We start from the raw sequence: 57671 nt of genomic DNA, 5'->3' as shown, positions 1-57671 counted from the left end.
CTCTGCCCGCCGGCGCGCAGTTCGCCGCCCACCAGTTCGATCGCCGCCGGCGAGACCGACAGAAAGCCGATGCCGCGATCGCGCAGCGCATCGGCGAGGAGGAAGATTTCGGTCCCCGCCTCGCCTGCATGGAGCATCGCCACGGTGTCGCCGACGCGAAACCGACCGCACAGCGCGTCGATGAACCCCCGCCCGGTCACGTCGCCCAGTCCCGTCGTGGCAGCGTGCGGCGCAAGCGCCTGGGCAGCCCGTTCGCTCACCATCCACCCGTTGAGCGGATAGCGGGCGCCGATCTCGCAGACGCGGGGCTGCCCCTCGATGTCGTGGACAAGGTCCGGGCGATACCAGCCGACCCGATAGGGCTGTGCGTCCGCCAGCCGCAGGATGGCCTCCATCGGCGCGGGCAACGCATAGATCGCGCGGATGCGCGGATCGTCGAAATACCGCTCCACGATCGCGCGCAGCGCCTTGTCGAGCAGCTGGTTCAGCCGCTCCAGCCGGGCCAGATAGGCAGGCGTGACCAGCACCGGCGTTGCCGCGAACTGCGCGCTGTCGAGGATCGACGGAACGCCCATCCGCGCCGTCAGCGCCAGGCGCTGGTCTTCGGCGAAGCTCCGCTCGGCGATGCGCAGCAAGGGCGCATCGCCGCCCGCGCCGATCAATGGACTGCCTCGGCCTCGAAAGCGTCCTGCAGGCAGACCTGATCGAGCACCGCAGCCTTTTTCTCGAGGTAGGTCCCCACGATCCCGTCCAGCGCATATTCGGCGACCGCCACGTCCATCGCCTCGGCAAAATGCTCCAGCGCGCTCAGCGCGTGGAAGAAATGGTTCCTTTCGGTCGGCCCGGTATGGACACTGATCCAGGCAAGGGTCTGGCGGATCGCCGCGTCGGAGAAGCCATAGTCTTCGGCAAGCCAGCGCCGAAACAGCGGGAGGATGAACTCGACTTCGCCGTGCGTGTAGATTTCGTGGGCCAAGGTAGTGAGCAGCGCGATGACCGGGTCGTGGTCTCGCAGCGAATTGTGATCCTTCCAGTCCTTGAACGCCTTTGCGGCAGGATGGAGGTAACGCCGCGACAACCAGCGGTCATCGCCGACGATATCGGTCGCCATCCGATAAAACATATCCGCGTGCAGGACGCGGTGGGTGACCGCCAGATCCTCATCGATAATGCGGTCGAGGCTGGTGAGCGCGCGCAGCAACGCGCCCGCGTCGCCGACCTGCTGCCCGCGATGGAGCAGGAGCGTCAGACGATTGCCGATCCCTGCGACGGTCGCCGCGCTGTTGTTGGTCTGTGACCAGCTATGGAAGAAATGGCACAGCGCCTCGGGATCCTGTCGCCGCCCGGTCAAGGCGCGGAACCCGTCCTCGATCATGCAGAAATAGCGGTCGTTTTCCGAAAAGTTCCGCAGCAACTCGGCCCGGATGCGCGAAGACGGCACCGTTTCAAGCACTGGCAATATGACAGCTCGCAGAGAACCCACCATCTTCCACCCCCCAAAGTTCCCACCCGTCTATCCGCGATGCCCGATTTCGGGGAGCGCAACATGCCCCGATCTGGACAATCCTGATACACATTACATGCATAGCAAATCTGCGAATGAATAGAATGCGAAAATACGGGTTGATAATTTACATTGTTACGCCGCTCATCGCAGAAATGGTTAACAGCCTAATATCTCAGTGGCGCGCTCTTCGGCCTACCGGATTTGCAGTACGCATCCGATCTTGCTCGCATCATCGACGAACGACTCTTCCGCCAAAATCAACTAGGTAGGCACAGGCCCACGCCGCACGTTCTTCGGAGCAATGTTCGACGGGTTCATCCCGGTTCGTGTGACGCGGCCTATCCGTCAGCATGCGGCGCACCCCGGAAACGCACAAAAACCCGGAATAAGAGATTGCCTTTGCCCGGCTGCGCGGCATACCATCCAGCGAACATAAGTGCGCTATGCGAACAATTCAGGGGGATCTATGTTTTCGGTGATGCTGGCACTCACTGCGGCGGCTGCCGCGCCGACGGTGCAGGATGTTCCCGTGCGCTCTGCCGAATACCGGATGCCCGCCATCCTGCCGCTGGAGCGTCGCGCCGAGACCGAGGATCGCTGGCTCAAGCAACGGTTCGAGACGGTGCTGCCGACGCTGATGCGGCGCGACAAGGTGCAGATGTGGATCCTCGTCGCGGGCGAATATAACGAGGACCCGATCGTCGAGACGATGCTCCCCGCCACCTGGCTGCACGCCCGACGCCGCACGATCTTGGTGTTTTTCGATCCGGGCGCGGGCAAGCCGATCGAGAAGCTGGCGCTGGCGCGCTATCCGATCGGGGATTTCGCGCCCGCGTGGAACCCGGATGCGCAGCCCGATCAATGGGCCGAGCTCGCCAGGATCGTCGCCGCGCGCAACCCGTCGACCATTGCGCTCAACCGCTCGGAGGGCTTCCCGCTGGCCGACGGGCTCAGCGCGACGCATTACGAGGCGATCGTTCGGGCGCTGGGGCCGGATCTGTCGAAACGGCTGGTGGCGCATGAGCGGCTGGGGCTTGGCTGGCTCGAGACGCGCATTCCCGACGAAATGGCCACCTACCCTACGATCTCGCGCATTTCGCACGCGATCATCGAAGAGGGTTTCTCCGAACTGGTGATTACGCCGGGCGTCACCACGTCGGACGATGTCGTCTGGTATTTCCGCAATCGCATCGCCGAGCTCAAGCTCGACACCTGGTTCCAGCCCAGCGTCGCGATCCAGCGCGCCGATGGCGGCAAGTTCAGCGTGCAGGAAATGGGGCATCGTGGCGACACGATCATCATGCCCGGCGACATGCTCCACGTCGATTTCGGCATCACCTATCTGGGGCTGAACACCGATATCCAGCGGCTCGCCTATGTGCTCAAGCCCGGCGAGACGCAGGCGCCCAAGGGATTGCGCGACGGGATGGCAGCGATGAACCGCGTCCGCGCCGCCACCATCGCCGCACTCAAACCCGGCAGCACCGGCAACGACGTGCTCGCCACCGCGCGCCGACAGATCGAGCGCGAGGGGCTCGAAGGCACGATCTATTCGCATCCGATCGGCTATCACGGCCATGGCGCCGGAACCTGGATCGGCGCGTGGGAGAGCCAGAAGCCGGCGCCCGGCCGCGGCGACTATCGCATCGATCCGAACACCGCCTGGTCGATCGAACTCAATGCCGAAGCCAAGGTGCCCGAATGGGGCGGCCAGAAAGTGCGGTTCATGCATGAGGAAAATGGCTTCCTGTCGCCCGACGGCAGCTTCCGCTTCCTCGACGGCGGGCAGGAGAGCTTCATCCTGATACCCCGCCCCTGATCGCGACCGCCGCTCCCGCCAGCGCGCGGGAGCGGCACCCGGCTTATTCCGCGCCGATCAAGTGGAACCTGGTCTGGCGCCCGTCGATGTAGCGGACGGTTTTCCCGTCGAAGAACGCATCTTCCTCGGTCTTGAAGTCGACGCGCTGATTGTCCCATTCGGGCACCGCGCGCGTCGCCTTCAGCTCGATCGACCAGGCGATGTTGGGGCGGAGCTTGTATTCGCCCGTGGGCACGAACTTCTGTTCCTCGGACAGGCCGATGCTGCTGCCCGCGGCGTGGCCGTGATAACCGATCGGATGCGAATAGACGCTGGGATCAAGCCCTGCCGCAATCGCCTTGGCCCGCGCACGGTTGAGCACTTCGTTGCCCGTCACCCCGACGCGGAACTCGGACGTCACCGCATCCTGCACGCAGTTATTGTCGAGCAGCCCGGCTTTCAGTCCCGCCGGGGCATCGCTCTCCCCGTCGCGCAGGACATAGGCGACATGCTGGGTATCGGTGTTGAAGCCGAGATAGACGATGCCGAAATCGACACGCAGCATGTCGCCCTTCTGGATCACGCTCGCCTGTTCGCGCAGCACGCCCGGCGTGCCCCGGCGCGTCACTTCGACCGAGGGGTGGAACCACGATCCAAAGCCCAGTTCGTTCACGCGCTGGCGATACCACCACACCAGGTCTTCGTTGGTCGTGACGCCGGGCTTGACCACCTTCGCCGAAAAACCCTCGCCGATGATCGCATGCGCCGCGCGCACCGCCTCGGCATAGCGCGTCATTTCCTGCGGCGTGCGCGTCTCGAGCCAGCCGATCGCCAGCGGATAGCCGGGCACGATCCGTTCGCGCATCGCGGGAGTCAGCGCAGCCATCAGGTCGGTATATTGGCTGTGGGTGATGCCATCCGCGAACGCCGTCAGCGACGACGTGTTGAGCGCGATCTTCCTGGGATTGCGCGCGGCGACCAGTTCGCGAACGCGCGCCCATTGATCGGGCTGCTTGTCCATGTCCCACACGGGTTCATACAGATCGCCCATCCCGTGCTTGCTCACCACCAGCCGCTCGATGGGCTTGCCCTGACCCGGATCGAAGAAGATCAGGATCGTGCGGCGCCGCGCGCGCAGATTGGTGGCGTTGAGCATCGTCGTCATCACCGGGTCTTCAAGATACTCGCGGGCGACGAGGATCCACATGTCGATGCCGTTTTCCCGCATCAGCGCGGGCAGGACGGTCTCGAACCGCTGTTGCAGCCACTGGTCGCGCAGCACCGCCTGGTCGCGCAGCGGAAGGATCGCGGGCATCGCTGGCGACATCGATTCCTCGCCTTGCGTCGGCGTGCACGGTGCCGCCACAGCATACGGGATCGGCAGCGCGAGCGCGGCTGCGCTGCCGAGAATCAGGGCCTTGCGGGGAGACATGCGTTTCCTTTCGTGGAGCCTAGCCAACAGGCTGGTCGAGCGACGTCGGCGGCTGCGTGAAGTAACGCGGGCCGCGATCGGTCATGTAAAAGCAATCCTCGATACGGACGCCGAACCTGCCGGGGAAATAGAGGCCCGGCTCGTTCGAGAAGCACATGCCGGCGGCCAGCGTCGTGGCTTCGCCATGCACCAGGTTGACCGGCTCGTGGACGTCGAGGCCGATGCCATGGCCGGTGCGGTGCGACAGGCCGGGCAGCCGATAACGCGGACCGTACCCCAGTTTTTCGTAATAGCCGCGTACCGCATCGTCGACGCTGCCCGCAGCCACGCCGACGCGCGCGGCCTGCATCGCGACATCCTGCCCGCGCCGCGCGTCGTCAAAGGCCTTGCGCTGCTCCGCCGTGGGCGTGCCGTGGACGAAGGTGCGCGAAATGTCGGCGTGATAGCCTTCGATCGTGCAGACGCAGTCCATCAGCACGACCATGCCGTCGTTCAGCTTCAGCCGCTCCTTCGAACCATGCGGCAGCGCACTGCCGGGACCGATCTGGGCGCTGCTCGATCCGCGCTGGCCGCCCAGCCGCGCGATCTCGGCGGTCATGATCGCGTTGATTTCGGTCGCGGTCATGCCGCGCTGCACCTGCGGATGCATCGCGCGGTAGGCGGCGTTCAGGATATCGTTCGCGCGCTGGAGCAGCGCGATCTCCGCCGGGCTCTTGATCAGCCGCAGCGCGTTGACCACGCCCGCGCCCGAAACGGTGCGCAGGCCGGGGAGCCGCGCGCGGATGCCGTCGACGATGAAGAAACGGGCCGTCTCCTCGATCGCCAGCGTGCCGCTGCCCAGCTTTTTCGCCGTGAGCCAGTCGGCGATCAGCGCGAACGGGCTTTCGTCTTCCTGCCACACCCGCACCTCTCCGGGCACGTCGAGCATCTCGCGGATCGACGGTTCCTCGAAGAACGGGGTGACGATCAGCACCGGGCCTTCCGCCGGGATGACCGCTGCGGTGGTGCGTTCGCTGCGCCACCAGTCGACCCCGGTGAAATAGACGAGCGACGACCCCGCCTCGACCAGCAGCGCGGAAATGCCGCGGCGTCGCAGTTCGGCCTGGAGCCGCGCCAGCCGCGCCTCGCGCTCGGCCCGCGCGATCGGCGCGGCGGTGGCGATCGGCGGCGATTGCGGCACCGCCGATGCGCGCGGCGCCGCCGCGAGCGCCGTGCCCGCAGCGGCGAGCCCCAGCACGTCGCGGCGGCCCAGGCTCACTTGGCGCGGCTCCCCAGGTCGCGCAGCAGCGCGTCCCAATAGTCGAGCTGACGCAGATAGGCGGCGATCGGCACGCGCTCGTCGGTGCCGTGCGCACGGCTGTCCTCGGGCATGCGCAGCGGCAGCGCCCCGGCACCATAGGTGGGAATGCCGCGCTTGCGGAACTCGCGCCCGTCGGTACCGCCCGACGACATGCTCGGCTTCAGCTCGACGCCCGGATAGACCTTGTTCACCGAGCGTTGCAGCGTCGCGAACAGCGCCGGGTTGACCGGCGAGACCGGGCTTTCGACTGCATCGCCGATCAGCGCGAAACGGATCTTGTCGTTGCCGATCGCCTCGGCCAGCTTCGCCTGCACGGCGGCGACCGGGGTGCCGGGGAAGATGCGGCAATTGACGGTCAGCGTCGCGTTCTGCGGCAATGCGTTGGGGGCGTTGCCCGCCTGGAGCATCGTGCCGACGCAGGTGGTTTGCAGCAGGTTCGAATATTGCGGATATTTCTCCACCTCGGCGCGCGCTGCCGCATCGGTCGGGTTGGCGAGCAGCGTCGTCAGCGCGGCGCCCAGCGCCCCGCCCTTTTCGGCCGCGAGGTCGCTGACCATGATGCGCGTGATCTCGTTGAACTCGACCGGGAAGCGCACCCCCTGCACCTTCTTGATCGCGTCGGCGAGTTCGTAGATCGCATTCTCCGGACGCGGCACCGAGCTGTGGCCGCCCGGATTGCTCGCCGAGATCGCGAAGCTGGCGTTGGTCTTTTCCGCCGCCTGGATATTGAAATCATATTTGCCGTCGGCGGTCACCGAACCGCCGCCCGCATCCGAATTGAGCGCATATTCGGCGCGCGCCACCCACGGATGCTCGATCAGCTTGCGCGTCGTCAGCATGCCCGTCTCTTCGTCCCCCGAAAAGGCGAGGACCAGATCGCGCGCAGGCACGAATCCCGATTTCTTCAGCCGGATGAACGTCGCGACCAGCGCAGTGACCCCGGCCTTGTTGTCGGTCGAGCCGCGGCCATAGATATAGCCGTCCTTCTCGGTCGGCACATAGGGATCGGTCGACCAATTCGCCTTGAGCGCGTCCACCACATCCATATGGCCGAGGAACGCGATCGGCTTCGCCGCCGCATTGCGGCCGGCATAGCGCACCACCAGCCCGACGGTCTTTTCGCCGTCGATCTCGACGGGCAGCATCTGGATCTCGTCGTCTCGGAAGCCCGCTTCGCGCAGCCTCTTGGCGAACTTTTCCGCCAGCACCGGCACTTGCCCGCGCCCCTTGGCGGTTGGCGTGGCGATGGCTTCCTCCAGGATCGCCCGGGCCATGGCGCGATCGGCATCGGTCACCGCCGCCGCCTTCTGCGCCGCTGCGGGCAAGGCCGCCCCGCCGACAGACACCAGCACCAGCGCCGCGACGCGCCGAGCAAATCCGTGATTCATGCAAACACCCTCTCGAAAACAAAAAGCCCCGGGGACGATAGTGCGTCCCCGGGGGCAGTACCAAGTCAGAAGCCGATCGACGCGCTCAGGAAGAGATAGCGGCCGGTCGCGTCGTAGAACTGCGGGTAGGTGTTGCCGTTGCCGCCATCCTCGATCGCCGAGGTCGTGGTGAGGGGGGGATCCTTGTCCAGGATGTTGTTCACGCCCAGGCGCAGCGTGAAGTCCTTGCGCACCGTGAACGCCGTCGAGAGATCGAAATAGCTGCGCGCGTTGAGTTGGCGGTTGAGTTCCGCATAGCTGCCGGTGAGCGCGGGCTGATCGCTCGTCTGCGCGATCTTGACCGACGACACGAACCGCCAGCCCAGCGCCAGGTTGAATGCGCTGCTCGGCGCCCAGGTCGTGGTCAGCTTGTGGCGCCATTCGGGACGCGGACGCCCGCACAGCCCGGCATAGAGCCCCGCGCATTCATACACGTCGGCGCTCGGCGAATTGGGCAGCGGCACCGTCTTGTACGAGTCGAGATAGGTGCCAGCGAGGTTGAAGCTCAGCCGTCCGCCGCCGATGCCGAGATCGTCGAGGTTCATGCGGTAATCGACCGCGACGTCTACGCCCTTGGTCTGGAGCGAGCCGGTATTGACGTTGAAGCGGCGGAAATACCCCGCCTCCCCCTGCCACAGCGATCCCGCAGGGCTGCGCTGGATCTGGTTGCAGAAGAACGCATCCCCGCTCGACAGGCAGTTCGCCAGCGACAGGTTCGGGTTCACGCTGCCGACCAGGTTTTCGACCTTGATGTTGAAGTAATCGACCGAGATGGTCAGCCCGCGCACGAAGCTGGGTTCGAACACCGCGCCCAGCGACAGCGTCTTCGCCGTCTCGGGCTGGAGATCGGGGTTGCCGCCGATCAGCGAGTTGAACTGGCCCGCCGGGTTATCGACGATGTTGCCATATTGCGCCGCCGTCACGCCGGTGCGCGCGCATTGCGCAAGCGTGGCGATCGGGGTGGTGCCCGAGCAGGGATCGTACGAGCCGTTGGCATTCTCGGTCAGCTCGACTTCGAACAGCGTCTGGCTCGAGAACAGCTCGATCACGTTCGGCGCACGCACCGCGCGCTGGTACGAACCACGGAAACGCAGGTCGCGCACCGGCGCCCAGTTCAGCCCGAGCTTGTAGGTGTCGGTCTTGAAGCCCGTGTCATAGTCCGAATAGCGATAGGCGCCTTCGAACGACAGCGTCTCGAAGAAGGGGCGGCTCTCCACCAGCGGCACGATCAGTTCGCCGAAGAACTCTTTCGCCGCAGTCGAACCGCTGATCGGCAGTTCGGGGCTGGCCGCCGCCTGATAGACTTCGTCCGGCTGGTAATCGACGCTGTTCTTGCGATATTCCAGACCGAAGGCGATGCCGACGCCGTTGGTCGCGAACGGCGACTGGATGCCATAGGTGGCCAGATTACCCTCGATCACGCCGACGACGTTGATCAGGCTGGTGTCGCCGGTGATGGTCTTCACTTCGGCGACATAGTCCGTCGCGGCCTGGCTGGCCGAGGCGCCGAAATAGTCGAGCGGGGCGCAATTGGCGTCGTTGTTGTTCGGGTTGGCATCGGCGTTGATCGCGCAGACGATCTGCCCGGCCGAGTTGCGCACGGCGTTGAACGCATTGGCGGTGCGCTGGCGATTGGCGTCGCCCGAGAAGCGGCTGCGATAGCTCACCTTCGAATAGATGCCGTACAGGTCATAGTTGAACGGACCGAAAACCGAGCCCTTGGTGCCCGCGACGACGCGATAGGTCTGGTGCTGGATGTCGTCCTGGCGATTGCCGCCCTCGACGTTGCGGCGCGCGACGAGCACGCCCTGCGCGACCGATGCCGGGCCGGCATAATTGCCCTGCGCGTCATAGGTGCTGGCAGTCGAAAGGCCGCGGCTGGTGCACAGGAAATTGGCCTGCTGCGCGCTCAGGAACGGGTTGTCGCAATTGATGCCGTTGATGCCATTGGAATTGATGGCGATGCCGGCGCTGTTCACACCCGGAGCAATCTGCGCGACCGAGCGATCGTCCATGAACGACAGTTCGAGATAGGGCTTGAAGTGATCGTTCACTTCATAATGCGCCGTCGCGCCGAACGAATAGCGCTCGTCGGGGCGCTGGTAGTAATTATAGGGCGCGAAATTATAGGTCTGGGTGCCCGTGACGAACTGGCCTTCCGAAACGCGGAACGACGTCGGCAGCCCGGGGATTCCGCCCGCATTGGTCAGGTTGGCCGGCGCGTTGGTGCCCGATCCGCTGCACGAATAGGTGTTGCCCCCGGTGCCGGTGGTGCCCAGTGCGCAGGCGCTGTAGTCATAATCGGCCTGGAGGATCGCGTTGACCTTGCGATACGTCGCATAGGCCGTGACGTTGCCGCGGCCATCGGCCAGGTTGCCGCCGGCGACTGCCGAAATCTCGGTGGTGAAGCCATTCCACACGCTGCTATCGGGCTTCGGATAGGCGCCCGGCACCGCCGCGTTCCGGCTGTCCAGCAAGTCGCGCAGTTCGCCGCGATCATTGTTATGCTGATAGCCGCCGATGCTTCCCGTCATGCGGAAGCCGTTGAAATTGTCCATCAGCTTGAAATTGACGACACCGGCGATCGCGTCCGAGCCATAGACGGCGGAAGCGCCCCCGGTGAGCACTTCGACCGACTGGATCAGCGGCGTCGGCACCTGGTTAAGATCCGACGGGATGTTCTTGGGCGAACCATAGGGCAGCCGGCGACCGTTCACGAGGACCAGCGTGCGCGACGGGGTGAGGCCGCGAAGATCGACCTGGGCAGTGCCGGTCGCTTCGTTCGAATTGGCGGCACCCTGCGCCGCGAACACCTGGGGAAGCTGGTTCACCAGATCCTCGGTGCGCACCGTGCCGCGCTGGGCGAATTCCTCGGACGAAATCGTCGTGATCGGGCTGACGCTGACGACATTGGCCGAGCTGATGCGCGAACCAGTGACGACGATGGCTTCGCCGTCTTCGGCCACCGGCGCGTCCTGCGCGACCTGTGCCATCGCCGGCAGCGCCGAAAGCGTACCCAGCGCGAAGACCGAACCGAGCAATGTCGCGCGCATTCCGTGTCGTTGGATCATGATATAGCTTCCCCGTTTGATTTATGTCTTTGATTGTTGGTGGCAGCGCGGACCGCGATCAGCGGTAGCGCCAGCTCGTCAGGTCGGCGCCCGGCGGGGCCGCCGCCTCGATCCGCTTGAGGATCTTGGGCACGTACATGCTGTTGTAGCGCAGCCGCCCGACCGAATTGGGCACGCTGGGATCGCCGTTCCAGCAATGCTCGTCACGGTCGCCATAGGTGACTTCGCCCTGATAGGCGGGCTTCGCCGTCTTGAGGAAATCCTCCATCAGATAGACGGCGTTGTTCAGGTAGAAATTGTCCATGTCGCCGACATAGATATGGATCTTCCCCTGGAGCTTGGGCCCCAGCGTCTTCCAGTCGCGCTCCATGATGTAGCGAAGATCGTAGTTTTCGCGCCAATAGGCGGCGACCTTCTTGTCGATGACGCCGGTGGCCTTGTCCCAGATCCGCTGCGGATAGCCGTCCGCGCCCATCGGCGAATAGACCGCTTCCCAGATGTCCCACTGGCCGCCCGAGCGCGTCTTGTCGCCAAGCACCGCTTCCCAGCGATTCTCGTCCTCGGCGGTGTACGAAAGGTGGCCGAGGTAATCGCGCTTGCCGGGCTTGGCGACGCGCCCGAACGGCCCTTCGCGCCAATAGGCGTTCTTGTCCTCATAGAGGTTGGTGACCATCGTCTGGCGGAAATCGATTGGGTCCGGGCAGGCCGCAAATGCGCCGTTATAGTCGTCGGGATAGAAGACCTGCACCGCCAGCGCTTCCCAGCCGCCGGTCGATCCGCCGTAGAGGAAGCGCGACCAGCCTTCGCCCAGCCCACGGAACTTCTTTTCGAGCGCAGGGATGAAATCATAGGTGATCGCATCGCCATACGGACCGAGATTGGCCGAGTTCACGGCATAGCTGTCGTCGTAATAGGGATTGCTGTGGTCGATCTCGACGATCAGCATCCGGGGGAAATCGGGCGACGTCCATTTCTTATAGAAATCATACGCTTCCTGCTGCTCGGTGCGGGCATAGCAGGGCTCGTTCCGGAAGCGCTCGCTTTGGACGCATTTGACGTTCGGATCGGGCGGCGTGGTGCGGAAGCCGCCGAAATCGTCGGGGAAATGGCCGTGGAAAATCGCGAGTGGATATTTCGCCTCCGGATGCTTGTCGAAATCCTTCGGCACCAGGACATGGCCGTTCAGGAAAACGTCGCGCCCCCAGAATTTGGACAGCCGGTCCGACTTGAACTTGAAGTGGCGGATATATTCGCTGTCCTTGGGCTCCACCACCGGCGGCAGGATATCGGTGAGCGCGATCGTGATCGCCCCTGCCCGCTTCGGGTCGAAATTGACCTTCATCGGCTTGCTGATGATGTTGCCCGGTTCCTTGCGCCAGTTCTGCCCGGCGCCGCGCGCGGCGGGTAGCTTGACGGTCTTGCCGTTGGACAGCGTGAAGCTGTCATATTTGTGGAGAACGGCCTGCACCGTATAGGTGCCCGCAGGGATATCGGCCAGGGTGCGTCCCGGATACCCCGGCACGGTGGCGCCGATCACGCGGAACTGTCCCTTGCCGAACTTTTCGACCTGCAACCCGAAAATCTGCGGCGCGTCGAAAGCGGGGCCGACCTGGAACCGGGGCTCGGTCTTGTCGTCCTTGGTGAGGATCAGGATCAGCCGGCCCTCATAGGGCGTGGAGGCGACCGGCGCCGTCAGTTGAACCCGGAATTCCTCTGCGTGAAGCGCACGCGTCCCCAGCGTCAGCGCCGCCATCGCGACACCGACCGCGAAAATCCTTCGCATGTCCGTTACCCCTGTTCCGGCCTCCCATTATCGGATTTTGACCGTGAACAAATGTGTGATTTTGGTTACGCCGTCTGTCAATAGCTTTTGAACGGATAGCGCACGAATGTTCTGCCGGTGAACCGACGCCTCTCCGGAATTCTACGGCAGATACCGATTTCTGAGGATTTTTGGCCACAGTCGCGTAGAGTCGCGGGCTGGGTTCGACTCGTCCGGCGTTCGCCTGGCGAACATATCGGGGCGCTACAGGACCAGGATTCGCAATGCACCCGACTCTCCGACGGGATACAGACGCGCCGTTTGCGGCGAAGAGGACTGAAACGTGGAAGATTCCGACATTCTGGAATATCCGGCGCCGATCGAAAGCGACGGGCAGGAGCCCGACGATAGCGACCGCGACTATGTGGCGTCGCTGGCCCGGGGCCTCGACGTGATCTGCGCCTTCACGCGCTTCACGCCGCGCATGACGCTGAGCGAAGTCGCCAAGTCGGTGAACATGTCGCGCGCGACGACCCGGCGCCTGCTGCTGACACTGGTGCGCGAGGGCTATGCCGAGAAGAACGACCGCATCTTCTCGCTGCGGCCCAAGGTGTTGCAGCTGGGCTATTCCGCGCTGTCGTCGGTCGGCATTCTCGAAGTGGTCCAGCCGATCATGAACGAGCTTACCCAACGCACGCAGGAATCGATTTTCACGGCGGTGCTGACGGGCGACGACGTGACGTATCTGGCGCGGTCGACTCCCGATCGGGTGATGTCGGTCAGCATCAATATCGGCAATCGCCTGCCCGCCTATGCCGCGTCCACCGGCCGGGTGCTGCTGGCCGGCGAGAGCGACGAGGCGCTGGAGCGCTATCTCGACCGAGTCGATCTCACCCAGCACACGGCGCGCACCGTGACGTCGAAGGCGCAACTGCGCGAGGCGATCCTGGAGACGCGGCGCTGCGGCTATTCGCTGGTCGACGAGGAACTCGAACTGGGCGTCCGGTCGCTATCGGTGCCGATCCGCGACGCCAGGCAGCGCGTGATCGCCGCGCTGAACGCCTGTTGCCCGTCGGTGCGCTTCAGCGTGAAGGACATGGAGCAGCAGCTCGTCCCCGAATTGCTGAAGGCGGCGAGCCGGATCAACCAGGGCTTTCTGGGCTGACCGGGGCTGCGGTCGCGCGCGATCAGAGCGCGATCGCCGTGGTGCGGTCCCGCATATCGCTGGCCGCTTCCACCTCGCGCTCGGCTTGCAGGAAGCCATAGGCCGGGACGCATTCGCCGTCGCGACGCGTAACACCGGCCCAGTTCCGGACGACTTCCGGGCCGGCAGCGTCCCCGCCGCCAACCTGAATACCCTGGGTCAGCGTGACATGCGCGGCGGCAAAATGGCCGGCGCCCGCGCAGAGGATTGCGCGCGTAGGCGCATCGTCGCCGACCAGCGCGAGCAGCCCCGGACTTACCAGCGCGGGATCGAGCAGGCGCAGGCTCTCGTCGGAAAGAACGCCATGCGTCATCTGGGTCGCCGCCGTGGGCGCCAGCGCATTGACGCGAATGCCGTATTTCTCACCCTCAATGGCCAAGGTCTGCATCAGCCCGACCAGCGCCATTTTGGCGGCGCCGTAATTCGCCTGCCCGAAATTGCCGTACAGCCCGGACGACGAGGTGGTCATCACGATCCGGCCGTGGCGCTGCGCCCGCATCGGCTCCCACACCGCCTTTGAGCAGATGGCGGCCCCCATCAGGTGCACCTCCACCACCAGCCGGAAGTCGTCCATCGTCATCTTCGCGAAGCTCTTGTCGCGCAAAATCCCGGCGTTGTTCACCAGGATGTCGACCCGGCCCCAGCGGGCGAGCACCGAATCCACCATCGCCGCGATAGCCGGCTCCTCAGTAACCGAGGCGGCGACGGCTATTGCCTGGCCTCCCGCCGCCTCGATCTCCGCCGCGACCCGAGCGGCATTCTGTTCCGAAACATCGTTGACGACGAGCCTGGCGCCCTGCCGCGCCAGATACAGCGCATGCGCACGCCCCAGTCCGCCGCCGGCACCCGTGACGATTGCGACCCGATCCGCAAGATTCATCGATCGACCCCTCTCCTGTTGGGCCGATGCTAGCGCAGCATTCATTCACTAACAAGAGAGCGAATGAACTGGTTTAGGCGCGGTTGCATATTTCCAGGAAGCCGGCGGCCATGAACGACGCCATTCGCTCCTTCACCGCCACGAAATCGTCGGACTTGCACAGCCCGTTCGACAGCTTGTCGATCCGCCCGGTCCGCGCCAGCGTGAGCATCAGCGCGCCGGTGACGAAGTGATAGCCCCAGAAGATGTTTTCCTCGGCGCAATCGGGCAGCGCCTGCTTGAGCAGGCCGATCAGGCGCAGCACCACGGGATCGAAATGCTCGTCCATCAGTTCGGCACCCCATTCCGGCGTGTTGGCGACCTGGGCACCCAGCGCGGCATAGTTTTTCCACGCCTCGCCGCCCTCGATATACAAATCGAGATCGGTATCCAGAAAGGCGCGCAATGCCCCCTCGACGCTGGGCTTTCCGCCGCATTCGGCTTCGTAGCGGTCCAGCGCCAGCATCCGCCGCTCGCTGGTGACGGCGGCGCGGCGGGCGAACACCGCGTGGAACAGCTTGGCCTTGTCCTCGAAATAATAGTTGAGCAGCGTGTGGTGGACGCCGACGCGCTTGGCGACATCCTTCAGCGTGACACCGTACAGGCCATGTTTCGAGAAGAGATATTCGGCCGCATCGAGGATCTGCTCCATCGTTTCGGCGCGCTGTTCCGCTTTCTTGGAACGACGGGGGGCTTTGACATTCTCTTGCACGCGAATGTCTCTCCAGCCTGTGTGCGCGGGCGTCAAGCCATGCCGAATTCCGCGCGCAGGCGGACCTTGTCGATCTTGCCGGTCGGCGCCAGCGGCATGGCGGCAAGCCGGACCACCGCGTCGGGGATCCACCACGACGCCACCCTGCCCTTGAGCGCGCCCAGCAGTGCCTCGTCGCTCGCCTCCTGATCGCCGCGCATCTCCACCAGCAGCACCGGCCGTTCGCCCCATTTGGCGTCGGGCCGCCCGATCACCGCCGCCAGCGAAACCTGGGGCAGCGCGCCGACCACCGCCTCGATCTCGGCCGGGTTGATCCATTCGCCGCCCGATTTGATCAGATCCTTTGCCCGGCCGGTGATCTGAAGATTGCCGGCATCATCGATGCGCGCGAGGTCGCCGGTCGCAAACCATCCGTCGGCGTCGAGCGCGGACTCCTCCTGCCCGAAATAGCGGGCAATCACCGCCGCGCCGCGCACGCGCAGATGCCCCTCCTCGCCGCGCTGTTTCGGCAAGGGGCGGCCGTCCGCGTCAGTGAGCAGCAAATCGACGCCGATCGCCGGCTTGCCCGAGAGCGCGGCGGCGCGCGCCGGATTGCGGGGCACGGCAACGGTTCCCGAGGGCGAAAGCTCGGTCATGCCCCAGCTGGTCTGCACCTCGACCCCCAGCCGCGCCTCGATCCGCGCCATCAGTGCGGGGGCGAGCGGCGCGCCGCCGACGATGATCCGCTCGAGCGACGGCAATGCGCCGCCGGTGGCGTCCAGATGCTCGACCAGGCCGAGCCACAGCGTGGGCACGCCAACGCCCACCGTCACCTGCTCGGCGGCGATCAGCCGCGCCAGGCTGGCGCCATCGTTCCAGCGCCCCGGCAGCACCAGCTTGCCCCCCGCCGCCGGCACCGCGAACGGCAGCCCCCAGGCATTGGCGTGAAACATCGGCACCACAGCCAGCACCGTGTCCCGGCCGGAGATCGCCATCCCATCCACCTGCAGCAACCGCAGCGTGTGGAGGAAGCTCGATCGATGCGTATAGGTCACGCCCTTCGGCGCGCCGGTGGTGCCGGAGGTGAAGCACAGGCCCGAAGGCGCGGTTTCGGCGAACCCGCCCCAGGCGATATCGCGCGCCGCGCGCTCCAGCATCGGCGCGAGCGGGGCGACGGGCGGCCCCTCGCCCACCGGCGCGTCGACAGCGCCGTCGATCACCCAGATCCGCTCGATCGGCGCCAATGCCGCGATGCGGCGCGCAAGCGGCAACAGGTCCGCGCTGGCAACCAGCAGCCGCGCACCCGATTGGACGACCATCGCTGCAAGCTGTTCGGCGGTCAGGCGGGGATTGAGCGTGTGGCACACCGCCCCCATCCCCATCACCGCATACCAGGTCTCGACATGCGCCTGGCTGTTCCACGCCAGCGTCGCCACCCGGTCGCCAAGGGCCACGCCGTGCTCGGCAAGCGCCGAGGAAATGCGAAGCGCGCGATCGCGGAGCGCGGCATAGCCGATGCGATCGACAGTGCCGCCCGCCGTCGCCGTCACCACTTCGGCATGCGGATGCCATTTGGCGGCGTGGTTCAGGAACGTGTCGAGCGTGAGCGCGAAATCCTGCATGCTTCCGTCGATCATCGGCACCCTGCGACCTTGGGCAGCGCGGGTGAAAGCACGCCGGTATTCCAGTTCCACGGCTGGTCGCCCGCGGCGCGGCGGCGGCATACGCTCGCCTCGTGCAGCGCGAACATGCCTGGGAAGAGCCTGGTAGCCGCCCGCGGCACCTGCGCAAACGCCATGTAGTTGGCCTCCTTGCCATAGGGCAGCCAATCGGGTTGTCCCCTGGCGACCGGCACGCCGGTCTTAGCGAACGAGGTCCAATAGCCCAGCATCGCGTCCGACATCCGCCGCTCTGCCAGCGTATCGGGCACCTTGGGCCAGAGCGGCGGCGTCTGCCCGGCCGTGCCGAACACATAGGGGATTTCGGACGCGTGAAAGGCGTGCAGACCGTTCTCGTCGGCTGCGGGATAGCCGTGGTCGAAGAGATAGAGATAGCCGCGCTGGCCGATCGCCGTCTGGCCGATCGCCAGCCGCGTCGACGTCCAGCCATAGAGTGCGTCGCGGGTCGCGGCGAGCATGCTCTCGCCGATCGTCCCGGGCGGATAGAGTTGCAGGAACGGCTCGGCCAGGTCGCCATAGCGGCTGCGGATGATGGCCGCATAGGCAGCCGCGTTCGCCGGCGCAGGCGGCAGCAGGACGCGGAGCGAGCGGATCTCGCCGGCGTTGAACCCGGCGATCAAGGGCACCGGCGCCTGCTCGCCCCGATCCCAGGTTTCGACGAGCTGGCGCGGCAGCAGCGTGCCGTCTACGGTGCCCCAGGGGCCATAGCCCTTGGCAGCCGCTTGGGCGGTGAGCATCTCCGCATCCATCGCGCGCAGGGCGGCGAGGTCCGATGCGCCCAGCGCCTGCTGGATCTGGCTTCCCGCCGCTTCGGCCGATGGGGTGCCGAACCGCGCCGCCTTCAGTTCGGGGGCGGAGATCATATAGGCGCTCTGCGCGATCGCCCTATGGAACAGCCCCCGCGCTGCGGGGCTGGCCATCAGGTACATCACGCTGAGGCCACCGGCGGATTCGCCCGCGATCGTCACGTTGGCGGGATCGCCGCCAAACGCGGCGATGTTGCGCTTCACCCAGCGGAGCGCCGCGATCTGATCGAGCAGGCCATAATTGCCCGAAATCCCCTCACCCGATTCCGCGCTCAGTGCCGGGTGCGCGAGATAGCCGAGAATGCCCAGCCGGTAGTTGATCGAGACCACCAGCACGCCGCGCCCCGCCATGCGCGCGCCGTCGTACATCGCCGCATGGCCATAGCCGGACACCAGCGCGCCGCCATGGATCCACACCACCACCGGCAGCTTGGCGGCAGTGCGCGGCGCCCATATGTTGAGCGTCAGGCAGTCCTCGTCCATCCGCTCGGGCGGATCGGTGTAGATGCCGGCGGTCTGCGGGCGCGGCTGGACGCAGGCCGGGCCGAACGCCGTCGCCTTTCGCACCCCCTGCCACGCCGGCAGCTCGCCGGGCGGCCGCCAGCGCATCGCCCCGACCGGCGGCTGGGCATAGGGCACTCCGCGAAACACGTGCAGCCCCTTCTCCAGACTTCCCTGCACCACACCCGCAGGCGCCTCGACAGTCGGGCCCTGCGCCCGGGCGGAGGATGCGGCAAGCAGCGCGGCCGCAAGCGCGACCCAGTGGACGTGTTTCATGCAGGCCTCCCGCCAGGATGGGAATGGGAACCGCGCAACAGCCGCGCGAGCCACAGGAACAGTGCGATCGCGACGACATAGAAGGGCGTGAGCGTGAACAGCGCCGCCTGGAGATGGTGCGGCTGCCCCAGCGCCTTGAACCAGTCGCTGGCGAAGCCGACCCAGGTGGGCCCGAGCCCCAGGCCGATGAAGTTCATCACCAGCAGCAGCAGCGCGCCGGACAGCACGCGCTGGTTGGGCTGCACTTCCTCCTGCACCAGCGCGACCGAGGCGCTGAGGTAGAAATAGTTGAACACCATGACCACGCCGAGCAGCAGCAGCGCCAGCGGCCAGCCCGGCGCCCACAGAAAGGCGATGTAGAACGGCATTGCGACCGCGAGGGACGCCGCCGGCGCGACGGCGTATCCCGCACGCGACCTGCGCGTCATCCGATCCACCACGCGCCCCGAAAGCACCATGCCGCCACCCATGCCGATCGCCAGCACCAGCGCGTACCAGACGGCCACCTCGCCGAGTGTCATGCCCTTGTCGCGCATCAGGAACAGCACCGCGAAATTGCCCAGGCCATAAGTGACGAACTGCGTCGCGCCGCTGCCCAGCGCCGCCAGCATCAGCACCGGGTTCGTGAAGAACATGCGCAGCGTCGCCCAGAACGGTGCCTTGCCCTGTGGCATAGCGGTGCGCACCGGATCGGTCGCGCCGCGCTCGGGCTCGCGCAGCAGCAGGCGGACCAGCACCGCCGTGACGATCCCCACGCCGCCGATGAGGAGAAAGGGCGTGCGCCAATCGAACCGTTCGGCGATCGCGGCACCGAACGCCACGCCGATCGCGGCGCCGATCGCCGGCCCAAGATTGTAGATGCCGAGCGCGCCGGCGCGGCGGCCCGGCGGATAGGTGTCGGTGAGGATCGCGTAGGAAGGCGGCACACCCCCCGCCTCTCCGAAACCGACCAGCATCCGGGCCGCGACCAATTGCCCGTAATTCCCGGCAAGACCGCAGGCGACCGTCGCCCCGCTCCACACCGCGCAGGCGAGCGACAACACCGTCACGCGGTTGCTGCGGTCCGCCAGCCAGCCGACCGGGATCGCGATGAAGCAATAGAACATCGCGAAATACAGCCCGCCGATCAGCCCCAGCTGGCCGTCGCTTACCTGCAACGCATCCTGGATCGGCTTGGCGAGGATGCCGATCAGCTGCCGGTCGAGGAAGTTCAGAACATAGACGAAGGTCAGCGCCGCCAGGACCAGCCGCGGTCGTGGTGTGTGGGCACGCGTCCTGCCCGCTGGCGGGACGGGGCTGTCCGAAGCCGGGCCCACCTCAGATCCCATAGCCGAGGCGGATACCGACCGTGCGGGGGCGCAACGTGCCGAAGCGGCTCACCAGAAATGCTTCGGGATGGATGTAGACGACCGAGTGATCGTCGAACACATTCTCCACATAGAGCTGCGCCGACCAGGCCCGCCGCTTCACGCCGAAACTGATATTGGTGTTCACATATTCATCGGTTTCCCCAAACGTCGAGAGCCGCACATTGGGCAGGCCCGGCGTGTTGGGGAACGAGCTGTTGTATGACCCGACATATTGGGCGTTCACCGCGAAGCTGCCCTTCACGTCCTTGCCCAGATCCATGCCATAGGAAAGGAACAACGCGCCCTGCAGCCGCGGGCCCGACAGCCGGTGCCCGAGCACCGCGCCGGAGATCGCCGCCTCGGCCGCGCTCAGCTTGGTGATCTTGGCATCGTTATAGGCGGCGTTCAGGCCGATGAAGACCTGCTTGGCCGGCACCACGCCCATCTCCAGCTCGACACCCTTGCTGCGCGCGGCGCCGATATTGGTGGCGAACTGCACCGAATCCGAAACCCGGTTGGCCTGCGCCTGGATGTTGCTCCAGTCGATCAGATAGGCGGCGACGTTGATCGTCACTAGGCCGTTCAGGAACCGCGCCTTGGCGCCGAGTTCGTAGCTCTTCAGATCGTCCGACGAGGCGCCGGCGGGAATGACGATGTCGGTGGGATCGACCAAGCTGGGGCGGCCGGCGAACGCATTGACGATCGGCGCGCGGAAGCCGGTGGAGAAAGTCGCATAGGTCGTCAGCGCCTCGTCGGGCTTGTACGTGACGCTGCCCTTCCACGACGGCTTCGATCCGGTCGCCTTGACCCCGGCCACCGCCGCATAGGGCGTGAAGGTGTTGAAATTCACCGGGATGCCGAGCAGCGCATAAGTGAAGTAATTCTGCCCGAACGCAGTCGCCAGATACCCGCCCGCCTCGGTGAATCCCTGCGCCGATATGCGGCCATAGCGCATGCCGCCGGTGACCCAGAATTTGTTAGAGAAGCGGTAGGTCAGCTCGCCGAACCCCGCCAGTTCCTCGTTGATCTGGTGGGTATATTGCTTCTGGTAGTACTGGTCCGGCAGCCCGGTGAGCCGACGCGCGGCGAGGAAGGCGAGCGACGAGCGGTAGAAATAATCGACGTCGCGGCGGCGATGCATATAGAAGCCGCCGACCACGAACTGGAGCGGACCGTCGAGCGTGGACGCCAGCCGCGCTTCCTGAACGAACACCTTGTCATAACCGTTCGCATCCAGCCCGAACGCGATCGGTGCCCCCGGATAGATCGCCTGTTTCGGGAACGTGCCCGCAAGATCGAGCCAGAAGCGCTGATCGAACTTGGAATAGGTCGACGAACTGGTCAGCTTGGCGAAATCGAACGCATATTCCAGCGTGGCATTGAGCACCGTCTGCTTGCCGGTGAACCGGTCGGGCTGGTCCGAAATGCGCTTCTCGCGCCCCAGCGACGGGCTGGTCAGCGACGAATCCTTGGGGTCGCTATCCTCATAGGAGCCGAGCAGCCGCACCGAGAGCCGGTCGTTCGGCTTCCACAACGCGATCACGCGCCCGCCCCAGTCGACCAGCGTGTTCGAATTGCGAACCCCGGTCCCGACATTGTCCAGATAGCCTTGCTCGTGCCGGTAAAAGCCGACCCCGCGCACCGCCAGCCGATCGTTCACCAGCGGCACGTTGAGCATCAGATTATAGCGTTGCCGCAGCGAGTCGGACCCGGTGAGCCCCAGATCCGCCAGCGCCGAGGCATCGAAGCTGGTGAGGTTCGGGCTCTTGGTCAGGATGCGCATCGCCCCGGAGAGCGAACCCGATCCGAACAGCGTGCCCTGCGGACCGCGCAGGAATTCGACCCGTTCTACGTCGAACAGGTTAGGATCCACCACCGTGGTGTTGCCGATCGTCGAGACGGGAAGCTCGTCGATATAGACCGCGACCGAGCTTTGGAGATTGGCGTTGTAGCCGTTGGTGGCGATGCCGCGCGCAGTGAAATTGTTGAAGTTCTGCGTCGGCCGATTGAGCACGACGCCCGGCGTTTCGCGTGCGATCCCTTCGAAACCGACAATGCCCTTGCGCGTCAGTTCTTCCTGCTGGAACGCCGTGATGCTCAACGGCACGTCCTGGATGCGCTCCTCCCGCCGCGTCGCGGTAACGACGATGTCGTTGCCATGATCCTGGTCAGCGGTGGGGTCGGTCTGCGCCGGCGTGTCCGCCGTCTGCGCTGCGACGGGGCTCGCGCCCGCCATGGTTGCGACGGCACACACCGACGCGAAAGCTATTGCCCGCATGCTCTCTCTCCCAGCGTACCGATCGCGCGCGGCGTCGGTATCGTGCGAGATTGTGCGCCGGAGTCTGGCGGGTGTCAATGTTCACTATCGCGCGTGTGAACATCTTTGAATGGCCGGCATGGGCATTGGCCTCAGTGCGTCAATGCATGTCCATGTCCTGCGCCACCGTCACTCCCTCTATTGAAACTCAGGCGATCGCCGCGCGATCCCGAAAGCCGCCAGCAGTTCGGCACGCCGGCGCGCTTTAAGGCAAATACCGCGCAAATCGATCCCGGACCGGTCGATCTCATCGATCTGCTCACAGCGATCGTCGATGACGCGAACATCGAGGAGCGCGCAAAGAGCTGCGCCATCCGGCATCTGTCCTCGGCGGCATTCGTGACGACGGGGAATGGCGAACTGCTCTATCGCGCCTTCAGGCGAGTAGAAGGCTGAGCGTGGGAAGTCGGGCGCGGCATCGTGTACGTCGCCGGGGGTACTTCGGGCGGCGTCGCTGGCGCCGCGCCGCTCGGGCGACGCAGCAGCCGATACAGGGCAATGCCGCCCTCGCCGCCCGTCGGCGTGCGCGCCTCGCGGCTCAGGACGTACAGAACCGGCCCTGCTTCGGTGTGCCGGAACGACAGCCCTTCGATTTCCTGGTCTCCGCCCGACCGGAGCGCTCCCACCGTCTCGACCGCCCCGGTCGCCAGATGGGCGCGCATCAGTGCCTTGTCGTCGGCATCGGTCGCGAAATAGATCCACCCGTCCAGGATCTTGCCGCCCTGCGCCTGATCGACCGGGCGCGACAGCGGGATGTACCGGCGGAAGGTGAAATCGCGCAGATCATATTCCGCCAGCGCAGTCGCATGGTCGTACGCCATGGCATATGCGCGCCCGGCGGCCGCATCCACCGCCACCCAGCTCGCGACATCGTCGGTGCCCCCCGGTGGCGTCAGCGGATAGACGCGGCCCGTATAGCGCAGGTCGCGCGCGCGGTAGAGCGCCACCGCCGGGTGGGCATAGGGCTTGCCCGTCGCGGGATCGACATGACTGGAATCGAGCGGGATATATAGCAGCCCGCCCGCAATATCGATGTCGCCGATATGGTTCAGCCCGATCGGCGACAGCGGCGAGGGCCGCCACAGCTTCCGCACGATCGCATGGCGGCGAATGCGGCGCGTGGCAAAGCGGGCGTCGGTCACTTCCAGCGAGCGCGTGCCCGAGAAATACCAGGACACGCCATCCGTGGTCATACCCTGACCCCGCGCCGCCGAAGCCGCGTCGCCGGGGAAGAACAGCCGCTCCGCCACCACCCATTGTTCGGTGTCGGCGGGCGGCGTGGCGCCGGCCGGACAGGCGATGGCGCTGGCGAGCAGCAGCAGCGCGCGACGGCCGGCACCCAGCATCAGCGCTTGTCCAGCGTCACGGCGTCGAGCGCTTCGCCGGTCGCGGTATAGGCGCGATAGGTCAGGCGCTTCGGCGTCACGTCGATGACCTGATAGGCCTGGGTCCGCGACGCGGACTTCTTCGCCCAGGGCAGGCTGCCGACATCGTACATCTTCGGCCCCGCGACCGACACGGCATAGGTGGTGCCGTGATCGTCGGCGGAAGGCCCCTTCGGCCCGATCGCGCCGCGCGCATAACCATGGTCATGCCCCTGCAGGACCAGATCGACATGGTATTTGTCGATCAGCGGCTTGAGCGCCGCGCGCACCCTGGGATTGTCGCGCCCCGGCTCGCTGGAGAAGAGCGGGAAGTGCAGGAACAGCACCGTCCAGCGATTGGGATTGTGCGCCAGCCGCTCCTCCAGCCACTGCACGATCATCGCGCGCGCCTTCTCGTCGCGGTCGAGCTGCATCGAATCGATCGAGATCAGGCGCAGGCCCTGATAGTCGGTCGACCAGGTCGTCTCGCGCGTTTCAGGCAGCGCGGCTGGGCCGTTGGCGGGCAGCGTGAACTGGCGGCGCCACTGGCCGTTGATCGACGAACCGGCGCGGGCGCTCTCGTCCTTCACATATTCATGGTTGCCGGGCGTCGGCATCTGCGGCGTCTGCGCATAGACGAACCCGCCCGAGGCGAACCATTCGCCCCATTCGACGTCGCTGTCGTGCCGGTTCACCAGATCGCCCGCATGGATCACGAACGCCGCATCGCCGGCGGTGCGAAACGCCATGCGCAGCGTGCGCGACGCTTCGGACAGGATGTTGTTCTGCATGTCGCCCATGTAAATGAAGCGGAAGGGCGCATGGGTCTTCGCCGCGGTGTGGAACTGGAGCCATTCGGACCAGTGCGTCCCGTCGCCGACGCGATAGGCATAGACGGTGTTCGGCTCCAGCCCCTTCAGCACCGCCGAATGATAGGCGGCGTGGAACGTGGGGTTCTCACGCACCGCCAGCGTGGCGTCGTCGGTGCGTGCGGGGACGGTAACGGCGGTCTTGATGAAGTCCGGGTTCGCCGTCGCCTTCGCGACCTGCACCTGCCCGGTCACGCCCGGCACCGAGCGCCAGGTGACGGCCATCTCGGTCGTCGGGTCGGCGGTGAGGCTCAGGATGATGCGTTCGGGCTGGACGCTGGCGGGCGGCAGCACGACAGGCGCCTCCTGCGCCCCCGCCGCCGGAGCGGACAGGGGCACGGCGAGGATCAGGGCGGCGGCGAGGCCGTGGGTCAAGGGGTGCATCGTCGGCCCTTTCAGAAGATGAGGTTGAAGCCGAGCGTCATGCTCCGGCCATTCTTGATATAGGCGCGGCTGGCGCCCTGCCCCGACGATACCGTTTCCCAATAGGTGTGCGCGTCGAACAGGTTCTGGACCTGGAACTGGACCGACGATTTCTTGGCGAAGGTCTTGCGGAAGGTCAGGTCGACGAAGCTATAGGCCTGTTCATAGGGGTTGTTGCCGAAATCGTTGATCCCGCCCATGAATTTCGACTGATAGTTCCACGCGCCATAGATTTCCCAGCCCTTGCGCTCCCAGAAGAGCTGGAGGTTGGCGATCGTCTCCGGCGTCTCCATCAGCGGCAGTTCATAGCCCGCCGGGTGCCAGGACAGCCCCGTCACCGCCTTTGACCGCTGGAGCGTCAGGTTTCCGCCGATGCCGAGCGCGCCGAGGATGCCGGGCAGCCAGTGCAGCCGCTGCTGCGCGCTGAACTCGACGCCATAGACTTCCGCCGACTTGCCGTTGTTCGGCATCGAGATCGCGACGCCGGCGGGGTCGGTGTTTTCGCCCAGCGTGCCGTTGCGGATGTTGCTGGACGAGGAGCGGAACAGGAAGTTGGTGATGCGCTTGTAATAGGCCGCGACCGAATAGGCGCCGGTATTGCCCGCATAGCGTTCCAGCGACACGTCGAGGTTGAGCGAGCGCATCGGCTTCAGGTTCGGGTTGCCCTGCTGGATGCCGATCAGCACCCATTCGGACGTTGGGTTGTCCTTGCCATTGCCGTCGGGATCGGTGTCGTAGGCATATTCGCGCGCCGAGCTCATCCGCGCGATGTCGGGCCGGGCAAAGCTGGTCCACAGCACGGTGCGCAGCTTGGTCTCGCGGTCGAGGTCGATATTGAGGTGCACCGACGGCAGCACGTTGGTGAAGCTCGACCGATCGGTGCTGAAGCGCGCGCCCTGCACCGGATCGAGGTTATAGGCGTCGATCGTGTTGCGCGTCGCCTCCACGCGCACGCCGGTGATGACCGTGGCGGGGCCGAAGGTCGCCGTCGCCATCGCATAGCCGGAGAGGACGCGCTCGTTGAACTTGAAGCTGTCTTCGTTCGAGATTTCGGCGTTCGACGGATCGACGGCATAGCCCTTGAACACCGTGCTCTCGCCCCGCTCCGCGCGCTGGAGTTCGGCGAGCATCTTGGCATTGTCGATCGTCGTGCCGAGGCGATAGTCGCCGCTGTAGGTGCCGCCGAACAGGCTGGTCACTTCCGTGCCGTAAAAGCCCGAGAAGTCGGCCAGCGTGCCCGTCGCCTGGAGCTGGAGGAACGACCCCGAATAGGTCGAACGGTGCGAGTCATAGAATTTGCCGCCCGCCTTCACCGATTCCAGCCAGCTGCCCTCCGGCTTCCATTCGACATTGAGCTGGCCCTGCCACAGCTTCTCGCCGCTGCCGCCGATTTCGCCTTCCAGGCTGCTGAACGCATATTGCGCGGGGTCCTGCACGGCCGCCAGCCCGGCGGGGTTGAGCAGCCATTTGGGAAAGCGCGAATCGTCCGCGCTGCTGAACAGCACGCCCTTGTTCCCCATCCAGCCATATTTGTCGCTGCGGAACTCCATGGTGTAGCCGTCGTCGAGATTGTCCTCGGACCGCGAATAGGACACGTCATAGTCCACGGTGACCGTGCCGAAGCGCGAGACGCCGCCGGCGTTGGCGGAGGCGAGATTGCCGGTTTCGTTTTCCGCTTCCCAGAAACGGCGCAGGCGAAAGCCCTGCGGGTCCCAGCGGCCCGATCCGCCGTTCAGGCTGTAGAACGACTTGCCCGAGCGATCCGCGTCGGTGATCCGCCCGTCCTTGTCGCGATCGACGATCTGGCTGGTCGTGTAGCTGTAGATGCGGCCCAGCTTCGCGTCATAGCCGGTGATGGCGGCGTCGGGCTGTGCCAGCGACGTGTCGTTGACGTTGACCTGCGTCAGCCGGGTCGAGTTCTTGCCGGTGTCGTTGCGGAAGTTCAGCCGGTTCTTGAACTCCTTCTTCTGATACCGGGCATATTGCCCGCGCAGGTGCAGCTCGTGCGCGTCGGAATGAAAGTCGATGCTGGTGTTGCCGCCCCAGCGCTGGACATCGGTTTCGCCGAAGGCGAGGTCCATGCCGCGCATCACGAAGCGATTGGGGTCCCAGCCCAGCGTCTCGCTGTCGCTGTACCAGGTGTCGGGCTGGTTATCGCCATCGACGCCGTTCTGCTCGAACTGCGATTTGCGGCGGCTCCAGTTGGCGGAGACATAGATGCCGAATTTCTCGCCGAACTGGTGCGAGGCGGCGCCGGAGACCTGGCCCGATTTGCGATGGTCGTATTTGTCGAGCATCCCGCCTTCGGCCGACAGGCGGAAATAGGTGGGCGTCTGGTCGAACGCGGTCGGCGTCGAGATGTCGATCGAGCCGCCGAGCGCATCGCCGTCGCGATCCGGGGTCAGCGTCTTGTACACGGTGATCTGCTTGATCCCGTCGGGCGGCAGCACGCTCAGCCGGACGCCGCGATAGAAGTTGTTGTCGCGCGATCCGGCGCCGCCCAGCCGCACGCCGTTGACCGAGTAGTTGTTCAGCTCGGTCGAAAGCCCGCGCACGGTGATGCGGTCGCCCTCACCCGTGGTGGAATCGCGCACGGCATTGACGCCGGGCAGCCGCGCCAGTGCTTCGGACACGTTGTTGGCGGGCAGCTTGCCCATGTCGTCGGCCAGCACCGTGTCGGACACGCCGCGATTGTCGCGCTTGATGTCCAGCGCGCGCTCGACGGCGCCGAAATAGCCGGTGACGACGATCTCGTCCTCGCTGCGCGGCTCGGGCGCCGGCGCGGTCTGCGCCTGCACTTGCGGGCGGGCGGCGGGCTGCGGGGCCGGGCGGCGCTGGGCAACCGGCGCCTTGGCGGCCAGCGGCTTGACAATGATCGTGCCGCCGCGCCGCTGCGTGGCGACGTTCGCACCCTCGACGATGCGGGCGAGTGCCTGCTCCGCCGACAGCGTGCCGGTCACCGCCTGGCTGCGGCGCCCGCGCAGCGCCTCGGGCGAGGCCGCGACGGCAATGCCGGTGACGCGCGAATATTCCTGGAGCGCGCGGGCAAGATCCTGCGCCGGAATGGCAAAGGCATAGGCGCGCGCGCCGGCAGCCGGCACCGTGCGGGCAAGCGCCGGGCCGGCGCCGAGCGAAGCAAGCGCAATCGCCAGTGCCGAAGCGGCAGGCGTGGTACGTCGTAACATGTGAAAGCAACCCCCGGTTGTGATCTGGTTCGGGGGCCAGACGGCGTTGGGTTCCAAAACCCGACAAAAATTTGTTGTTACAAATCCGCGTGTTAATGGTGACAGTTGCGTGACATCAATCAACGCGACAGCAGATACCCGTCCGCCCCCTGCCGCCAGTGCAGGTCGTGGATCGCGGCAATTGCCTCCAGCACGGCGGCAGGCCGATCGGTCTGGAACCGGCCCGTCACCATCAATTCGCCCAGCGCCGGATCGGCCAGCCGGATCGGGCGCGGCGCGGCGCGGTTGAGCCGTTCGACCAGCTGCCACACCGGCGTGTCGTTCGCTTCGTACCAGCCGTCGATCCAGCCCGGACGCCCGGCACCGGCGCGCAGGCTGCGCACGCGGTCCCCGGCGACTTCCAGCCCGCTGCCCGCCGGCAGGCGCCACTGGCGGCCCGCCCCGGCATCGACGCTCACCAGCCCGCGATAGACCTGTACCACGCGGGTCTGCTGGTCCATCCGATCCACGTCGAACGCCGTGCCGAGCACCGAGACGCGCGCGCCGCCCGCATCGACGCCAAAGCCGCGCAGCCGCTCATGCGCGACGTCGAAAAACGCCTCGCCCTGCTCCAGCGTCACCTGCCGCGACCAGGGCGTCATCCGCACGGCGATCCGCGTGGCGCCGTTCATCCGGATCGTCGATCCGTCCGACAGCGCGACCAGCCGCGTCGCGCCGCGCGGCGTGGCGAAGGCCGCTTCCTCGACCAGCACGCCAGTGCCCAGCACCCCGCCGATGGCGAGGCACAATGCCGCCGCGCCCGCCCCCAGGATACGCCGCCACGCGACGGCGCGCCGTTCGGGCTGCGTCGCCTCATCGTCATTGCTCGGCATCGGCGTGGCTGCGACCGATCGCAGCGCAGACTCCAGCCCGTCCGACTGCCACAGCGCGCTCAGCCGCGCATAGGCATCGATGTGGCGCGAGTCGCGGGCGATCCAGCGATCGAACTCGCCAGCCGATTCCGCATCCACCACGGGCTGGCGCATACGATCGACCCAGCGTGCCGCCTGCCCATCGATGTCCTGCGTGTCGCCCCCCATCAATCCTGTCCCATCAGATCGACGCCCGCATGCTCCAGCGCGCGGCGCAGGTCGATCATGCCGCGCGTGATATGCTTTTCGACCGCCTTGGGGCTGATCGACAGCGACTCGCCAATGGCCCGGCAGCTTTCCTGGTTCAACCGGCGGCGGATCATCACTTCGCGGCGCAGCGGGGGCATCCGGCGCAGGCAGCGATCGAGCACCGCGATCGCGCGGCGCGAATCGAGGACGCGATCGACCGAGGGCTCGTCGCTGGACCATTCCGCATCGAGCGATTCGGACAGCCGCCGCTCGCGCCGGTGGAAATCGACCAGCAGATTATCGGCGATGCGAAAGGCGAGCGCATAGATGCTGGCAATCTGTTGCGTCTCGCTGAGCGAGACCAGCCGGGCCACGGTCTCCTGCGCAATGTCGTCGGCCAGATCGCGGCGACCGCTGCGGCGCAATCCATAGCGCAGCACCGCCGCGTGGATCGCGTCCCAGTCCGATGCGTGCGCGTCGCCGGGCGGCGGCCCATGCGAAGCCTGTGTTGATGACAGCACGCGCCCCCCTGTGCCCCCTCGGAAGCCCGGGCGGTTAGCGGCGCCGCGTGACAGTTTCGCGATGGGCGATGCCGCATTTCCCTATCGCCGCGCCTCGCCTATCCTGTAGCGCCCGGCGCTCCCGCCGACCCGAAGGACCCTTGGCTTGCCCGACACCCCGACCGCACCGGCCCGTGATTTTCGCGCCGATGCCCGCGCATTGCTGCGCCAATGGATCGGTGCGCCGGAGGGCGACGTGGCGGCGGCGGTGGACGCGCTGGGGCGCCGCGCGATTGCCGAGGCTGCCGACGCCAGCGCGCGGCTGGCGCGCGGAGTGGCGGCGACGCAGGGCGCGCAGCAGAGCCTGGACACGCTGCAGGCGCTGGCCCGCAGCCTCGACGCGCCACGCCCCGCCCGCTCGTTCTTCGCCCGCCGCCCGCGCCCGCAGGAGGCGCCCGATGCGGCGATCGAGACGCTGATCCAGAACCTCGACCACGAACGCGACGCCATCGCCCGCGCGCGCATCACGCTCGACACCGATCTGCGCAAGCTAGAGGGCGCGGCCGATGCGCTGGAGGCGGCGCGCGGGCTGGTCCATGCCTGTGCTGCGGCGGCGGAGGCGGCGGCGCGCGAGCTTGCCGTCGACCGCCCCGACCGCGCCCGTTTCTTTCGCGAGACGGTGGCCGAGCGACTGCTGGCGCGCGAGCAGGACATCCTTACCCAGGCGGCGGTGACGCAACAGGGGCTGATGACGCTGGGCGTCATCGCGGAGGGGCAGGACGCGCTGGCGCAGGCGCTGGGCCGCGCGCGCGACACCAGCGTCGCGGCACTCCGCACCGCGCTGGCGGCGCGGCAGGCAGTGGCGGGCAGCCGCGCGCTGGCGGAACAGGCCGAGGCACTGGCGCGCACCACCGACGCCGCCCAGGACGCCGGCGGGCGCCGCGACGTCCAGCGCGCGATGGAAGACGCCATCGCCCAGGCCCGCCGCGCGATCGACGCGGCGGAAAGCGGCGGGCGGCACGGCCTCACTCCCCTCTAGCGCCGATTGGCATCTGACTATGCTCCCCCTCGCGGTCAGGGCCATCGCATAGGGTCCCCCTCACCCTTCCCACCGCCTTCGGCGGCGGGCCCAGTATCGGGTCGGCCATGCCCCCGGCATGGCCTGGACAGCGCGGGGCGCTGTCCACCCGGTACTCCTCTCCCACAAGGGGAGAGGGAGAGACGGCGCCATGCTCCCTCTCCCCTTGTGGGAGAGGGAGGGAGCCGCAAAGCGGCGGAAGGGTGAGGGGGATTTCAGCACATACGCGATGGCCCTACCCTTGCGGGGGGAGGCCCTTGCGGGGGAGGATACGCGGCGGAGGCGCAGCCTCTGCTGAATGTCGATAAAACCTAGCGCGCGGCCCTATCCCTGTTCTATTCGTAGCGCCGGACAGGCATTGGCATGGGACGTCGGTTGGTCGGATTTCTGGACAGATTGGCGGGATGGCTCGGCGGACCGGAGCGGCCCGCGCCGGAACCGCCGGCAACCCCCAGCGCGCCGACGCTCAGCGCCGACGACCCGCGCCTGCCCGACGCATCGCGCCCCACCGTCGCGCGGCTGCTCGCGCTGATCGCCGATATCGAGGCGCGGACGCGCGACGATGCGCTGCTGGTCTCGGCGCTGACCGAAGTGCGCCAGATGCGCGACACCCACCTGCCCCGCCTGATCGAAAGCTACGCCGAAATCCCGGCCTCGCACCGCGCCGAGATATTCCGCCAGACCGGGCGCTCCGCCAGCTACAATCTGAACCAGGGGTTCGAAAAGATGGTCGCCCGGCTGGAGACGCTGTCTCGCTCGCTGGCGCAGGAAGACCTGGACAGTTTCGCCGACAATCTGCGCTTCATCGAGCACCGCTATGGCAAGGACGATCCGCTGGGCTGATCCGCCCCACCCCAGCCGCCCTCATCCCAATCGCCCTCATCCCAATCGCATCGTCGGGGTCAACCACACCGTGCCGCGCCCTGTGAAGCGATAGACGAGCCCCTCGCCACTGCGCCACGCATTGCGCAGGCCCTGCACCAGCGGGCGCAGCTCGGCCTGAAGCCCGGCGGAATACATGAGCATCAGGTCGCCATCGACGATCAGCTCGCTCTGGCCGTCCAGCTCGACCACGTCGATTTCGTCCGCCGGCACCGGCGATTCCACGACGAACGCGCCCGCGCCGCTCAGCTTGGGCTGCATCAGCCCGTTGCCGGACAGCATCCCCTGCACGCTGCGATGTACATGCGTTGACACCGCGATATTGGCATCGCAGGCATAGAAGGCGCCGTCATCGAGGATCAGCGCATCCTGCGGCCCGTCCATCGCTGCCAGGATGAAGTGCTTGGTCGTCACTTCGGTCCACACATCGCCATAGCCGGCATAGCGCGTGGCATAGGCGCTCTCGCCCGATCCGGCGGAGGTCATCGCCCGCGAGAGGAAGCCCCCGGCGCCTGCGTTCTTCTGCATCTCGACCTGCAGCTTGCCATGCGCATATTGCAGCGCGCCGGGTTCGAGCAGCGCGGCCCCGCCCTCCAGCACGATCCGCACCTGCCGCGCCGTGGCGGCGTGCGGCGGGTGGAGGTGGATCACCGGCGCCTCCCCCTTGGCTACCGTCGCCGCGCCCGGCACGGAGGCGGTCAGTGCATGGCTCTTGCGGACGAACTGATAGACTTCAAACCGGACGCCAGTGCCCTGAAGCGTGTCGATACAGGTGCGAAACTCGGTCAATGATCGGCTCCTGAGATGAGGCGCAGCGGCGCCGGGCGGGAATCGGCGACGCCGAACAGCGCCGCCCGGTCCAGCAGCCGCTGGGCCCAGGCGCGGTGCGTGGCGGGTTCGCACATCACGCCGTCGCGGGCGAATACGGCGGGGGCATCGTCGGCCAGCATCGCCTGTGCCTCCGCGACATGATCGGCGGGCACGGCCAGCGCGGCGTGGATCACGGCGATCTGGTCCGGGTGGATCGCGGTCTTGGTCAGCAGGCCATGCTCGATGTCGCGGGCCATTTCCTCGCGCAGCAGCGCGGTGTCGGCGAACTGCTCGAACACCGGCGCGCTGAGGGCAAAGCCCCAGGGGGCAAAGGTCGCGACCAGCGTGGCGATGATGCTGCCCAGCGGACCGTCATAGGCCGTGCGTCCGGCGGGGCGGCGCAGGCCCATCGCGCGAAGCAGGTCGTTGCCGCCGATGCGCAGCGCCAGGATGCGGTCCTGCACGCCCAGCAACTGGTCGCGCAGCCGGCGCATCTCGTGCGGGTCGCACGCCTCGCGCGTCTCCAGTGTCGGCATCAGCCGGTGCCGCTCGTGATAGGGCAGCGCCAGATAGGCGGGCATCGTATCGGCATGCGCCTTGGGCAGCACGAAGCCGTCGAGCGCCTCGACCCCCGGCATCAACAGGATATGCTCCAGCATCGCCGCGTCGCGCGGGCGCACGAACAGCAGCGGTGCGCCGGGGCCCGCCGGGCGCAGCGCCAGCGCGCGCAGGAACATCGCCAGGTTCGCGAGCGCCGCCGGCACGTCGCGCTCCAGCACCGCGTCCTCCAGGCACAGCACCGCCGAGCGCAGCCCCGCCAGCCGGTTTGCCCCCAGCAATGCTTCGGCCAGGTCGTCGCGGGTGCAGGGCAGGTACAGCGTCGCGCCCAGCGCCAGCGCGGAGACGGGTTCAGGGCTCATGCGTCGTTCCCCAGGCTGCGGATGATCGCGACGGCGCGGTAGCGGGCGGCGTCGCCCAGCGGGTCGACCGGAATGCCATGCTCGGCGGCGAGATGGAGCAGGTGCGCAACGTCGGGATCGCCGAAATCGCGGACCAGAAGCCGTTCGGGCATCCGCCGCAACAGCGCGCGCGTCGCCTCGGCGATGCCGGGCTTGATCCGGTTCCGGTCGCGCGTCCCGCCGCGCGCCAGCAGTGCCTCTACCATCGCTTCGCAACCCTGTATCAGCGCCGGGCGCCGCGCGCCGTGGCCGGAAATCGGCTGCGGCACCGCAGCGGCGGCCAGCGGCGCCAAGCTGTCGATAAAGGCGCGCGACAGATCAGCAGACGCATATTGCGGGTAGGTGACACAGGCGTGGAAATCGTGCGGGCCCACGACCTGCGGGTTGAGGATAGAGCGGCTGACCAGCCCCGACACGATGCCGTTAAGCAGCCCCGAGGCGATCAGGTAATCGTCGTCGGTCGCGGCGATGTCCGCCTGCCCCGCCGGATCGGCGACCACCGCCAGCGTCGGCGTGAAGCCGAACGGGCGGTCGGCCAGCGCCGCGCGCAGTTCGCCCGCGATCGCGCCCTTGCCGGTCCAGCCGTCGACGAACACCGCGTCGGCGGCATCGTGCCGCGCGGCGATGTGCGCCAGTGCGACGCGGTCGATCCCCCGGTCGCGGATGATGCTGACCGAATAATGGTGCGCTATGTGCCCCCGGGCACGCAGCGTCCGCGCCAGCAGCACGCCGATCGGAGTGCCTGCGCGCGCGAGCGACACGATCACCTGTTCGCGCCCCGGCCTGCGCTCGGCCAGATGCGCCGCCAGGTTCGCGACATCCTGCGCCAGCCGCGCGCCGTTGCGGGCCAGCGCGGCGTGGTACAGCGCCAGATAGGCGGCATCGGGCACGCTCTCCGGCGCGATCATCTCCGAATAATGCCGGCGGCCCGACTGGATCGCCGCTTCCTTGTCGGCAATGCCCGTCGCCGCCATCGCCACGGGTTTCAGCAGGAACGTCACGTCCGCCGGATCATAGCTCCCCGAAAAGGGCGGCTCGGCGCGGCTGCGGGCCTCAGCGGGCACCGAACATGCCCCCGGCGAGCTGCGAGCGCGTCGGCATCATCGCGAAGTCGCAATGCCCCATGAACGGCGCGTCGGTAAGGCTGTCGCCGATCCCGATCACCGGCGCATCGGGAAAGCGCGCGCGCAGGGCGGGCAGGATGTGCGCCACCGCATGTGCCTTGCCCAGATAGGGCGGCATCAGCGCGACGTTGTTGCCGTTGCGATGATCGGTCCAGCCGGCGGGCAGTGCCGGGACGGCGGCATCGACCACCGCGAACAGCGCGTCGGCATCGGCATCGGCGTGCTTGGCCAGCGTATAGAGCGGCAGCGGCCCTTCGGTCAGCACGCGGGCGTTGATCGCCACGCCCTGCCCCCGCGCCTCGACCGCAATCGCCTCGGCCAGCGTGGCGAGCGTGTCGGCGTGGCGCGCCGCCTCTTCCGCAATCCGCGCTTCCCAGCCGCGATCCACGGCGCCGCCATCGTCCAGGATCACCCCGCCATGCGCACACACCGCCGCCGTGAAGGGGATGCGCGCGCGGCGCAGCGCGTCGAGGCTGCGCGCGGTCACCGGCACGAAGTGCGTCGTCTCGGCCAGCCATTCCAGGAACTGCATCTGGCGCGGCGTGGCATAGCTGAGCGGCGACCCGTCCGAGGCATAGCCCAGCGGGGTCAGCCGCTCGACCGGCACGTCCGCCGGGCATTTGCGCAGCGTCTGGAACAGCGTGTCGTCCAGATCGACCAGCGTGATCGCGCCGATCATGCCGCCCAGCCGATCGGCGTGGCGCCCAGCGCGGCAATCAGCGCCGGGTCGAGCGTGTCCGCGCCCGTCTCGTGGCACAGCCATGTCGCGCGGCCATCGGCGGCATCAGCGTTGTAGAGATAATTGGGCACACCGGTTCCATAATTGTCGGAGAAGCAGAGCTTGGTCGCCATCGCAGCACCGATCCGCGCCGGGCTGCGGCTGGTCGCCTGGACGACCACGTCATGCCCCGCCTCGGCCAATTGCTCGGCGAGGCGGAACGGGAGGTAGGTGAACTCGCCGGTGCCCAGGATGCGCAGCGGCCCGGCGATGGCGGGCAGCGGCGTGACGGGCAGCGGCGCGATCGGCGCGGCGATCCCCAGCCTCCCGAAATTGCGGTGCGACGCCATCCGCCCCAGCGAGCCCGCTGCCTTGTCGAACGCGGCATCAGCGGCGGGCACTTGCCCCTGCGTCCATTCCAGCCGTCCGCTGAGCAGTGCCGCCACTTGCGTCGGCCTTGGCATCCGCGCCTGCCATCCGCGCCCGACCGACCAGTCGGTAAGCGTCGCCACCACGATCGCCTCCACTCCCGGCCACGCCGTCACCAGCGCATCGGCGAGATTGCACAAAGTCGTGCCGGTCGACACCTCGTCGTCCACGATCACCAGCGTGCGCGGCGCCGGCAGATCGGGCCGGTAGAGCAAATGTGCGGAGGCGTGGCTGTGCGGTTCCTCGAACCGGCAGAGCAGCGGATGATCGAGTTGCTGGCGCGTCGAGTGGAGGAAGAACATGTCGTCGCGCCCGGTGGCGCGGCACAGTTCCTCATGCACCGTCTGGCCCAGGCACACCGCCGTCTCGGCCAGCCCGATCACCATCACCGGCCCCGGCAGGTCGCCGGGGATGCGCGCCGCGAGGTCGCGCACGCTGGCGCGCATCACCTGCGGCGCGGCGGGCAGATGCCGCCCCAGCACGCGCGACACGACCAGGAACCCACGACGCGGATTTTCCCGCGCGGCAAAGGCGCACAGCCGGTCGAGCGGCCACGCCGCCTCCTCTACCGCGATCTCCAGCCGCCCGGTGGGCAAGTCGATCGCCCGCACCGCTTCCGCTACCGTCACCACCGCCCCGTCACTTTCCGAACACCATGCCGGGCGTGCGACGCACCAGCGATACGGGCTTTGGGTTCACACGTTCACGCCAAAGGACTGCGCCAGCGGCCCCAGCCCGCCGGCAAAGCCCTGGCCGATCGCCTTGAACTTCCATTCGCCATTGTGGCGGTACAGGTCGCCGAAGATCATCGCCGTCTCGGTCGAGGCATCTTCGGAGAGGTCGTAGCGCGCGATCTCGGTCCCGCCATCGGCATTCACCACGCGGATATAGGCGTTGGAGACCATCCCGAAATTCTGGCGACGCCCGTCCGCCTCGTGGATCGTGACTGCGAAGCTCAGCTTCTGGACATCGTCGGGCAGCTTGTCGAGCGAGACCGCCACGACTTCATCGTCGCCGCTGCCCTCGCCGGTCGTGTTGTCGCCCTGATGCACGACCGATCCGTTGCCGCCGTTCTTGTTGTTGTAGAACACGAAATCGGCGTCCGAGCGCACCTTGCCGCCTGCATCGAGCAGGAAGACGCTGGCATCGAGGTCGAACGCGCTGCCATCGGTGACGCGCGTATCCCAGCCGAGCCCGACCTTTACGCCGCGCAGGCCCGGGGCCTCCTTGCTCAGGCTGACATTGCCGCCCTTGGAAAGTGAAACTGCCATGGTGATCTCCTGAAGCTGAATGTCAGCCGACGCTGACGCCGTAATTGCGGGCCAGCGGGGCAAGCCCGCCCTTATACCCCTGTCCCACGGCGCGGAATTTCCACTCGCCGTTGTGGCGATACACTTCGCCGAAGATCATCGCCGTCTCGGTCGATGCGTCCTCCGCCAGGTCGTAGCGCGAAAGCTCGCGGCCGGTGACGTCGTCGACGATGCGGATGAAGGCGTTGGAGACCATGCCGAAGCTCTGGCGCCGTGCCTCGCCCTCATGGATCGTCACCGCGACGGCGATCTTTTGCACATCGGCGGGCAGCCGGGGCAGATTGACCTTCAGCGCCTCGTCATCGCCATCGCCCGCGCCGGTGCGATTGTCGCCGGTATGCTCCACCGAGCCATCGGTGGAGCGCAGGTTGTTGTAGAAGATGAAGTCGCTGTCGCCGCGCACCCGCCCGTCCGCCGCCAGCAGGAAGGCGCTGGCGTCGAGATCGAAATCCGCGCCGTCGGTGGTGCGCACGTCCCAGCCGAGCCCGATCAGGATGCGGCTGAGATTGGGCTCTTCCTTCGACAGGCTGACATTGCCGCCCTTGGACAGGCTGACCGACATGGCAAACGCTCCCGCTTACGAATGGTTGAGATGTTCGCCGGTGGGGGACACCGGCGTGCATTCCTCGCCCGCCGCTGCTTCCTTGCGGTTGCTCAGCAGCGAGGCGACGAACGCCAGCCCGATCAACGCCGCGCCGATCAATCCGGTTGCCGTCTCCGGGATGTGGAACCGCACCGACAGCAGCATGATCGCCGCCAGCGCGAGGATCGCGTAAAAGGCGCCGTGTTCGAGATAGCGATATTCCGACAGCGTGCCCTTATCGACCAGCATGATCGTCATCGAACGCACGAACATCGCGCCAATGCCCAGGCCCAGCGCGATGATGAAAAGGTTGTTCGACAGCGCGAACGCCCCGATCACGCCATCGAACGAGAAGGATGCGTCGAGCACTTCGAGGTACAGGAACGACGCCAGCCCCGATTTGGCGACGACCACCGCCGCGCCCTGCCCGGCGCCGGCATGATCCTTTTCCTCTTCCTCCTCGCGCTCCAGCAGCGCGCCGATCGCCTGCACGCCGATATAGGTGACGAGGCCGAAGATGCCCGAGACGATGAAGGTCATCGCCTCTTCCGGCGCGATCATGCGCGAGATGCCGTACATCGCCAGCAGCACCAGCCCGATGGCAAAGCCCGAGATGCGCGACAGCCCGACAAAGGGCCGCTCGATCATGCCGATCCAGTGCAGCTCCTTCTCGTCATCGAGGAAGAAGGTCAGCCCCACCATCGCCAGGAATGCGCCGCCAAAGCCCGAAATGCCGACATGCGCGCTGGTGATGATCCGTTCGTAGGTGACTGGATCGGTCGCGGCGAGCTTGAGCGCGGCGATCGGCCCCATCTTGGCCGCGATCGCGACGATCGCCAGCGGGAAGACGATGCGCATCCCGAACACGGCGATGATGATGCCCCAGGTCAGGAAGCGGCGCCGCCATACCGGGTCCATGTCGCGCAGCACCGTGGCGTTGACCACGGCATTGTCGAACGACAGCGACACTTCGAGCACGCCGAGCACCGCTACGATCCACAGGATGCCCAGCGTGCCGGCGATGCTATGCGTCAGCTCCCAGCCCAGCCACGCGCCGATGGCGAGGCAGATCGCCGTAAAGACGATCGATCCCTTGTAATATTTGAACACCGTCATTCCCCCGTTTGCCGCACGCGGCTCAATCCTTGCGCCCGGCGACCCATTGCAGCCCCCAGCCGAGCCGTTCGTCGAGCACGCGCTGGTCGCTGACATAGTCCACGATCCGCGTCACCTTCAGCCGGCCCGCATCATTCTCGATCAGCACGATCCCGCACAGCCGGCGGTCGTTGCGCCCTTCGGTCATGCGCACTTCGATCGGCGGCTGATCGGGCATCGTGACCAGCACGACGCCGTCGGTCTGCTGCCAGTTCGGCACGCCCGAATAGATATTGGCGAACACCGCGATGCGCCGGATCTTTGCCCAATGCGCACCATTAACCCGGATCGTCTCGCCTTGCGAGACGTCGCCGGTGCGATCGTCGCCCGACAGCGCAATATAGGGCGGCTCGGCAAAGGCGCCGAAGGCGTTGCCCAGCGCCTGGACCACGCCCTTGCTCCCGTCCGCCAGCTCGATCAGGCACCCCAGATCGAGGTCGACGGCCTTGCCGCCGAACAGCCCCTTGCGCCCGCGCGACCAGTTGAGGTTGATCGTGATCTCGCCAAAGCTGGCGCCGCGCTTTTCCAGGCTGACGGTCTGGCCCGCTTTCTCCAGCGTCACCTTGCTGAGGCTGACGGGCCGGGAGGCCGGCGGCGGCGGCGGGGCGGCAGGCGCCTCCTCGGCCACGTCGATCCCGAACGAACGGGCGAGCGGCGCGAGGCCGCCGTTGAATCCCTGTCCCACCGCGCGGAACTTCCACTGCCCGGCGCGGCGGTACAACTCGCCAAAGGTCATCGCCGCTTCGCGCGCGCCGGCCAGCGCCGGGCGATAGCGCAGGCCGCCGCCCTGCCCCTGCACGGCAATGTCGGCGCCGTCGAGCAGCGCCAGCGTCTGCGCCTTGGCCTGCGCATCGTGGATCGTCATGCAGAACACGATCCGCTCGATCGCCTCCGGCACGCGCGCCAGATCGATCGTGAACACGCCCAGCCCCGCCGACGCGGCAAAGCGCACCGCGCCGCCGGCCCCATCGGGCTGGTTGTAGAACACCATGTCGGCATCGTCGCGCACCCGGCCCGCCGCCGTCAGCAGGTAGGCCGAAGCATCGGCATCCACCGCCGCGCCCGCGCTCCAGGCGAGCGCAACTTCCAGCACATCGCCGGGCACGGGCGCGTTGCCGCCTTGTTGCAGGTCGTTCATGCGGCCATCCTGTTCGCTAGGGCGACGCTCAGAGCGCGCCCTGGATCGCGCCCATCATGTCCTGGAACGTGCGGCCCGTGGTGCGTTCGCCCAGCGCCTTCATTTCCCATCCGTCGCCGCTGCGGAACAGCTTCGCCATCACCTGCCCGGTGTGCGACCCCGACCCGGTCAGATCGTAGCGCGCCAGTTCCTTGCCATTGGTCGAATCGACGACGCGGCAATAGGCGTTCTCGATCCGGTCGAAGCTGTCGCCGGTGAAGCTATTGACGGTGAAGAGCAGCGTCTGCACGCGCGCGGGCAGCCGCGTCAGGTCGACGTTGATGACCTCGTCGTCGCCGTCGCCGGCGCCGGTGCGGTTGTCGCCGCTATGCACGATGCTGCCATCGCTGCTGGTCAGCTGGCGGAACCACACCTGGTCGACCAGCGTGCGATCGGCGTCGAACAACAGGCACGAGGCGTCGAGGTCGATGTCGCCCCCGCCGCCGCCCAGAAAGCCCATCAGCCCCTTGGCCTTGCGCACGTCCCAGCCGAGCCCCATCGCCACGCGCGTCAGCGTGCCGCCACCGGATTTTTCCAGCCGAACCGACTGACCCTTTTGCAGACTAACCACGTGGCACTCCCTCCAGAAACTTCCGATCGCCCCTGCGGGCGTGCCACAGGATTATGACAGCTGCCGTTACACTAGCAATAGCGCGCGAGCGATTGGGCTGGCTGGATTTTCACGCCGCGTGCCGGCGCGGCTCGGCGTGGAGGACGGCGACGATCTCGGCGTCGATCGCGGTGTCGAACGGTCGGGCACAGCCACATACCAGGTCGAGCCAGGTCGCGCTGAACGGCACGCCCACCGCATCGCAATAGGACGCCCCGCCGGCAGCGCGCGGATTGATCTCCAGGATGCGCCAGTCGCCCGCCCGGTCCTGCTTGTACTGGACGTTGACCGCGCCGTGCAGGGCATAGCGCGCGGCGAGCGCAGTCGCATGGGCGATCAGCGGGTGGCGCGTCTCGATGCGCTGGCGATTGGCATCGAGCTTGGTCCGCACTGCCGCCAGCAGCACATTGCCCCGATCCGCCACCATGTCCACCGACGCCTCCAGCCCCGGCAGATGCTCCATCACCAGCAGCGTGAAGCGCGTCCCCGCCGCCTCGCCCGCGCGCAGCGCGGCGGCATAGGCGGCGGGCGTGATCCGGCGTGCATCGGGGTCGGCCAGATGGCTGAGCGGCCCGGCGGCGTCGAGCGTCCAGTATCCCGCGCCGAAAATCCCGCGCGCCGGCTTCACGCACGCCGTTGCACCCGCTGCCGTGATCGCCTCCACGGCAGCGTCGAACTCGTCCGCCGTCGTCACCGCGATCGTCGGGCACAGGAACGGATCGTCCGCCAGCGCGACAGCAAACGCCGCCTTGTCGTCGAGCAAATCCAGCGTCTCGGCATCGGCGGCCAGATGCAGCGCGATGCCCGCATCGGCAAAGCGATCGCGGATGCCCGCCAGCCCCACGCGCCCGCGCTGTCCCACCACTGCATCGACGCCCCGTTCGATGGCGGTCGCCAGCACCCATTCGGGATAATCGGTCGCACCGCGCCACGGCTCGACCCAGAAGGTCGGCGCGACGTCGCGCACCGGCGATTGGGAGTCGATCGTGCTGACGCACAGCGCCACGTCGGGCCGCGCACGCGCCATGGCGGCGATCACGTTGCGCTGGGAAAAGGCCTGGTTGAACCAGATTCGCATGGGCCGCGCCCCGGTGGGCGTGGTCAAATGCCGCCATCCACGGCGGCGTGGCCCAGCGTATCCAGCCCCGCCACCAGCGCCGCCGCACAGGCATCCACCAGCGCCGCGTCGGTTGCGCGCACCACGAAGTTCGCGCCGACGCGGCCTTCGCGGAAGAACGGATAGCTGCCGATCGCCACGCCCTCGAAATCGCGCTCGGTCTTGCGCAGGAAATCGGCGATCTCGCTTTCGGCGACCCAGCTGCCCACTGTGCGCGAGACGACGGGCAGCCCGCCCTCCAGCGTGCCGGTCATCGCATCCAGCATCCCCGCCGTGATGTGCGGCACCCCCGCCAGGATGAAGATGTTGCCCCAGCGTATGCCGGGCGCGCCCGACATGCGATTGGGGATCAGCGTCGCGCCTTCGGGCACCCGCGCCATACGCAGCCGCGCGTCGTTCAGCCCGCCCCGGCTTTCGTAATAGGCCGCCAGCACCTCGCGCGCCTCCGGATGCACCACCACCGGCACGCCCAGCGCCGCCGCGATCGCATCGACGGTGATGTCGTCATGCGTCGGGCCGATGCCGCCGGTGGTGAACAGATAATCGTTGCGGGCGCGCAGCGCGTTCACGGCCTCGACGATCGCGCCTTCCACATCGGGGACGATCCGCACTTCGCGCAGCCTTATGCCCTGGACGTTCAGCCAGGTCGCGAGCTGCGCCACATTCTTGTCCTGCGTCCGGCCGGAGAGGATTTCATCCCCGATTACCGCGAGCGCTGCTGTCCAGATCCGTTCACCCATGGTCCCGACCTAGAACCTCGCAAAGCGCGGCGCAAACGCCTATATGGCCGCGCATGACCGAATATGTAGTTGTCACCGAAGACATGCCGCGCGCCCGCACCGGGGCGATCAAGCTCCACGGACCCGCCGGGTTCGACGGGATGCGCAAGGCCGGGCGAGTTGCCGCCGAGATCCTCGACGCGCTGGTCCCGCATGTCGTGCCCGGCGTGACGACCGGCGAGCTTGACGACATCGTCCGCAGCATGACGATCGCGGCGGGCGGCGTCCCCGCGACGCTCGGCTATCGCGGCTACACGCACAGCTGCTGCATCTCGATCAACCATGTCGTGTGCCACGGCATTCCGGGCGACCGCGTGCTGAAGGACGGCGACATCGTCAATATCGACGTGACGCCGCTGATCGACGGGTGGCACGGCGATACCAGCCGCATGTTCCTGGTCGGCGACGTGCCGATCAAGGCGCGGCGGCTGGTCGACGTGACCTATGAATGCCTGATGCTCGGGCTCGAACAGGCGCGGCCCGGCAACCATCTGGGCGATATCAGCAACGCGATCCAGCAGCATGCCGAGCGGCACCGCTACGGCGTGGTGCGCGATTTCTGCGGCCACGGCGTCGGCCAGATGTTCCACGACGCCCCCGAAGTCGTCCATATCGGCCGCCCCGGCACCGGGCCCGAACTGCGCCCCGGCATGATCTTCACGGTCGAACCGATGATCAACATCGGCCGCCCCGACGTAAAGCTGCTCGACGACGGCTGGACCGCCGTGACGCGCGACCGTTCGCTGTCGGCGCAGTTCGAGCATTCGATCGGCATCACCGAAACCGGCTGCGAGATTTTCACCACCAGCCCCAAGGGGTTTCACAACCCGCCTTATTGAGAGGCCGTTTGGAAATTCGCGAAAGCGCGAATTTCAGGGCGGTGCCGGCCTGATCAACCGGGTTGAAGCCCTACAGATCAGACCGGGTTGATCCTCCACAGTTTTGGCCGGGTGCTTTTGGTGGTTCGCGCAGCCTGTATCGGGGCGGTGCGAAGCGCCGGAAGCGGCCCGAGCGGTCGATTACACCCAGGTCGGTGTCGCAGAACCGCACGAGGTGCGAACCGTCCTCCTGCGCGGTGATACCGACCACCTCGCCTGCCAGCGATTCGCTCACGAACACGCGCCCCTGGCGCCACTTGATGTCCCCCGACCCCTGCACCGTGCGCGCTTCGTGATCGGCGTCGTACCATGGCTCCGGCACGCGTTCCGGCATCGTCCTTCGCGATGCCTGCCACAGGCTCGCGGGCGCGACCTGGCCAAGCGCCTCGTGCGGCCGCTCTTCGTTATAGTGCGCACGGAACGCATCGAACCGTGCCTGCTGCGCGCCCAGCGTCGCCGCCGCGGGCCGCGAGGTCTGCCCCTTGAGCTCGCGGTGCATCCGCTCGTGACGGCCGTTATCCTGCGGCGAGGCAGGGCGGATGAAGTGGGGCCGAACCCCCAGCTTGAGCCACCATGCCGACAGCCGCGTAAGCCCGCCCGCGCCATCCGATCCGAACGGCGGCCCGTTGTCGCAACGGATCGCCTGCGGCAGGCCATGCGCCTGGAACAGCTGCTCGAATACCGGTCGCACACCCGCAATCGACGGATCGGTGATGCGCACTTCCAGCAGATAGCGGCTGTACGCATCCGTCACTGTCAACGGGTCGCAACGCCTGCCATCCCGCGTGCGGAACCAGCCCTTGAAGTCGCACGCCCATTCCACATTGGGCGCATCCGGCCAAAGCGGCTGCGGATCAACCGCGACCCCACGCCTGCGTATGCGCCGCGGCGCAACCAACCCGCTTCGCTTCACGATGTCCCCGATCGTGGAGGCCGCTGGCCAGTCCCTCCCCGGCGCCTCCCGCTCCAGCCACGCCAGAATCTTCTTCGGACCGAAATGCGGATAGCGTGTCCGCACCGCAATCACCGCCGCCTCCACCTCCGCCACCGTCCGGTGCGGACAACTGCGCGGCGCGTGCGAGCGATCCGCAAACCAACGCGCATCGCCACCCGCGCGCCGCGAATGCCACAGGTAAAAGGTCGACCGATCAATCCCGTAGCGCGCACACAGCGCCGTCACGCTGAATGCCCCGGTATCGTAATCCGACAGCAGACCTATCCGCCGCTCCATCCGGCTGCTCTCCACAAATGGCATCGAAGAAACCCTCCTGCGACACAACGCTGCCGTGGAGGATCAACCCGGTCCAATCTGTGGAACATCTACCCGGTTCGTACCGCCCGCTCCCCCACCCGGCCACCCAACGGCAGTGTATTCTATGGGTGGCCGGGTGGGGGAGCGGGCCGGCACCGCAATGCGCCAAAAGGCGCATTTCCAAACACACTCTGAGCGCGGTGCCGGACGACGATCGTCCCAGAATCAAATCCGCCGGCTGCGGGCGGCAGCCGGCGGACAGAGGCGACGGCGCGGGCGCGTCGTCGCGTGCGGCGGGGGGATTCGCGGTGGGTCCGCCGCACCGGGGGGTCTGTAGCGTCAGGCGCTTGCGGTTTCCGATGCGCCAATCAGTTGTTTCTCGTCCTGCGACACGTTGGTGACCTTGCAGCCCGATACGGTGTGGCCGCCATATTGGAAGCTGCCCGATCCGTTCCAGCTATTGTCCACTGCCAGCGCCGCGCTGAACTGCGCGAGATAGCTGCCGATCGCGGGCGGCGGCACCGACACGACATATTGGCCGGTCAGGTGCACCAGCTGGGTGTCCTTGCCGAGCCCGGTGTGGAAAATTTCGCCCGAAACCTGCGGGATCGTGATCTCGCCATAGGGCGGCGGCAGCGACTGGGTGATCTCTCCGATTCCGGTAACCTTCCCCGTCACCGCGTCCACACCCAGATTCAGATGCAGCGCGGGCGCGCCCACGGGACCCTGCTGCTCAACCAGCAACTTGACCATATAATATCCAACTGCGTTGTCCATAATATTTTCCTCCACCTGTACGTGTCGAGTCGCGCCCGTGTACTGATGGAAACACGGAGTCTATTCGGAGTCAACGTAACATCCCCTAAGTATTCGTCCGTAGTTTACTTAACAAAGACTCAACGACGCGCACGCCCGCATGCCGATCTTGGCACACGGGACAGAGGTTCCGGCAATTTCCACGAGAGGTGCAGATATACGCCCTTCCCCGCCGCGCGCCAAGCCGCCCCGCGAACACTGCCCCTCAATCGGGCACCGCCTGCCCCGCTGCCCATTTGCTAGGCACTTGTCTGGCGCGGCGGGTCATGCGACCCAGAGCGGACGCCCATGTCCTGCCTTGGCACGATCCTTGCCAATCGCGCGCCATGGGGGAACACCTCGTACCCTGGGGGAAGACGTGAAAAAGATCGAAGCCATCATCAAGCCGTTCAAGCTGGATGAAGTGAAAGAGGCGCTGCACGAGGTTGGTGTCAGCGGCATCACCGTGACCGAGGCCAAGGGCTTTGGCCGCCAGAAAGGCCATACCGAACTGTATCGCGGCGCCGAATATGTCGTCGATTTCCTGCCCAAGGTGAAGCTGGAGGTCGTCGTCGAGGACGCGCTGGCCGATCGCGTGGTCGAGGCAGTGGCCGCCGCCGCCCAGACCGGACGCATCGGCGACGGCAAGATCTTCGTGATCCCGGTCGAAACCGCACTGCGCATCCGTACCGGCGAGCGCAACGAAAACGCTGTTTGACGCAGCGCAGCGCAATGTGATTGTTGCGCCTGCACACGCAATTTTATTGCCCGATTCGTCGGGTTCTTGAAGTAGAGCGAAAGGGTACTCCATGGCGAACACTGCCAACGACATTCTGAAGATGGTCAAGGAACAGGAGATCGAGTGGATCGATCTGCGTTTCACCGATCCCAAGGGCAAGTGGCAGCACCTGACCATGGTGGCCAGCGTGGTGGGCGAGGACGAGCTGACCGACGGCCTGATGTTCGACGGCTCCTCGATCGAGGGCTGGAAGGCGATCAACGAATCGGACATGATCCTGAAGCCGGATCTGGACGCGGTGTGGATCGATCCGTTCTCGGCAACCCCGATGCTGATCCTGGTGTGCGACATCGTCGAGCCTTCGACGGGCGAGCTGTACAGCCGCGATCCGCGCTCCACTGCCAAGCGTTCGGAAGCGTACCTCAAGTCGCTCGGCATCGGCGACACCATCTATGTTGGCCCCGAAGCCGAATTCTTCATGTTCGACGACGTCCGCTTCGAGAACAGCTATTCGACCAGCTATTACGCGATCGACGACATCGAACTGCCGGGCAACACCGGCAAGGAATATGAAGCCGGCAATCTGGGCCACCGCCCGCGCGCCAAGGGCGGCTATTTCCCCGTCGCGCCGGTCGACAGCGCCGTCGACATCCGCGGCGAGATGGTCTCGACCATGCTCGAAATGGGCCTGCCCTGCGACAAGCACCACCACGAAGTCGCCGCAGCGCAGCACGAGCTGGGCCTGACCTTCGGCACGCTGGTGACCACCGCCGATCGCATGCAGATCTACAAGTATGTCGTGCACCAGGTCGCGCAGGCCTATGGCAAGACCGCGACGTTCATGCCGAAGCCGATCAAGGAAGATAACGGCTCGGGCATGCACACCCACATGTCGATCTGGAACGGCAAGGAGCCGCTGTTCGCGGGCAATGGCTATGCCGGCCTCAGCGACATGTGCCTGTACTTCATCGGCGGCGTCATCAAGCACGCCAAGGCACTGAACGCCTTCACCAATCCCTCGACCAACAGCTACAAGCGGCTGGTTCCGGGCTATGAAGCGCCGGTGCTGCTCGCCTATTCGTCGCGCAACCGTTCGGCTTCGTGCCGCATCCCCTATGGTGCGGGCACCAAGGCGAAGCGCGTCGAATTCCGCTTCCCGGACGCGCTGGCCAATCCGTATCTCTGCTACGCAGCGCTGCTGATGGCGGGCCTGGACGGCATCCAGAACAAGATCCACCCGGGCGATCCGATGGACAAGAACCTGTACGATCTGCCGCCGGCAGAGCTAGAGCAGGTCCCGACTGTCGCCGGTTCGCTGCGCGAGGCGCTCGATTGCCTCGAAGCCGACATGGACTTCCTGCTCAAGGGCGACGTGTTCACCCGCGACCAGGTCGAATCCTATGTCGAGATCAAGCGCGCCGACGTCGCCCGTTGGGAAATGACGCCGAGCCCGGTCGAATACGACATGTACTATTCGGGCTGATCCCCGGATCGGTCGAAACAGGGGGCGTCCGGAGCGATCCGGGCGCCCCTTTTCGTATCTGCGGGGAAACGGCGCGCCGGGCGCTGACGCCGCCGCGAACGCGCGCTATTTGCGCCGGTCGAGCAGCCACACCCCAATCGCAAGCGCCAGCCCCACGGCCAGCCCGCCGATGAACCCCATCGACGCCTCGCCGCGCAGCGCGCCGACCACCGATCCGACCATCAGGCTTGTTGCCAACAGGAAGCCGCCGGCCATCGGCGTGCGCGAGGAAGTGTTTGCCATGGGGCTGCTTTGCCACGTCCGACGCGGCGACGCCACTGGCGACGGCGGGCGCGGCGCCAAGCGCGTTGCGCTTGATTTCCAGAAGTGGGAGAATCGCACCATGTAATGGAGGGGCAAAACGGGAGGAGCGCAATGTCGAACCAAACGGTTGCGGAGCGCCTGCAGGTAAAGGGCACGCGAAAGCTGGCGGTACTGGGCGCATCGGCGGGGCTGGAGCAGGCCATCGGGGCAGAGCAGATGCGGAGCGCCCTGGCGACTGCCGACGTCGTGCTGTTCGCGGTGCCCGATCGCGCGGCGTTCGACGCCACCTTGCCGGAAATCGTCGCCACCGCCCCGCCCGCCGCGATCCTGTGGCTCGCCTATCCCAAGCTGACGTCGGCGCTGGCGCGCGACCTGAGCCGCGATGTGCTCCGGGATCTCGTCCAGCGGCACGGGCTCGATACCGTCAGCCAGATCGCGATCGACGCCGACTGGTCGGCGCTGCGATTGAAGCGCGTCTGAAGTCCGGGGTTCGTTTCGCGGAAATAACGGACCCAAAGCCGGACCGGCGAGTTGAAGCGCCTCCACCCCCGCACGCTGAGGCCCGATGACGCTCCCCCAGATACTCTCGGCCGCCGTGCTGGCGGGCATGATGCTGATGTTCGTATGGGGCAAGTTCCGCTACGATCTGGTGGCGGTGATGGCGCTGCTGGCGGCGCTGGCCGTGGGGATCGTCAAGCCCAAGGACGCCTTTACCGGCTTTTCCGACGATATCGTCATCATCGTCGGGTCCGCGCTGGTGCTGTCGGGCGCGGTGCAGCGATCGGGGATCATCGAAAGCGCGATGCTGTTGCTCCAGCGGCGCGTGACGCGGGTGCGCTCGCAATTGCTGCTGCTGTGCGCCAGCGTCGGTTTCGCCTCGGCGCTGGTCAAGAATATCGGCGCGCTGGCGATGATGATGCCGGTCGCGTTCCAGATGGCGAAACGATCCAAGGCGACGCCGGCGGTGTTCCTGATGCCGATGTCGTTCGCGTCGCTGCTGGGCGGGCTCATCACGCTGATCGGCACGTCCCCTAACATCATCGTCAGCCGCGTGCGCGAGGAAATGACGGGCGAGCCGTTCCGCATGTTCGACTACGCCCCCGTCGGGCTGGGCCTGACGCTGATCGGGCTGGTGTTCCTGCGCTTTGCCTATCGGCTGATCCCGCGCGATCGGCGCGCGGTGCCGACGCTGGGCGAGGCGCTCGACATCACCGATTACGTGACCGAGGCGGCGATCCCGGCCGGATCGCCGGCGGTGGACGAGACCGTATCGGCCTTTCGCGAGCGGCACGACCATGAAGTCACCGTCACCGCGATCCTGCGCGCCGGCATCCGCAGCACCCCCTTCCCCGACACGGTGCTGAAACCCGACGACCTGCTGATCCTGGGCGGCGCGCCCGACAGCCTGGAGCGGGTGATCGCCGCCGACGGGCTGGAGCTGGAAGGCGCCAGCCGCGAATCGTCGCAGCCGGGCGAAGTCGGCGTGCTGGAGGCCGTGATCGGCACCGACAGCCCGCTGATCCGCCGCACCGCCGGGCGGCTGGGGCTGCACGAGCGGTTCGGCGTCAATCTGATCGCCGTATCCCGCCAGGGCGAACGGCTCGCCCGGCGGCTGGGCGAGATCGAGCTGCGCGCGGGCGACGTGATCGTGCTGCAAGGGCCGCTGGAGCTGTTGTTCGAGCGACTGGGCGAGCTGGGCTGCCTGCCGCTGGCCGAACGGACGCTGCGGCTGGGCAGTGCGCGCAAGGGGCTGATGCCGCTGCTGATCCTGGGCGTGGCGATGATCGCGACGGCGACCGGCTATGTCCCGGTGGCAGTCGCGTTCTTCGCGGCGGCGGCACTGACGGTGCTCAGCGGATCGCTGCCGCTGCGCGAGGCGTACAACCATGTCGAGTGGCCGATTCTCATCATGCTGGGCGCGCTGATCCCGGTCAGCGACACGCTGCGCAGCACCGGCACCACCGACCTGATCGGCACGCATCTGTCGCACTTCGCCGCCACGCTGCCGCCCTGGGGCGCCGTCGCGCTGATCCTTGCGGCGGCGATGGCAGTGACGCCGTTCCTCAACAACGCCGCAACCGTGCTGGTGATGGCCCCCATCGCCGCGACCTTTGCCACTGGCCTTGGCTATCGGCCCGAGGCGTTCCTGATGGCGACTGCCGTGGGGGCAGGCTGCGACTTCCTCACGCCCATCGGGCACCAGTGCAACACGCTGGTCATGGGCCCCGGCGGGTACAGGTTCGGCGACTATGCGCGGCTGGGCGCGCCATTGTCGCTGCTGGTGCTGCTGGCGGGGACGCCGCTGATCCTGTGGGTGTGGCCGGTGTGACCCGGAATCCGCACGCGCACCCATTTGTTGGCCCGCGAGGAACTCGCCCGCGGCGCGCGGGTTCCAAGCTCTTGATCGGCAAGCGAAACCGCCCACATCGATCCCACGGCCCGAAGAGGCCGACACGACAAGAAGGCGATGGTCGCCAGAATTGAGAGGAATGCCTTGTTAGTCACCCTGTTAGGGCTGGCGACGGTAGCGGTGTCGCCGCTCGCCGCACAGCCACCCCAGAACAACCCCGACGCGGCAATAGGCCGCTGGAAAACCCAGACCCGCAACGCCATCGTCGAAATCCAGCGCTGCGGCCCATCGATCTGCGGCCGCATCCTGACGTCGGACGCGCTGCGCACCAACCCGGCGCTTCAGGATAGCAAGAACAGCGACAAGTCCCTGCGCAACCGCCCGTTGCGCGGGCTCCAGATCCTCAGCGGCTTCACCGCCAGCGGCGGCGGCTGGACTGGCGGGCGGATCTACAATGCCGAGGACGGCAAGACCTATTCGTCCGACATCACGCCGGCGGGCGACCAGTTGAAGGTGCGCGGATGCGTATTCCGCCCGCTGTGCCGCACCCAGACCTGGACTCGCGTGCGCTGATCGCACCGCAATTCTCCCCTATCGTACAGTAAAAGGCGTACCCCATGTTGAGCACCCCCCTTCGCAAGGCGACCCTTGCCGCCGCTACCGCTTTGTCCGCCGCATTCGGCCTTTCCGGCACTGCGCACGCCCAGGCATTCTATCTCCAGGAACAGTCCGCACGCGGCGCCGGCCGCGCCTTTTCGGGTGAGGCCGCGGATACCGGCGCCGCATCGATCTGGTGGAACCCCGCCGCGATTGCCGGCATCACCAGCGGCGAGGCCGTGGTGAACGCCACCGCGATCCTGCCACGCGGCGAAGTGGTCGACACCGGCACCGTGATCGCGCGCCCCGGCCAGCCCTTTGCCCCGATCGGCGGCAACACCGTGTCGCGCAATCCGATCAACAAGGGCGTGCTGCCGTCCGGCGCGGTGGCCTATCCGATCACCGATCGGGTGGCGTTCGGCCTGGCGGTCACGTCGCCCTACAGCTTCACCACCGATTACGAGACCGGCAGTTGGGCCCGCTACAGCGCCGACAAGACGCGGCTGCGCACGATCGACATCCAGCCGACGCTGGCGGTGGCGGTCACCGACTGGCTGCGCATCGGCGGCGGCGCCAACATCGAATATACCGACGCCTATCTCAGCAACGCGCTGCCCAACGTGCTGGCGACCCTGCCCGACGGGCAACAGGTGCTGAAGGGCGATGGCTGGGATGTGGGCTGGTCCGCCGGGCTCCAGATGCACAACGACTTCGTGACCGTGGGCATCAGCTACAAGTCGAAGATCCAGCACAAGCTGAAGGGTGATCTCGCCGTCACCGGACTGGTCGTGCCGCTGGACCGCTCGAACACCCAGCTGTCGGGGGTCGAGGCGCGTTTCTATACCCCCGCCCAGGCAATGATCGGCGCGCGCTGGCGGCTGAGCAACCAGCTGACGCTCAACACCCAGGTCACGCATTTCGGCTGGGACAAGTTCGACGCGATCCGGCTGGGCAGCCCGCTCAACACCGCGATCCCCGAAAATTATCGCGAAAGCTGGAGCCTCGCGGGCGGCCTCGACTATGCCGTCTCGCCCAAGCTGACGGTGCGCGCGGGCGTGCAGCGTGCGCAGACGCCGACTCAGGATACGCAACGCGACGCGCGCGTGCCCGATTCCAATCGCTGGAACTTCGGCACCGGCGCATCCTATTCGCTGTCGCCGCGCTTCACGATCGATGCGGGCGCCAATTACGTGACGTTCAAGGACGAATCGATCGATCGCGTGACGGCCGCCTATGCCGGCACCCCCGCGCAGACGCCGATCCTGACGTCGGGCCAGCTGCGCAATGCCAGCGCCGTCGTGCTGTCCCTGGGCGCGCGCGTCGGGTTCTGACATGCGGTAGCTGCTATTCCCCTCCCGCTTGCGGGAGGGGCTAGGGGAGGGTCTGTGCGTTTGGCCGACGTGCCTGCCGCCCCTCCCCCAACCCCTCCCGCAAGCGGGAGGGGAGCGCCCGTCGCGCAGGTGCGCTTTATGTCGGGCGATGGCGGCAGCCCGCCCTCAGGCGAGCACGCCCACCAGCGCCTTGACCTCCATGAACTCGGCGAGCCCGAACTTGCCATATTCGCGGCCATTGCCCGATTGCTTGTAGCCGCCGAACGGCAGGTTCGGATCGGGCTGGCCGCCGTTCACATAGACCATGCCCGCGCGCAGCCGGGGCGCGACGCGGCGGACCGCCTCGGCGCTGCCGAACACCACCGCCGACAGGCCGTAATCGGTGTCGTTGGCGATGCGGACCGCGTCTTCCTCATCGTCATAGGGCAGGATGGTGACGACCGGGCCGAAGATTTCCTCGCGCGCGATCGTCATGTCGTTGCGCACGCCGGAGAACAGCGTCGGACGCACGAAATAGCCGGTTTCGACGCCGTCGGGGCGGCCCGGACCGCCCGCCTCCAGCGTGGCGCCTTCCTCCAGCCCCTTGGCGATCAGGCCCTGGATCTTGTCCCACTGCGCCTTGTTCACCACCGGACCGATATGGCGGCCTTCGGTGGCGGGATCGCCGGTCTGGGTCGCCTGCATCATCTGGCGGGCGATGGCGATGGCGTCGTCCTGCAGCGCACGGGGGACCAGCAGCCGCGTCGGCGCGATGCAGCTCTGCCCCGAGTTGAGCAGGACGCTGAACAGGGTCCCGGGCACTGCCTTGGCCAGATCGGCGCCCTCCAGCACCAGCGACGGCGACTTGCCGCCCAGTTCCTGGTGCACGCGCTTCACCGTGTCGGCGGCATTCTTCGCCACCGCGATTCCGGCGCGAGTCGATCCGGTGAAGCTCACCATGTCGACGCCCTTGTGCTGGGCCAGCGCAGTGCCGACGCCGGGGCCGTCGCCATTGACGAGGTTGAACACCCCCGCCGGCACGCCCGCCGCGTCCAGCACTTCGGCAAAGATCGCCGCACAGCCGGGCGCTTCTTCGGAAGGCTTGAGGATCATCGTGCAGCCGGCGGCAAGCGCCGGCGCGACCTTGGACACGATCTGGTTGAGCGGCCAGTTCCACGGCGTAATCATCGCGACCACGCCGATGGGCTCGTGCACGACCATGCCGGTGCCGATCTGCTCCTCGAACACGAATTCGCGCAGCGCGCGGGCGGCGGACAGGAAATGGCCGATACCTGATCCGACCTGCGCCGTTTTGGCGAGGCTGAGAGGCGCGCCCATTTCCTCGCTCAGCGCGATCGCCATGTCCTCGGCCCGCGACTTGTAGACTTCGACGATGCGCTCGAGCAGTGCGGCGCGTTCCTCGACGCTGGTGCGCGAGAAGCTCTCGAACGCGCGGCGGGCGGCGGCGACGGCCTTGTCGACATCGGCGGCGGAGCCGAGCGTGATTTCGCTCGCCGGCGCCTCGGTCGCCGGGTTGATGACCGCGTGGCGCGTGCCGCCTTCGCTGTCGATCCACGCCCCGTCGATATACTGCTTGAGGTAGGATCGCATCTGCGCCGCTCCGTTTCGAGTTTTGGGTACGGCAGTAGATGGCGGGCGCAGACGCCGGTTGCAAGCGCGCCTTACACCAGCGCCCGGCTCATCCACGCCACCCGCCCGATGACGGCATAGGTCCCCGCCCGGCAGAAACGCGGCGGATAGGCCGGGTTGTCGCTGAGCAGGTCGATGCCGCCCACCGCACTCTGCGCGCGCTTGACCACGAGCACGCCGTCGACCCGCACAACGAAGATTCCGCCGCGCCCGCGCACCGTTTGCGCGGCCCCGTCGACCAGGATCTCGTCGCCATCGGCCAGCGTCGGTGCCATCGAATCGCCCTCGACTCGGATCACCGATGCCGAGTCGGCGCGCACCCCCAGGCTGCGGAGCAAATCGGGCGCGAGCATTGCCGGGCGGCGGTGGCGATCCTCCGCCAGCCGCCCCGGCCCCGCCGACGCGCCTACGTCCAGCCGGGGCACCGCCACCAGTCCGACGGGTTCAGGCCCGCCCAGCGCCGCCTCGTCCACGCCGAAATACGCCGCGAGCCGCGCCCGGTCCTGCTCGGCCAACAGGCGCGGAGTACCCCGCCTGGCATATTGCTGGAGATACGCCGGATTGCGCCCGATCACGCGCGACAGCTCGGCAAAGCCCACGCCCTGCCCCTCCATCAGCGCCGCCAGCGCGGTCCGTTGTGCCTGTGGTTCCATGGAATTCACCATAGCATAGGAATTTTCCTAGACTAGTAGGATTTGAAGAACAAAACAGGATCATAGCAAACGACTCGAAAGGAGAACAGGGCATGTCCGTGCAGTGTAAAATCGAGCAATTCCTGCGGGATACAATGATGGCCCCGAGTCGGTTCGGGCGACTCGCCGCGCGCGACCCCCGGCTGGTCCACGATATGCGCCGGGGCCGTGAGCCGCGCGACAAGATGGTCGAGCAAATCGAAACCTTCCTCGCCAAGCAGGAGCTGCCGCGTTGAGCCGGGGTCCCGATGCGGGCACGCTGCTCGCCCGCGCGCTGGTCGCGGCCGCCGATGCTGCCGGATGCCCGGTCATGCTGGTCGAGGGGGACTGGACCCGCTGGGCAAGCGCCACTTTTGTCGGCGCGCGGCATGTGCTGGTGCTGCGGGGGCCGTGCGGTACGGCGCTGGATCGCTGGATCGCCGGCCTGCCCGATGCGGAGCTGGCGCTGCGCGGGCATCTGGTCGCCGATCTAACGATCGCGGGCGTCACCCGCACGCCGGAGGGCGCGACGATCCGGGTGGAGGCATTGACGGTGGAGGAACGCTGAGCGTTTGCGCGCGCCTGGCCCTTGGGGTCAGGCGCGGCGGGCGAGATTGCGCAGCGTGACCAGCGCCTCTTCCAGCCCGCGTTCGCCCGGCTGGGTGCGGACCGGCGGCTGCGGCGCCGGGGCGCGCTTTTCGATGCCGGTCGCCAGCCCCCGGCGCATGGCGCCGCGTTCCAGCCGCTCCAGCAGCGCGTGCACACTTGCCTCGGTCTGCGGCCGGGCAATCTCTTCACCGCGCGGGCGCGGGCGCAGCGAGGGCGGCGGTGCCGGGCGCGCCGGTGCGGGGGGCAGCTCGAACGTCTCGATCCGCTCGCCCCTGGCATATACCGGCTTGTCCTCCGCCGGCGGCGCGCGGCGCAGCGGCTTGAGCGACAGCGGCGGGGTCATCGGCACGGCGGGAATCGAATCCGGGTCCAGCGCCGCCATCGGCGTGCCGAGGTCGAGCGGCAGCGGGCGTTCGATCGGCTCGGCCATGGGCGCGAGCGGCAGCGGCTGCGGCGCTTCGGGAACAGGCGACGCTTCCGCTGCCACGTCCTCGACAGGCCTAAACTTCATCAACAAATCGGCGCTGCCGGCCTCCGGCTCCTGCGCACGGACATCCAGGAACGGCGTGCCAAGGTCGCGCGTGGCCATCAACGGCGCGCGCGGCGGCGCATCGGGGTGTGCATCGGCACGCCGGATCGTCGGCGTCGGCATGTCGGCGAAATGCGGATCGGGCGCAGGCGCAGCCTTGGCCAGCGTGATGCTGCGCATGCCGAACAGCACGAACAGCGTCAGCCACGAAAAGGCACCCGCCAGCACGCCGGTGCCCAGCATCACGGCAAGCCGGGCAGTCATGCCCAGCGGCGGCTCGGCGGCGGGAAGGACGGAGGGCAGCCCGCTGTCGGAAACCAGGCTCTCCAGCGCCGTGCCCGGCAGCATCGCGATGCCGAGTGCGGCAAGCACGCCCAGCGCCAGCGCGCCGACCGAGGCGATCGGCAGGTTCATGCCTGCACCAACGGGGTGTGGGGCCGCGAATCCTTCATAAGGCTGGACCTAATAAGAGTCTGGTAAACAGACTCATAACGAGAAACATTCACCGACCAGTTGCGCTCTGCCTCGACAAAGGCGCGGGCGCGGGTTCGGCGGGCGTCCCACTGCGCCTTGTCCTCAAAGAGCGCGGCGACTGCATGGGCCAGCGCGGCGGGATCGTCGGGGGCGAACAGCGTGCCGGTGTCGCCGTCGCGGATCAGTTCGCGGTGCCCGCCCACGTCGGATGCGGCGACCAGCTTGCGCTGCGCCATCGCCTCCAGCGGCTTGAGCGGGGTCACCAGATCGGTCAGCCGCATCCGCTTGCGCGGATAGACCAGCACGTCGATCAGGCTGTAATAGCGCTCGACTTCATGGTGCGGCACGCGGCCGATGAAATGGATGCGGTCCGCCACCGGCGAAGCCGCTGCCTGCGCCCGGATCGCGGCCTCGGCCGGGCCACCACCGACGAGCAGGAGCTGCATCGACGGGCGCGCCGCGACCAGCGCGGGCATCGCCGCCACCAGCCCGTCCAGCCCTTCATAGTCGTAGAAGCTGCCGATGAACCCGATCACGTCGCAGCCGCCGATCCCCAGCTGCGCGGCGAGCGCCGTGTCGGGCGCGGGCGGATCGCCGAACAGCGTCAGGTCGACGCCATTGGGCGACACCATGATCTTGCCCGGATCGATTCCCCGCCGGACCAGATCGCCGCGCAGCCCCTCGCAGATGACGGCAACGCCCTGGGCCTTGCGGACCGCGCGCGTCTCCATCGCCTTGGTGATGCGGTATTTCAGGCTCCCCTCGCGCCCGGTGCCGTTGCCGACGGCGGCGTCCTCCCAAAAGGCGCGGATTTCGTAGAGCAACGGCAGGCCCAGCTGGCGCGCCACGCGCTGACCGGCCATCGCATCGAGCACCGGCGAATGGGCGTGGAGGATATCGGGGCGAAATTCCTGTGCCACGGCGCGGATGCGGCGGGCGAATGCGCGGACTTCGCGCCACTCGAGCAGCGGCGACGGCGCCTGCTCCACCGGGGCGGTGCGGTGGAAGGACAGGCCATCGACGATCTCGTCCGCCGAGTCGGCGGGGCCATGACGCGGGCCGGTGACCGCCGCAACGTCCCACCCGCGCGCGATCTGCGCCTTCAGGATCGCCCGCGTGCGAAAGGTGTAGCCGCTGTGGAGCGGCAGCCCATGGTCCAGGATGTGGAGGATCCGCATGCCGACTCAATGCCATGCGAGCCCTTAACGGCGCGTCAACCGCAGCAGGCGTAGATACCCGCGAAAGCAAGGAGCCCCGGACCGGCCATGATCGACAATATCTCGCTGCTGGTCAGCCACGGCCTGATGATGCTCGCCGCCATCCTGCTGCTCCGCCGCCCCGATCTGGACCATGAGCCGGGCCCGCACGACGCCGCCCCGCCCAAGCGCCGCCGGGGCACGCCGCGTGCGTGATTACGCCTTCATCCTCTTTCTGGTCGCGCTGCTGGGCATGGGCTTTCGCAAGCCGTTCCTGTTCGTGCTCGCCTATGCCTATATCGACATCGTCTCGCCCCAGCGGCTGACCTATCTGCTGCTCAATTCGGTGCCGATTTCGCTGATCGCGGTCGGGCTGGCGGTTGCCGGGTGGCTGGCGGTGGACGACAAGCGCGACGTGCGCGTGGCCCCGCGCCAGTTCCTGATCCTGGCGCTGCTCGCCTATTGCTTCTGGACCACGATCCACGCCGATTTCCCGCTGGAGGCAAGGGACAAATGGGATTGGGTGTGGAAGGCGCTGGCCTTTGCCGCGTTCCTCCCCCTCACGCTGCGCACCAAGTTGCGGATCGAGGCGCTGCTGCTGTTCATGACGCTGTCAGCGGCGTC

At 67.0% G+C, this 57671-nt stretch carries 53 protein-coding genes (2 of these 53 cut by a window edge); 16 read left to right on the top strand and 37 right to left on the bottom strand.

Features of this window, described 5'->3' with window-relative positions; all coding sequences use genetic code 11:
• Both ACG3SL_RS03185 and ACG3SL_RS03180 read right to left on the bottom strand, forming a co-directional pair.
• On the bottom strand, positions 1-662 hold the 5' portion of the coding sequence (locus tag ACG3SL_RS03185) for a hypothetical protein (RefSeq protein ID WP_448663694.1). The gene continues 577 nt to the left of window position 1, outside the view; 662 of the gene's 1239 nt are visible here — the first part of the coding sequence; its start codon is at positions 660-662; its stop codon lies off the left edge, out of view.
• Positions 659-1459 carry a hypothetical protein gene (locus ACG3SL_RS03180; RefSeq protein WP_448663693.1) on the bottom strand — a complete coding sequence of 267 codons (801 nt, stop codon included), beginning with the start codon at positions 1457-1459 and terminating at the stop codon, positions 659-661. The genes ACG3SL_RS03185 and ACG3SL_RS03180 overlap by 4 nt, the downstream gene beginning before the upstream one ends.
• A gap of 514 nt (positions 1460-1973) precedes the next feature.
• On the opposite strand from ACG3SL_RS03180, the gene ACG3SL_RS03175 reads away from it, so the two are divergent.
• Complete coding sequence (locus tag ACG3SL_RS03175) at positions 1974-3326, top strand: M24 family metallopeptidase (RefSeq protein ID WP_448663692.1); 1353 nt, start codon at positions 1974-1976, stop codon at positions 3324-3326.
• A gap of 43 nt (positions 3327-3369) precedes the next feature.
• On the opposite strand, the gene ACG3SL_RS03170 is transcribed toward ACG3SL_RS03175, so the two are convergent.
• From ACG3SL_RS03170 to ACG3SL_RS03150, 5 genes are all read right to left on the bottom strand, one after another.
• Positions 3370-4737: a M24 family metallopeptidase gene (locus ACG3SL_RS03170; RefSeq protein WP_448663691.1), complete on the bottom strand. Its 1368-nt coding sequence runs from the start codon at positions 4735-4737 to the stop codon at positions 3370-3372.
• Positions 4738-4756: 19 nt separating this feature from the next.
• On the bottom strand, positions 4757-5995 hold the full coding sequence (locus tag ACG3SL_RS03165) for a M24 family metallopeptidase (RefSeq protein ID WP_448663690.1): 1239 nt from the start codon (positions 5993-5995) through the stop codon (positions 4757-4759).
• Positions 5992-7425: a M20/M25/M40 family metallo-hydrolase gene (locus ACG3SL_RS03160; RefSeq protein ID WP_448663689.1), complete on the bottom strand. Its 1434-nt coding sequence runs from the start codon at positions 7423-7425 to the stop codon at positions 5992-5994. The genes ACG3SL_RS03165 and ACG3SL_RS03160 overlap by 4 nt, the downstream gene beginning before the upstream one ends.
• A 65-nt stretch (positions 7426-7490) precedes the next feature.
• On the bottom strand, positions 7491-10535 hold the full coding sequence (locus ACG3SL_RS03155; RefSeq protein ID WP_448663688.1) for a TonB-dependent receptor domain-containing protein: 3045 nt from the start codon (positions 10533-10535) through the stop codon (positions 7491-7493).
• A 58-nt stretch (positions 10536-10593) separates the two neighbouring features.
• The gene (locus tag ACG3SL_RS03150) at positions 10594-12318 is read right to left on the bottom strand and encodes a hypothetical protein (protein ID WP_448663687.1); all 1725 of its coding nucleotides are present in this window, start codon (positions 12316-12318) and stop codon (positions 10594-10596) included.
• 322 nt (positions 12319-12640) lie between these two features.
• On the opposite strand from ACG3SL_RS03150, the gene ACG3SL_RS03145 reads away from it, so the two are divergent.
• Positions 12641-13462, top strand: coding sequence for an IclR family transcriptional regulator domain-containing protein (locus ACG3SL_RS03145; RefSeq protein WP_448663686.1), 822 nt, complete (start codon positions 12641-12643; stop codon positions 13460-13462).
• 22 nt (positions 13463-13484) lie between these two features.
• Here ACG3SL_RS03145 and ACG3SL_RS03140 read toward each other — a convergent pair whose 3' ends face one another.
• The 6 genes from ACG3SL_RS03140 to ACG3SL_RS03115 form a co-directional block, all read right to left on the bottom strand.
• Entirely contained in the window at positions 13485-14381 is an 897-nt protein-coding gene (locus ACG3SL_RS03140) for an SDR family NAD(P)-dependent oxidoreductase (protein WP_448663685.1), read from the bottom strand.
• A gap of 73 nt (positions 14382-14454) precedes the next feature.
• On the bottom strand, positions 14455-15072 hold the full coding sequence (locus tag ACG3SL_RS03135; protein WP_448663684.1) for a TetR/AcrR family transcriptional regulator: 618 nt from the start codon (positions 15070-15072) through the stop codon (positions 14455-14457).
• Positions 15073-15164: 92 nt separating this feature from the next.
• On the bottom strand, positions 15165-16748 hold the full coding sequence (locus ACG3SL_RS03130) for an AMP-binding protein (protein ID WP_448663683.1): 1584 nt from the start codon (positions 16746-16748) through the stop codon (positions 15165-15167).
• Positions 16745-18373 (bottom strand): carboxylesterase/lipase family protein, encoded by a 1629-nt coding sequence (locus ACG3SL_RS03125; protein WP_448663682.1) that lies wholly within the window; start codon positions 18371-18373, stop codon positions 16745-16747. Before ACG3SL_RS03125 ends, ACG3SL_RS03130 begins: the two co-directional genes overlap by 4 nt.
• Positions 18370-19689 carry a spinster family MFS transporter gene (locus ACG3SL_RS03120; protein WP_448663681.1) on the bottom strand — a complete coding sequence of 440 codons (1320 nt, stop codon included), beginning with the start codon at positions 19687-19689 and terminating at the stop codon, positions 18370-18372. The genes ACG3SL_RS03125 and ACG3SL_RS03120 overlap by 4 nt, the downstream gene beginning before the upstream one ends.
• Before the next feature lies 1 nt (position 19690).
• Entirely contained in the window at positions 19691-22000 is a 2310-nt protein-coding gene (locus tag ACG3SL_RS03115; RefSeq protein WP_448663680.1) for a TonB-dependent receptor, read from the bottom strand.
• Between the two features lie 180 nt (positions 22001-22180).
• Between ACG3SL_RS03115 and ACG3SL_RS03110 the strand changes: the two genes are divergently transcribed.
• Entirely contained in the window at positions 22181-22435 is a 255-nt protein-coding gene (locus tag ACG3SL_RS03110) for a hypothetical protein (RefSeq protein ID WP_448663679.1), read from the top strand.
• Here the strand turns inward: ACG3SL_RS03110 and ACG3SL_RS03105 are convergent.
• The 5 genes from ACG3SL_RS03105 to ACG3SL_RS03085 form a co-directional block, all read right to left on the bottom strand.
• Complete coding sequence (locus ACG3SL_RS03105; protein ID WP_448663678.1) at positions 22405-23385, bottom strand: hypothetical protein; 981 nt, start codon at positions 23383-23385, stop codon at positions 22405-22407. The genes ACG3SL_RS03110 and ACG3SL_RS03105 overlap by 31 nt on opposite strands.
• On the bottom strand, positions 23385-24656 hold the full coding sequence (locus ACG3SL_RS03100) for a fibronectin type III domain-containing protein (RefSeq protein WP_448663677.1): 1272 nt from the start codon (positions 24654-24656) through the stop codon (positions 23385-23387). Before ACG3SL_RS03100 ends, ACG3SL_RS03105 begins: the two co-directional genes overlap by 1 nt.
• An 11-nt stretch (positions 24657-24667) precedes the next feature.
• Positions 24668-27880, bottom strand: a complete 3213-nt coding sequence (locus ACG3SL_RS03095) for a TonB-dependent receptor (RefSeq protein WP_448663676.1) — start codon at positions 27878-27880, stop codon at positions 24668-24670.
• A gap of 119 nt (positions 27881-27999) precedes the next feature.
• Positions 28000-28959 carry a FecR family protein gene (locus ACG3SL_RS03090; protein WP_448663675.1) on the bottom strand — a complete coding sequence of 320 codons (960 nt, stop codon included), beginning with the start codon at positions 28957-28959 and terminating at the stop codon, positions 28000-28002.
• On the bottom strand, positions 28959-29501 hold the full coding sequence (locus tag ACG3SL_RS03085; protein WP_448663674.1) for an RNA polymerase sigma factor: 543 nt from the start codon (positions 29499-29501) through the stop codon (positions 28959-28961). The genes ACG3SL_RS03090 and ACG3SL_RS03085 overlap by 1 nt, the downstream gene beginning before the upstream one ends.
• 145 nt (positions 29502-29646) lie before the next feature.
• On the opposite strand from ACG3SL_RS03085, the gene ACG3SL_RS03080 reads away from it, so the two are divergent.
• A complete protein-coding gene (locus ACG3SL_RS03080) occupies positions 29647-30519 on the top strand; it encodes a toxic anion resistance protein (RefSeq protein WP_448663673.1) in 873 nt (290 codons plus the stop codon).
• 402 nt (positions 30520-30921) lie between these two features.
• Positions 30922-31401 carry a hypothetical protein gene (locus ACG3SL_RS03075; RefSeq protein ID WP_448663672.1) on the top strand — a complete coding sequence of 160 codons (480 nt, stop codon included), beginning with the start codon at positions 30922-30924 and terminating at the stop codon, positions 31399-31401.
• 36 nt (positions 31402-31437) lie between these two features.
• On the opposite strand, the gene ACG3SL_RS03070 is transcribed toward ACG3SL_RS03075, so the two are convergent.
• The 12 genes from ACG3SL_RS03070 to ACG3SL_RS03015 all read right to left on the bottom strand — a co-directional run bounded on the left by ACG3SL_RS03070 (position 31438) and on the right by ACG3SL_RS03015 (position 42172).
• Positions 31438-32229 carry an AIM24 family protein gene (locus ACG3SL_RS03070; RefSeq protein ID WP_448663671.1) on the bottom strand — a complete coding sequence of 264 codons (792 nt, stop codon included), beginning with the start codon at positions 32227-32229 and terminating at the stop codon, positions 31438-31440.
• Positions 32226-33170: an HpcH/HpaI aldolase/citrate lyase family protein gene (locus ACG3SL_RS03065; RefSeq protein WP_448663670.1), complete on the bottom strand. Its 945-nt coding sequence runs from the start codon at positions 33168-33170 to the stop codon at positions 32226-32228. The genes ACG3SL_RS03070 and ACG3SL_RS03065 overlap by 4 nt, the downstream gene beginning before the upstream one ends.
• The gene (locus tag ACG3SL_RS03060) at positions 33167-34273 is read right to left on the bottom strand and encodes a cysteine protease StiP family protein (RefSeq protein ID WP_448663669.1); all 1107 of its coding nucleotides are present in this window, start codon (positions 34271-34273) and stop codon (positions 33167-33169) included. The genes ACG3SL_RS03065 and ACG3SL_RS03060 overlap by 4 nt, the downstream gene beginning before the upstream one ends.
• Positions 34263-35012 (bottom strand): hypothetical protein, encoded by a 750-nt coding sequence (locus tag ACG3SL_RS03055; RefSeq protein WP_448663668.1) that lies wholly within the window; start codon positions 35010-35012, stop codon positions 34263-34265. Before ACG3SL_RS03055 ends, ACG3SL_RS03060 begins: the two co-directional genes overlap by 11 nt.
• Positions 35009-36109, bottom strand: a complete 1101-nt coding sequence (locus ACG3SL_RS03050; RefSeq protein ID WP_448663667.1) for a phosphoribosyltransferase domain-containing protein — start codon at positions 36107-36109, stop codon at positions 35009-35011. Before ACG3SL_RS03050 ends, ACG3SL_RS03055 begins: the two co-directional genes overlap by 4 nt.
• A gap of 66 nt (positions 36110-36175) precedes the next feature.
• Complete coding sequence (locus ACG3SL_RS03045) at positions 36176-36751, bottom strand: TerD family protein (protein ID WP_448663666.1); 576 nt, start codon at positions 36749-36751, stop codon at positions 36176-36178.
• A 22-nt stretch (positions 36752-36773) separates the two neighbouring features.
• Positions 36774-37352: a TerD family protein gene (locus tag ACG3SL_RS03040; RefSeq protein ID WP_448663665.1), complete on the bottom strand. Its 579-nt coding sequence runs from the start codon at positions 37350-37352 to the stop codon at positions 36774-36776.
• A 15-nt stretch (positions 37353-37367) separates the two neighbouring features.
• Positions 37368-38483 (bottom strand): DUF475 domain-containing protein, encoded by a 1116-nt coding sequence (locus ACG3SL_RS03035; protein WP_448665054.1) that lies wholly within the window; start codon positions 38481-38483, stop codon positions 37368-37370.
• A 28-nt stretch (positions 38484-38511) separates the two neighbouring features.
• On the bottom strand, positions 38512-39666 hold the full coding sequence (locus ACG3SL_RS03030; RefSeq protein WP_448663664.1) for a TerD family protein: 1155 nt from the start codon (positions 39664-39666) through the stop codon (positions 38512-38514).
• Positions 39667-39694: 28 nt separating this feature from the next.
• A complete protein-coding gene (locus tag ACG3SL_RS03025) occupies positions 39695-40276 on the bottom strand; it encodes a TerD family protein (protein ID WP_448663663.1) in 582 nt (193 codons plus the stop codon).
• Positions 40277-40385: 109 nt separating this feature from the next.
• Complete coding sequence (locus ACG3SL_RS03020; protein WP_448663662.1) at positions 40386-41393, bottom strand: ATP-grasp domain-containing protein; 1008 nt, start codon at positions 41391-41393, stop codon at positions 40386-40388.
• 23 nt (positions 41394-41416) lie between these two features.
• On the bottom strand, positions 41417-42172 hold the full coding sequence (locus ACG3SL_RS03015) for a competence/damage-inducible protein A (RefSeq protein ID WP_448663661.1): 756 nt from the start codon (positions 42170-42172) through the stop codon (positions 41417-41419).
• A 53-nt stretch (positions 42173-42225) separates the two neighbouring features.
• On the opposite strand from ACG3SL_RS03015, the gene map reads away from it, so the two are divergent.
• Positions 42226-43050: a type I methionyl aminopeptidase gene (gene map, locus ACG3SL_RS03010; protein WP_448663660.1), complete on the top strand. Its 825-nt coding sequence runs from the start codon at positions 42226-42228 to the stop codon at positions 43048-43050.
• Between the two features lie 70 nt (positions 43051-43120).
• Here the strand turns inward: map and ACG3SL_RS03005 are convergent, their stop codons facing one another.
• Both ACG3SL_RS03005 and ACG3SL_RS03000 read right to left on the bottom strand, forming a co-directional pair.
• On the bottom strand, positions 43121-44344 hold the full coding sequence (locus tag ACG3SL_RS03005; RefSeq protein ID WP_448662704.1) for an integrase core domain-containing protein: 1224 nt from the start codon (positions 44342-44344) through the stop codon (positions 43121-43123).
• Between the two features lie 336 nt (positions 44345-44680).
• Positions 44681-45118: a DUF1842 domain-containing protein gene (locus ACG3SL_RS03000; RefSeq protein WP_448663659.1), complete on the bottom strand. Its 438-nt coding sequence runs from the start codon at positions 45116-45118 to the stop codon at positions 44681-44683.
• Positions 45119-45515: 397 nt separating this feature from the next.
• On the opposite strand from ACG3SL_RS03000, the gene ACG3SL_RS02995 reads away from it, so the two are divergent.
• Together ACG3SL_RS02995 and glnA are read left to right on the top strand one after the other, a co-directional pair.
• Positions 45516-45854, top strand: coding sequence for a P-II family nitrogen regulator (locus ACG3SL_RS02995; protein WP_044330434.1), 339 nt, complete (start codon positions 45516-45518; stop codon positions 45852-45854).
• 91 nt (positions 45855-45945) lie between these two features.
• On the top strand, positions 45946-47358 hold the full coding sequence (glnA, locus tag ACG3SL_RS02990) for a type I glutamate--ammonia ligase (protein ID WP_448663658.1): 1413 nt from the start codon (positions 45946-45948) through the stop codon (positions 47356-47358).
• Between the two features lie 105 nt (positions 47359-47463).
• On the opposite strand, the gene ACG3SL_RS02985 is transcribed toward glnA, so the two are convergent.
• Complete coding sequence (locus ACG3SL_RS02985) at positions 47464-47640, bottom strand: hypothetical protein (protein ID WP_448663657.1); 177 nt, start codon at positions 47638-47640, stop codon at positions 47464-47466.
• A 132-nt stretch (positions 47641-47772) separates the two neighbouring features.
• Here ACG3SL_RS02985 and ACG3SL_RS02980 point away from each other — a divergent pair, with 132 nt between their 5' ends.
• The 4 genes from ACG3SL_RS02980 to ACG3SL_RS02965 all read left to right on the top strand — a co-directional run bounded on the left by ACG3SL_RS02980 (position 47773) and on the right by ACG3SL_RS02965 (position 51939).
• Positions 47773-48141 (top strand): hypothetical protein, encoded by a 369-nt coding sequence (locus tag ACG3SL_RS02980; RefSeq protein WP_448663656.1) that lies wholly within the window; start codon positions 47773-47775, stop codon positions 48139-48141.
• 85 nt (positions 48142-48226) lie between these two features.
• Complete coding sequence (locus tag ACG3SL_RS02975) at positions 48227-49990, top strand: SLC13 family permease (RefSeq protein ID WP_448663655.1); 1764 nt, start codon at positions 48227-48229, stop codon at positions 49988-49990.
• Between the two features lie 165 nt (positions 49991-50155).
• Positions 50156-50584, top strand: coding sequence for a DUF2147 domain-containing protein (locus tag ACG3SL_RS02970; RefSeq protein WP_448663654.1), 429 nt, complete (start codon positions 50156-50158; stop codon positions 50582-50584).
• 44 nt (positions 50585-50628) lie between these two features.
• Positions 50629-51939 (top strand): OmpP1/FadL family transporter, encoded by a 1311-nt coding sequence (locus ACG3SL_RS02965; RefSeq protein ID WP_448663653.1) that lies wholly within the window; start codon positions 50629-50631, stop codon positions 51937-51939.
• 165 nt (positions 51940-52104) lie between these two features.
• Here the strand turns inward: ACG3SL_RS02965 and ACG3SL_RS02960 are convergent, their stop codons facing one another.
• Together ACG3SL_RS02960 and ACG3SL_RS02955 are read right to left on the bottom strand one after the other, a co-directional pair.
• Positions 52105-53529, bottom strand: coding sequence for an aldehyde dehydrogenase family protein (locus tag ACG3SL_RS02960; RefSeq protein WP_448663652.1), 1425 nt, complete (start codon positions 53527-53529; stop codon positions 52105-52107).
• Positions 53530-53600: 71 nt separating this feature from the next.
• Positions 53601-54221, bottom strand: a complete 621-nt coding sequence (locus ACG3SL_RS02955) for a S24 family peptidase (protein ID WP_448663651.1) — start codon at positions 54219-54221, stop codon at positions 53601-53603.
• A gap of 137 nt (positions 54222-54358) precedes the next feature.
• Between ACG3SL_RS02955 and ACG3SL_RS02950 the strand changes: the two genes are divergently transcribed.
• Positions 54359-54496, top strand: coding sequence for a hypothetical protein (locus ACG3SL_RS02950; protein ID WP_448663650.1), 138 nt, complete (start codon positions 54359-54361; stop codon positions 54494-54496).
• Positions 54493-54807, top strand: coding sequence for a hypothetical protein (locus ACG3SL_RS02945; protein WP_448663649.1), 315 nt, complete (start codon positions 54493-54495; stop codon positions 54805-54807). Before ACG3SL_RS02950 ends, ACG3SL_RS02945 begins: the two co-directional genes overlap by 4 nt.
• Before the next feature lie 27 nt (positions 54808-54834).
• Here the strand turns inward: ACG3SL_RS02945 and ACG3SL_RS02940 are convergent, their stop codons facing one another.
• Positions 54835-55791, bottom strand: coding sequence for a hypothetical protein (locus ACG3SL_RS02940; protein WP_448663648.1), 957 nt, complete (start codon positions 55789-55791; stop codon positions 54835-54837).
• Positions 55788-57029: a TIGR04063 family PEP-CTERM/XrtA system glycosyltransferase gene (locus tag ACG3SL_RS02935; protein ID WP_448663647.1), complete on the bottom strand. Its 1242-nt coding sequence runs from the start codon at positions 57027-57029 to the stop codon at positions 55788-55790. Before ACG3SL_RS02935 ends, ACG3SL_RS02940 begins: the two co-directional genes overlap by 4 nt.
• 87 nt (positions 57030-57116) lie before the next feature.
• Between ACG3SL_RS02935 and ACG3SL_RS02930 the strand changes: the two genes are divergently transcribed.
• A complete protein-coding gene (locus ACG3SL_RS02930; protein ID WP_448663646.1) occupies positions 57117-57263 on the top strand; it encodes a hypothetical protein in 147 nt (48 codons plus the stop codon).
• Positions 57256-57671, top strand: partial view of a putative O-glycosylation ligase, exosortase A system-associated gene (locus ACG3SL_RS02925; RefSeq protein WP_448663645.1) — the 5' portion only. 934 nt of this gene lie beyond the right edge of the window; the window shows 416 of its 1350 coding nt (coding positions 1-416); its start codon is at positions 57256-57258; its stop codon lies off the right edge, out of view. The genes ACG3SL_RS02930 and ACG3SL_RS02925 overlap by 8 nt, the downstream gene beginning before the upstream one ends.

The organism is Sphingomonas degradans (assembly GCF_053502645.1).
Note: the sequence above shows the minus strand (reverse complement) of the source record. Positions and strands in the feature narration are given on the sequence as shown.

Bases quoted from the DNA above. Each gene is read 5' to 3' on its own strand.
- ACG3SL_RS03175 (WP_448663692.1), top strand. From the start codon at position 1,974: ATGTTTTCGGTGATGCTGGCACTCACTGCGGCGGCTGCCGCGCCGACG.
- ACG3SL_RS03170 (WP_448663691.1), bottom strand. From the start codon at position 4,737: ATGTCTCCCCGCAAGGCCCTGATTCTCGGCAGCGCAGCCGCGCTCGCG.
- ACG3SL_RS03160 (WP_448663689.1), bottom strand. From the start codon at position 7,425: ATGAATCACGGATTTGCTCGGCGCGTCGCGGCGCTGGTGCTGGTGTCT.
- ACG3SL_RS03155 (WP_448663688.1), bottom strand. From the start codon at position 10,535: ATGATCCAACGACACGGAATGCGCGCGACATTGCTCGGTTCGGTCTTC.
- ACG3SL_RS03150 (WP_448663687.1), bottom strand. From the start codon at position 12,318: ATGCGAAGGATTTTCGCGGTCGGTGTCGCGATGGCGGCGCTGACGCTG.
- ACG3SL_RS03140 (WP_448663685.1), bottom strand. From the start codon at position 14,381: ATGAATCTTGCGGATCGGGTCGCAATCGTCACGGGTGCCGGCGGCGGA.
- ACG3SL_RS03135 (WP_448663684.1), bottom strand. From the start codon at position 15,072: ATGGAGCAGATCCTCGATGCGGCCGAATATCTCTTCTCGAAACATGGC.
- ACG3SL_RS03130 (WP_448663683.1), bottom strand. From the start codon at position 16,748: ATGATCGACGGAAGCATGCAGGATTTCGCGCTCACGCTCGACACGTTC.
- ACG3SL_RS03125 (WP_448663682.1), bottom strand. From the start codon at position 18,373: ATGAAACACGTCCACTGGGTCGCGCTTGCGGCCGCGCTGCTTGCCGCA.
- ACG3SL_RS03115 (WP_448663680.1), bottom strand. From the start codon at position 22,000: ATGCGGGCAATAGCTTTCGCGTCGGTGTGTGCCGTCGCAACCATGGCG.
- ACG3SL_RS03105 (WP_448663678.1), bottom strand. From the start codon at position 23,385: ATGCTGGGTGCCGGCCGTCGCGCGCTGCTGCTGCTCGCCAGCGCCATC.
- ACG3SL_RS03100 (WP_448663677.1), bottom strand. From the start codon at position 24,656: ATGCACCCCTTGACCCACGGCCTCGCCGCCGCCCTGATCCTCGCCGTG.
- ACG3SL_RS03095 (WP_448663676.1), bottom strand. From the start codon at position 27,880: ATGTTACGACGTACCACGCCTGCCGCTTCGGCACTGGCGATTGCGCTT.
- ACG3SL_RS03090 (WP_448663675.1), bottom strand. From the start codon at position 28,959: ATGGGGGGCGACACGCAGGACATCGATGGGCAGGCGGCACGCTGGGTC.
- ACG3SL_RS03075 (WP_448663672.1), top strand. From the start codon at position 30,922: ATGGGACGTCGGTTGGTCGGATTTCTGGACAGATTGGCGGGATGGCTC.
- ACG3SL_RS03065 (WP_448663670.1), bottom strand. From the start codon at position 33,170: ATGAGCCCTGAACCCGTCTCCGCGCTGGCGCTGGGCGCGACGCTGTAC.
- ACG3SL_RS03055 (WP_448663668.1), bottom strand. From the start codon at position 35,012: ATGATCGGCGCGATCACGCTGGTCGATCTGGACGACACGCTGTTCCAG.
- ACG3SL_RS03045 (WP_448663666.1), bottom strand. From the start codon at position 36,751: ATGGCAGTTTCACTTTCCAAGGGCGGCAATGTCAGCCTGAGCAAGGAG.
- ACG3SL_RS03040 (WP_448663665.1), bottom strand. From the start codon at position 37,352: ATGTCGGTCAGCCTGTCCAAGGGCGGCAATGTCAGCCTGTCGAAGGAA.
- ACG3SL_RS03030 (WP_448663664.1), bottom strand. From the start codon at position 39,666: ATGAACGACCTGCAACAAGGCGGCAACGCGCCCGTGCCCGGCGATGTG.
- ACG3SL_RS03020 (WP_448663662.1), bottom strand. From the start codon at position 41,393: ATGCGAATCTGGTTCAACCAGGCCTTTTCCCAGCGCAACGTGATCGCC.
- ACG3SL_RS03015 (WP_448663661.1), bottom strand. From the start codon at position 42,172: ATGGGTGAACGGATCTGGACAGCAGCGCTCGCGGTAATCGGGGATGAA.
- map (WP_448663660.1), top strand. From the start codon at position 42,226: ATGACCGAATATGTAGTTGTCACCGAAGACATGCCGCGCGCCCGCACC.
- ACG3SL_RS03005 (WP_448662704.1), bottom strand. From the start codon at position 44,344: ATGCCATTTGTGGAGAGCAGCCGGATGGAGCGGCGGATAGGTCTGCTG.
- ACG3SL_RS03000 (WP_448663659.1), bottom strand. From the start codon at position 45,118: ATGGACAACGCAGTTGGATATTATATGGTCAAGTTGCTGGTTGAGCAG.
- glnA (WP_448663658.1), top strand. From the start codon at position 45,946: ATGGCGAACACTGCCAACGACATTCTGAAGATGGTCAAGGAACAGGAG.
- ACG3SL_RS02985 (WP_448663657.1), bottom strand. From the start codon at position 47,640: ATGGCAAACACTTCCTCGCGCACGCCGATGGCCGGCGGCTTCCTGTTG.
- ACG3SL_RS02980 (WP_448663656.1), top strand. From the start codon at position 47,773: ATGTCGAACCAAACGGTTGCGGAGCGCCTGCAGGTAAAGGGCACGCGA.
- ACG3SL_RS02975 (WP_448663655.1), top strand. From the start codon at position 48,227: ATGACGCTCCCCCAGATACTCTCGGCCGCCGTGCTGGCGGGCATGATG.
- ACG3SL_RS02965 (WP_448663653.1), top strand. From the start codon at position 50,629: ATGTTGAGCACCCCCCTTCGCAAGGCGACCCTTGCCGCCGCTACCGCT.
- ACG3SL_RS02960 (WP_448663652.1), bottom strand. From the start codon at position 53,529: ATGCGATCCTACCTCAAGCAGTATATCGACGGGGCGTGGATCGACAGC.
- ACG3SL_RS02955 (WP_448663651.1), bottom strand. From the start codon at position 54,221: ATGGAACCACAGGCACAACGGACCGCGCTGGCGGCGCTGATGGAGGGG.
- ACG3SL_RS02950 (WP_448663650.1), top strand. From the start codon at position 54,359: ATGGCCCCGAGTCGGTTCGGGCGACTCGCCGCGCGCGACCCCCGGCTG.
- ACG3SL_RS02940 (WP_448663648.1), bottom strand. From the start codon at position 55,791: ATGAACCTGCCGATCGCCTCGGTCGGCGCGCTGGCGCTGGGCGTGCTT.
- ACG3SL_RS02935 (WP_448663647.1), bottom strand. From the start codon at position 57,029: ATGCGGATCCTCCACATCCTGGACCATGGGCTGCCGCTCCACAGCGGC.
- ACG3SL_RS02930 (WP_448663646.1), top strand. From the start codon at position 57,117: ATGATCGACAATATCTCGCTGCTGGTCAGCCACGGCCTGATGATGCTC.